Source organism: Bacillus sp. P4_E1, from assembly GCF_056401715.1.
The window spans coordinates 1-57671 of sequence record NZ_JBFUIV010000019.1 but is presented as its reverse complement, the minus strand read 5'-3'; the positions used below and the strand labels follow the sequence as shown (position 1 = coordinate 57671).

The following is a 57671-nucleotide window of genomic DNA, read 5'->3' as shown; positions in this document are numbered from 1 at the left end:
TTACAAAAAGAGCATTCAATTGATTTAGTTTCAACATTTTTAGGTGCTCATGCAGTTCCGAAAGAGTATAAAGGAAGATCGAAAGAATTTTTACAATGGATGCTAGATTTATTACCGGAAATGAAAGAGAAGCAATTAGCTGAGTTCGTTGATATTTTCTGCGAAACAGGTGTGTTCTCTGTAGAAGAATCAAAAGAATTTTTATTAAAAGCGAAAGAGCTTGGCTTTGATGTGAAAATTCATGCAGATGAAATCGACCCTCTTGGTGGTGCGGAAGCAGCGGCTGAAATTGGTGCAGCATCAGCGGACCATTTAGTTGGCGCTTCTGATAAAGGAATTGAAATGCTTGCGAATTCTAATACAGTAGCAACTTTATTACCAGGAACAACTTTCTATTTAAATAAAGAAAGCTTCGCACGCGGCCGCAAAATGATTGATGAAGGTGTTGCAGTTGCTTTAGCTACAGACTTTAACCCAGGTAGCTGTCCAACTGAAAACATTCAGCTTATTATGAGCATTGCGATGCTGAAACTGAAAATGACACCAGAAGAAGTTTGGAATGCGGTAACAGTGAACTCATCTTATGCCATTAATCGAGGCGATGTAGCTGGGAAAATTAGAGTTGGTCGTAAGGCGGATTTAGTTTTATGGGATGCTTATAATTACGCTTATGTACCGTACCATTACGGCGTAAGTCATGTAAATACAGTATGGAAGAATGGGAATATCGCATATACAAGAGGTGAACAATCGTGGAGCACGGCCACTATTTAAAGAAAAATGCAAAGTTTATCGATCGTGAAGTGACGAAGTGGAGCGAAATGATTAAAAATTGGGAGGAAGGTGTGGAAATATTCGGTGCTGCCTTAATTGGAGCGCCCCTTTCTAAACCATCTATTAGCCATTCAGGAGCATGTTTTGCACCAAAAACAATTCGTTCAATGTTGGATGCATATAGCACGTACGCAATTACAGAAGAACACGATATGAAAGAAAGTGTTCTTCATGATTGTGGTGATATTACGATGCATGTGACAGATATAAAAGAGAGTCATAACCGAATTGCGAAAACAGTTGGTCACTTGACGAAAGTAAATCCGAAAATGATACCAATCGTTCTTGGTGGTGACCACTCGATTAGTTTTCCGAGTATAACTGGTTTTGCAAATAGTAAAGGGAAGGTCGGTATTATTCAATTTGATGCCCATCATGATTTACGTAATTTAGATGATGGTGGTCCATCAAATGGTACACCGTTCCGTAGTTTGCTAGAAAATGATGTGATTACAGGAAAACAACTCGTTCAAATTGGGATTCGTAATTTTTCAAATGCACGAGCGTACCATGAATATGCAAAAGAGCATGGCGTGACAGTGTATACAATGAAAGATGTAAGAGAGCGAAAAATAAAAGATCTTATTTCAGAAAGTATTGAAGTATTAAGAAAACAAGATGTGACTTCTATTTATATTTCTCTTGATATGGACGTACTAGACCAAGCGTTTGCGCCGGGCTGTCCAGCAATTGGCCCTGGTGGGATGGATAGTACAACTTTACTTGATGCAATTGAATTCCTTGGTAAAGAGCCACTCGTTCAAGGGATGGATATAGTAGAAATTGATCCAACTCTTGATTTTAGGGATATGACGAGTAGAGTAGCTGTGCAAGTGATTATGAGTTTTCTTTTAGCGCGAGAAACGATTAGTAAACAGGTTAGTATATAAGCGAAGGATCGTGTGTGAAGTTTTGAAGCAACCGTTTTTGTCATTATATAAAAATACATCGCTACTTATATGTAGTGATGTGTTTTTTTTGTTTTACAAGGTATATAAAATTGGAGGAAATGGGTGTAGAAATGTAACAAAATCGCGGGTTTTTTAGTGTTTCTGTACAGCTTGAATTTTTATGTGTAAATAAATTGACATAGAAAATAATTTTGTGATATTATAAAAATTTTGCTAAAAAAATAAATGTGTGTTAAGATTGAGAAGGTTACCATATATGGAGGTGGATTATTTGTTTCAAATTGGCGATAACATCGTTTATCCAATGCACGGAGCAGGTATAATTAAAGCCATAGAAGAAAAGGAAATCTCAGGAGAAAAAAGACAGTATTATGTTATAAAAATGTCGGCTAGTAATATGGAAGTAATGATTCCTATGGGGAAAATATTGAGTTCAAATATACGACCAGTTACAGATATAAAGGCATTAACAAACATAATAGATATTTTTCAGCATGGGGAATCAGATAGATTACTTACGTGGAAACAAAGGTATAAATTAAACACTGATAAAATAAAAACGGGTAAAATACAAGAAGGTGCTGAAGTTGTACGTGATTTAWTACGTATGCAGAAAGAAAAAGCACTTAATGCAAGCGAAAAGAAAATGTTAGATAACGCACATGAATTTTTGATTAGTGAGCTGGGATTAATTGAAGGTATCACAGAAAATCAAATAAAAAGCTTTTGTTAAGATTCATTGTAGATAATGTATTACATCCCAAAAAAGATCTTGAATTTTTTGGGAATATAATTATAGAAAATCAATCATTTCAAAGACATTCAACTCTTTCAAACCACTTTTAGAGCATTAACCTCTTTTGTTATTACTACAATTTAATCCATTTTTATTTTTTAATTTCTTTTACGAATGTTCGAAGTTTAATTAAATAACTCGATAAAATAGTTACTTGATTTTTGCAATCCTGATTCACACTGGCACGGACGAGGAGCCGTAAGGATGAAAGAGAGGTAGGGCTTTCATTGTTTTAGGTATATAAGTTATTATTTTTAGAAGAATACTGAACCACTCCCACTTCTATTGTTAAGAGATTTTCCATATGTGAGGAGATAATAATTGTTTATTTTCTTTATTTAAAAGAGATAAACGAATTGTTAGCCTTATATGGTCAACTAAAAAAGGTTTCCTACTTAGGAAACCTTTTTAATTTTATTTATTTCATTTCAGGATATTTTTGTTAGTTATCGGGAAAAAGTAAACAAATGTTACTCCATTACGATAATAGGTTTAATCGTTTTTCCTGTTTTAGAATCTTCAAATGCTTGAGCAATTTCTTCAAAAGAATAGAATTGTACAAACTTATCGAATGGGAATAGTCCTTTTTCATAGAAATTAATTAATTTTGGAATGAATAGTTGCGGTACTGCATCACCTTCAACTACCCCTTTAATTGTAATAGCTTTTACGACAATTTCATTTGTTACGTTTAAAGTTAAATCCTTTTTACCAACAGCAACAGTTGCCATTGTACCTTTTACTCGTAAGCATTGAATGGATTGCAGTGTAACAGTATTTACGCCAGTTGTTTCAAATGAGTAATTAGCTCCACCGTTTGTAATTTCTTTAATTTTGGCAACTGGATCTTCGTTTAAGCTATTAATCGTGTGTGTAGCGCCTAATTCCTTCGCTAATTCTAAACGACTATCATGAATATCAATGGCAATGATTGTAGTACATCCAGCAATTTTAGCTGCCATTAAGCCACTAAGGCCAACAGCACCGGTTCCAAATACAACTAGGCTACTACCTGGTTTTGGCTGTAATGAATTTAGGATCGTACCGCTACCAGTCATAATTCCACAACCAAGTGGTCCTAACAAACGTATATCAACATCTTTTGGTACTTTTACAGTATTATTCTCATTAACAACGGCATGGTATGCGAATGAAGATTGGCCGAAGAATTGAGAAATGTCATTATTGTTAAGATCGTGTATAGGTGTTACATGGCGTTTGTTTTTTCCAGAGAAGTTTAATTCAATCATATTTTCGCAAGCAGCAGCATTACCATCTAAGCAATTTTCACAATGACCACAGTAAGAAAATCCAAGTACAACATGGTCACCAGGTTTAACCGATGTTACATTACTTCCCACTTTTTCTACAATACCAGAACCTTCATGTCCTAAAACAACTGGTTTTGGTGTTGGCATTGTACCGTCTAAAACTGTTGCATCTGTATGACATATACCCGAAGCGATAATTTTTACTAATACTTCATCGTCTTTAATCTCGTCTAAGTATACTTCTTGCATATTAAAATCTTTTTCGGGTGTAGAAACGATAGCTTTTGTTTTCATTGTTATCCTTCTTTCTAAAAATTAAATAAGAAAAAATACTTTCAACTATCTAGGAGTCTTTTATTAGTTCCTAAAATTTCGTTGGTATAATTAAAAAACAAATGAATTATTGAAACCTCGTTAGTGTAAGTTTGAACATAGTACATTGGAAACAGGTTCTTTTTGGTTAGTAAATAGTTAAATAATTAATTACCGATATATTCTATAGTAATAAAACTAGAAAAAAAGAAAACATCCACTTAATAAGTATTTTCCTCATCCACTTACTGGGCATTAGAATAAACAGTAGATTCCTGAATTTCAGAATCCTTAAAGTTAAAAACGGTTAGTTTTATTATACGAATATTCCTACGTAAGAGCGTATAAATTGACGTTACTATCTAAAAGTAAGTATGATGCGATTATAGTTAGATTTTTTTAGGGGGAAGAAAAATGACAAGTTCAAATAATAAAGCGGCAAGTATTTATGAAGGAACAAATATAAACGCTTGGGGGTCTTTTGAAAATATTGAAGAAACGAAGTTATTTCATCCGATTCAAATTGGATCTTGGTCTCTTCGTAATCGCATAGCGATGGCACCGATGACGAGATGTTTTGCAAATAATGAGACTGGGGTAGTTGGTACTGATGTAGTAGAGTATTATCAAAAACGTGCTGCTGATGGGATTGGATTAATTATTACAGAAGGAATTGTCATTAGCCCGAGAGCAAAAGGGAATCCGGGAGTACCAGGTATTTATACACAAGCGCAAATTGATTCTTGGAAACCTGTTACAGAGGCAGTACATAAAGAAGGCGGAACGATTATTGCTCAAATATGGCATGTTGGACGTATGAGTCATCACGAAATAATTGGTGGTCAAATGCCGCAAGCACCGTCTGCTATTGCTGCGGAGGGTAATGTTCCGCGTTTTCGTAAACCGTTTGATACACCAGAAGCAATGACAATAGAAGAAATAAAAGAAGTTGTCGATCAATATGCACAGGCTGCAAAAAACGCAATCGAAGCTGGATTTGATGGTGTAGAAATTCACGGTGCACACGGATATTTAATTGACCAATTTACTTATGAATTTGCGAATAAACGTACTGATAAATACGGCGGTGACTTAAAACAAAGGTTAACGTTTATGAAAGAAGTTGTTCAGGCTGTAATTGAAGCAGTTGGAGCTGATAAAACGCTTCTTCGCTTCTCTGCCTTTAAAGGTGATAATCCTACTTATATGTGGGAACATCCTGAACTTGCAATTGAAACGTTTGTAAATATGTTTAAAGAAGTTGGATTAACGATGATTCACCCTTCAACGATGAATTATACGCAAGTTATTGCTGACGGTAAGAATTTTCATCAATTAGTAAGAAAGTATTGGGATAGTACTATCGTAGGAGTAGGTAATTTGAATCCGAAAGAGGCAGAAGAAGCACTGCAAGAAGGAACAATTGATGTAGCGGCGTTCGGAAGACCATTAATCGCTAATCCAGATTTTGTTCAGCGAATTAAAAATGCTGAAAATTTGGTTGAATATGACGCGAAAGAGCATCTTGCTACATTAATTTGAATAAAGATAAAAGGAGAACACATCAGGTGTTCTCCTTTTATTATGGATTTTCATAGGAGGAAGCGGGATGAGTGAAACGCTACTCGTTATTATTAGTATATTGCTCTTATTGATGTTACTATTAATCATTTTTTTTATTATTACATTTTTTATTAAAAAACGGACGCATCATTCTATATTAAAGTTACATCCATACTTAGGAAGGATGCGTTATTTACTTGAAAAGATAGGACCGGAATTTAGGCAATATTGGTTTGATCATGATACGGATGGAAAGCCCTTTTCACGTTATGATTTTCAAAGTGTAATGTTTCTAGCAAAATATCGTTCAGAAATACTCGGTTTTGGATCAAAACGAGATTTTGATGCATCTGGATATTATATCGCTAATACATTATTTCCGAAATTAACAGATGAATTAAGTGTGAATGTAACGAAAGAACGTGAAGGGAAAAAGTATGTGATTCATAAAGAAGGGTTATTTTCACGAAGAGAAAAATTGACAGCGGATACAACGAATCTTTGGTTATATGAAGAAGACGATGCAATTATCGTCGGTGAAAACCGCAAATATCCGTGGAAACTGTATGGCATGTTTGGCGCATCAGCAACTTCTTACGGTGCGATTGGCGAAAATTATATTTTGGCAAGTGGATTTGGCGCGAAGATGGCTGGCGGTTCGTGGATTAATACGGGGGAAGGTGGTGTAATACCGGAACATTTACATACCGGTGCAAATATCATTGCCCAAATTGGTCCGGGATTATTTGGATACCGTGACGAGGACGGGGATTTTTCGATGAAGGAATTTATGGAGAAGGCGAAAGAAAGTAATATTAAAGCGTTTGAATTGAAATTTGGGCAAGGAGCAAAAATACGTGGTGGTCATTTAGAAGGACAGAAGGTAAATGAGAAAATCGCTTCCGTTCGGAAAGTACGAGAAGGAGAAACGATTAATTCACCAAATCGTTTTTCATTTATTAGTAGTGCCGCAGAGGCTTTATATTTTATTCAAGATTTACAAGAAAACGGTGGTAAACCAGTGGGCATGAAAATTGTAATTGGTCAACAAAAGCCTTTGGAAGATTTATTAAAAGCAATGAAAGAATTAAACATCTATCCAGATTTTATTACAATCGACGGTTCAGAAGGTGGATCAGGGGCAACATATAAATCGATGGCAGATAGTATGGGGCTTCCGCTTATACCGGCATTACTTACATTTATTGATACAGCAAATCATTACGGTGTCAGGAATAAATTAAAGGTGTTTGCCTCCGGGAAATTAATCACGCCAGATAAAGTGGCGATTGCTTTAGCTATCGGTGCAGATGCCGTAAATTCAGCACGCGGATTTATGATGGCAAGCGGTTGTATTATGGCACTTCAATGTAATTCAGGGCAATGCCCATCGGGGGTTGCAACTACGAATCCACACTACCAAAAAGCATTAGATCCGTATGAGAAAAAATGGCGAGTAATGAACTATGTTATTAGTATGAGATATAGTTTGTTCTCACTTGCGGCAGCAGCGGGAGTAAAGAGCCCGCGCCATTTAACGAGAGAGCATATTGTGTTTAAAGATGAGGTGGGGCGGATAGTTCCTCTTTCAGAATTGTTTCCTACTAGTAAATAGAAGATAAGCTATGTTTAATAAATTAAAAGTCATACATTCGTATGGCTTTTTTCTTTTAAAATTCAACTAATAAACGAATGAAAATAAGGTGTGAAAAAACGCCATTTTTTTCTGAATATTTTTACTTTAATTTATTTTAAAAACCGGGTAATCCACTGGGATAAAGGCGTTTATAAAGGTTTTCACATGTAGTGAAAAGGGCTTGTTCACTTGAAAGAACAAAAAATGTTTGTTAAGGTAGGGAACCATAAGCGAAAACAAGAAAATAGAAAAAGTCATTTTTCGAAATTTTGAATGGCTTATATAACTAAGGGAGAGATTTGGTGAAGATTGAGATTATGGTTTCGCTTGCTATTTATATGGCAGGTATGTTGTATATCGGTTATTGGTCTTATAAGAAGACATCCGATTTATCAGATTATATGTTAGGCGGAAGGGGACTCGGTCCAGCAGTTACAGCTTTATCAGCTGGTGCTTCTGACATGAGTGGTTGGATGCTAATGGGATTACCTGGTGCGATGTATGCAACAGGATTATCAAGTGTATGGATTGCGATAGGTTTATTAATAGGTGCTTATGCAAACTATTTAATTCTTGCCCCGCGTTTGCGAACGTATACAGAAATGGCAAATGATTCAATTACGATTCCAGATTTTTTAGAAAATCGGTTTAAAGATCGTACGAAAATACTTCGTTTTGTCTCCGCTATCGTCATTTTAGTGTTTTTCACATTTTATGCGTCAGCTGGTTTAGTTTCAGGTGGACGTTTGTTTGAGAATTCTTTCAATCTTGATTATAAAATTGGTTTATTTGTAACTGTCGGTGTCGTTGTTGCTTATACATTATTCGGTGGCTTTTTAGCAGTAAGTTGGACCGACTTTGTGCAAGGTTGTATTATGTTTATTGCTCTTGTGTTAGTGCCAATTGTAGCTTTTACAGATGTCGGTGGTGTAACAGAAACATTCAATACGATTAAGCAAGTTGATGCATCGCATTTAGATATGTTTAAAGGTACTACAATTCTTGGTATTATTTCATTTTTAGCATGGGGTCTTGGGTATTTTGGTCAACCGCATATTATTGTTCGCTTTATGGCAATTACCTCTGTTAAAGATTTAAAAACTTCTCGTAGAATCGGTATCGGTTGGATGACGATTTCAATTATAGGTGCAATGCTTACTGGTCTAATTGGTATTGCTTATTACGCTAAAAATAATGAGAAATTACAAGACCCAGAAATGGTCTTTGTAACATTCTCAAACATTTTATTCCATCCGTATATTACTGGATTTTTATTGTCAGCTATTTTGGCTTCGATTATGAGTAGTATTTCCTCGCAATTACTCGTTATTTCAAGTGCTGTAACGGAAGATTTCTATAAAACATTTTTCCGTCGTAACGCAAGTGATAAAGAACTTGTATTTATCGGTAGACTGTCAGTATTAGTAGTAGCTATGATCGCAGTTGTTTTAGCGTATCATCCAAGTGATACAATTTTAACACTTGTCGGTTATGCTTGGGCAGGATTTGGTTCAGCATTCGGACCCGCCATTTTATTAAGTTTATATTGGAAGAGAACGAACAAATGGGGTGTTCTTGCTGGTATGATTGTAGGTGCAGTAGTTGTTATTACTTGGGTACAAATTCCAAGTTTAAAAGCGACTATGTATGAAATGGTACCTGGATTCTTCTGTAGTTTATTAGCTGTTATAGTTGTAAGTTTATTAACGAAAGAACCAGTGAAAGCAATTCATCGTGAATTTAACGAGATGGAAGCAGTGTTGGAAGAGGAAACGAAATAATTAGCGAAGAGAGTAAATGCTAACTAGCATTTACTCTCTTTTGATTTAAAATGAAAATAAGTGCTTGTTGACAACTAAAAGTAAGTAACTTATAATAAATATTGAGTTCGAGATAATTTATTTCCGAATAAAGATTTCAGATGGAGTAAATATTTTTTTGGAATTATCTCGAATTCGAGATGAATTCAGTGATATAGAAGATAATGCGTAATTTCACAGCTTATATCTCGAATTAAAGATAAAATCATAACGATGGATTTTACTTTGCAGTATGGACAAAATGAATAATGAATTTTAATGTATAAAAGTTTTTAAAATGAAATAAAAAGGGGCGGAGAAAATGGAAAAGAAAACGATGGGAATTCATCACATTACAGCAATCGTAGGTCACCCACAAGAAAATGTAGATTTTTATGCAGGTGTATTAGGATTGCGTTTAGTAAAACAAACAGTGAATTTTGATGATCCAGGTACGTATCATCTTTATTTTGGTAATACAGGAGGGAAGCCTGGAACAATTATTACGTTTTTTCCATGGGCAGGTGCTCGTCAAGGTATTATTGGGGACGGTCAAGTAGGCATTACGTCTTATGTCGTACCAAAAGGTACAATGGAGTTTTGGGAAAATAGATTAGAAAAATTCGACGTACCGTATACAAAAATGACTCGGTTTGGAGAACAGTATATAGAATTTGATGATCCACATGGTTTGCATATAGAATTAGTTGAAAGAGAAGAGGGCGAATTAAATAATTGGACTTTTGGGGAAGTTACGCCAGAAGTAGCAATTAAAGGATTTGGCGGTGCTGTTCTTTTATCTGCACAACCTCAAAAAACTGCTGAATTGTTAGAGCATGTTATGGGTCTTGAGAAAGTAGGAGAAGAGGGAGAGTTTATGCGGTTCCGTTCTTCTGCTGATATTGGAAATATTATCGATTTGAGATTATCAACAATTGGACGTGGGCAAATGGGTGTTGGTACAGTTCATCATATTGCTTGGAGAGCGAGTGATGATGCTGATCAATTAGACTGGAAAGAGCATGTTTCTCGCTTTGGATATGGTGTAACCCCTGTACAAGACCGAAACTATTTTAACGCAATTTATTTTAGAGAACACGGCGAAATCTTATTTGAAATTGCAACAGACCCTCCTGGTTTTACCCATGACGAATCTTTAGAGACGATGGGTGAGGAGTTAAAATTACCGGATCGATATGAACAACATAGAAAACAAATTGAACAGACACTCTTACCATTTGAAGTGAGAAATCTAGATTAAAGTGATTGAAAGGGGAAAAGGAATATGATGAAACATGTTTTTCAAAAAGGAAAAGATACGTCAAAACCAGTGTTGTTATTGCTTCATGGTACAGGAGGAAATGAATTAGATTTATTACCGCTTGCAGAAAGAATTGATCGGGAAGCTTCTGTATTAAGTGTTCGTGGAAATGTATTAGAAAATGGGATGCCTCGTTTCTTCCGCCGATTAGCAGAAGGTATTTTTGATGAAGAGGATCTTGTTTTCCGTACGAAGGAATTAAATGAATTTTTAAATGAAGCAGCAAAAACATATGAATTTGATAGAGATAATATCGTAGCTGTTGGGTATTCAAATGGAGCAAATATTGCGGCGAGCTTATTATTCCATTACGAAAATGCATTAAAAGGTGCAGTCCTTCATCACCCAATGGTGCCTAGAAGAGGAATAGAGTTACCTAATTTAGCAGAGAAATTCGTATTTATCGCTGCTGGAACAAATGATCCAATTTGTTCACCTTCTGAGTCAGAGGAATTGAAGATGCTATTAGAAAATGTAGATGTTAATGTAACAATGCATTGGGAAAATAGAGGACATCAATTAACGATGAATGAAGTAGAGAAGGCAACAGAATGGTATGAAAAAATATTTTCACATGCATAAATAGTAGACTAAATCGAGTGTAAAATCATAAAGATTTTATACTCGATTTTTTTGTTGCAATTTAAGGGGTTAAAAGAGAATAGGAAAGTTATGTTAAAATATAAAGAAAATGTAGAATAATGGAGGGGAACTATTAGATGTCAAACTACGAAAATGAAGAAATGCTAACGGGAGGGAATGTCTCAAACGTATATCGTTCGGAAGATACTGTTCGACGAGAATTAAAGCAAGGCAGTACCAAAATTCATAAGCTATTAAATCATTTGGAAAACAAAGGTTTTAGTTATGCACCAAAGTTTTTAGGTATTGATGATAAAGATAGAGAGATATTATCATTTATTGAAGGAGAAGCTGGTAATTACCCTTTAAAAGAGTACATGTGGTCTAATGAGGTTTTAAAAGAAATAGCGAAGATGCTCGGTCTTTATCATGATGCTGTGAGTGATTTCCCGTTATCAGATGATTGGAAACCGATGGATAATACTCCAAATACAATAGAGGTTGTATGCCACAATGATTTTGCAATATACAACATTATTTTTAATAACGAAAAACCAGTAGGTATTATTGATTTTGATGTTGCTGGTCCTGGACCCAGACTTTGGGACATAGCCTATACTCTTTACACTTGTGTCCCATTAAGTAGAGTTTATTATAAGGAAACAGGTGCGGCGGTTTATTATAATTCATTACAGCATGCAGACCGCATAAAGCAAAGAGTTAAATTGTTTTTTGAGTCCTATAAAAGTGATGGCATCGCCGAGGATTATTTGGAGATGGTACTTCTACGATTAGAAGGATTATGTAAATACATGAAAAGAAAAGCACTAGAAGGCGATATGAACTTCCAAAAGATGATAGATGAAGGGCATCTTGAACATTATGAAAATGATATTCAGTTTATTCGTAAACATGGAAAATAGTGGATTTAATAAAATAAATCGTATACAAAAATAAAGCTCAGAGTCATATAGGGACTTTGAGCTTTTTAACGTATTAGTGTAGATGTTTTCCACAATAACTCGACTACTTATAACAGATGTCTTTTACTATATTAATGTAGCATAGTTAAGAGTTTGTTACAGGCTGAGCTGTAGCAATCGGTAATTGGATATCGACAGTTGTTCCTATGTTTAATTCACTGGAAATGAATAATTTTCCGTGATGCTCTTGAATGATTTTATAGCACATCATTAAGCCGAGGCCAGTTCCTTTTTCTTTCAAGCTATAAAAAGGTTCGCCAAGACGAGCCATGCGCTCTTCAGGAATCCCACACCCTTCATCCATAATGCGTATTGAAACAAAATCATTTTCTAACGAAGTTGTTTGAATGAATATGTTACCACCATCAGGCATCGCCTCGATTGCATTTTTTAATATGTTAATCAAAACTTGTTTTAATTGATTACTATCACATTGAATGTCAGAAATATAATCGAAATGATCCATGATGATATGAACGCTATGCATAATTGCTGTTGGTAAAATAAAAGTTACAACTTCTTCAATTAATGTTTGTACGTTGCATGTATGAATAGATAACACTTGTGGTTTAGACATCGCCATAAATTGGCTTGTTATAGATTCCATTTGTGAAATTTCACTCAACATAACGTCCACATACCATTTATTTTCCTCATTTATTTCTGGATGTAATAACGTTAAAAATCCTTTTAATGAAGTGAGCGGGTTTCTAATTTCATGGGCAATTCCAGCTGTCAGTTGTCCTACTACTGCAAGTTTTTCGGATTTCCGTAATAACTTTTCAGTTTCTTTTAGTTCGGTAACGTCTCTTCCCATCACTATAAGACCTTTGCGTGAGCCATCAGGATGGAAGAGTGGGACTTTTGAAATGCTTAAAACTAGGTCGAAATCATTTCTATGTATAATAAATTCCTCTCCGTGAAGAATTTGTCCTTTTTGCCATGTTAGTTCATCGACTTCTTCACAATGCAAAAAAGATTCGCGGTATGCTTCGTTATATTGAATGAGTTCATTATCTCTTTTTCCATGATAAGGAACGTTATGGAAATTGAAACAAGAAAGCGCATAGTCATTCGCTTCAAGCCAGCGTCCTTCATGATCCTTAAAAATAACAAATGCAGGCATTGAATTCATTAATGTGCGTAATCGTTTCTCACTCTCTTGTAATACTTTCTCAATTCTTTCTGATTTTTCAAGGGGTTTCATAATGGCGTATACACCTGTTAAACGGTTTTTAACAAAAATAGGAACTAATTTTGTTACGACATCTAGTAAATATCCGTCTTTATGATAAATAGAGACGATATACTCTTTTTGATTGTCAGCTGCAGCATTTTTTATGTATTGTAGCACTTGATCAGAAATATGTGCTTCTAAAATAGAAGTGATTGTTTTTCGCTCTAATTCGTTAGAAGTATAACCTAATATTCTTTCCGCAGAGGGGTTAATATGTAAAATAACTCCTTCTAAATTCAATGAAATAATACTATCAGGGTTATGTTCAAAAAGAGATGCATACATTTCTGCTAAAGAACGATTTTGTATATGGTTTCGCAAGCGCTCCGATACGTTTGGGTGACGCTTTTTTTGAGTAGATGAATGTTTTTTACGACTCATAATATTTCCTCCGTACAACTAGCATCTAAAAAAGATGAATCTAGTACTAACTATAATATAGGTGCAATGTGTATTTCTATAAAAAATGGAAATTATATAATAAATTTTCTTTTTTATTTTTAGTGGAAGGTAAAAAAGGGTAGTAATAAGAGAATCTTATATTGCTTTATTAATATTTTCTAAGTTACATGAATGTATTTTCGTTATAACATTAGAATAGAAGAGGGGGAAGGAATATGAAAAATTATATTCAAGGAATTGATCATGTACAAGTAGCGGCGCCAGTAGGATGTGAAGAAGAAGCGCGAGAATTTTATGGTAATAAAATTGGTATGGAGGAAATCCCAAAGCCAGAGGAATTAAAGAAGCGTGGTGGGTGTTGGTTTAAGTGTGGAAATCAAGAGATTCATATCGGAGTTGAGCAAAATTTTAATCCAGCTAAAAAAGCGCATCCAGCTTTTTATGTTTTGAAAATTAATGAATTTAAACAAGGGTTAATAAAGCAAGGTATTGAAGTAATAGATGATCATGCGCGACCAGATGTAATCAGATTTTACGTGTCAGATCCGTTTGGAAATCGAATTGAATTTATGGAAAATAAAAACTAGGTGAAGGTCCACCTAGTTTTTTACACTTTTCTAAACAATCCTAATACTTCAACAGTCTCCGTAATATTAACGAATGCATGAGGATCAATTTCCGAAATCGTTAGTTTCATACTTGCTAATTCTTCACGTGAAACGACTGTCATAAGTACACGTTTTTTTTCATTTGAATAAGCACCTTCACCATCAAGTAACGTAATTCCACGTACTACAGTTGAAAGAAGCTTTTTTTTCATTTCTTCTGCTTGATTTGTTACAATCATAAGTGTAACTTTACGATGTTTCGTATGAACGGCATCAATTACTTTACCAGTTACATAAATTGAAAGTAAGCTTGTAAGGGCAACATCCCAAGTGAAGAAAAATCCTGCAATGACAACAACAACAGTATTTAATGCAATAAGGAATCCACCAAGTTTAATATCTCGCTTACGAGATAACAACATACCGATAATATCAAATCCACCAGTTGAACCATGGCAGTTAAAGACAAGACCAATACCAGCTCCGGCGATGACACCGCCAAATACAGATGATAAAAGTGGATCTGTTGCTACGACTTTTACTGGAACATAGTATAATGCAACAGATAATACAATTACAGAAACAACCGTGTTAAAAATTACTTTTTTTCCAAGACCTATGTATCCTAAAATAAGGATAGGTAAGTTCAATACAAAGTTAATAATACCTGTGTTTACAGGGGTTACAATCCCTAAAATAATAGCAATTCCGCCAATTCCACTACTTAAAATTTTATGGGGGATAAGGAAAAGATTAAAGGCAATTGCGATAATAATAGAACCAAAAATAACACCAAGAAATCTGACCATCTCTTTCCCGTCCTTCACTAAATAATCATATTATTTCAAGATTATATATGAAATTGAAAGTTTTTGGGGAAAACAGTTTATTTTGGAAAATTAGATTAATCTAAATAGTTCGAGTGTTTGATAAATTGGGAGGGGATACAGATATGAAGATAACAACATATCAACAGAAAAGTCCTTTAAAACAAGAGTGTGAGGATTCATTTTTTTGTAATGAAGATAAAATGATTTACGGTGTATGTGATGGAGCAACTCCGCTCGTCCCGTTTTGTGATGAAGAAGGACATAATGGAGCATACATCGCTTCGCATTTATTTGCAAGTCATTTTACTTCGTTACGGGAGATTAATAGTTTACAAGGTGAAGTTGCAAAGGCGAATGAATTATTGCAAAACAAGATGCTAGAGTACAAGGTTGATACGAGAAAAAAAGACCATCTTTGGTGTACATGTATTGCAGCAGTTCAAATAGAAGGCGAAAAACTTGAATATGCACAGTTAGGTGATTGTATGATCGTTGCAATACTTCAAAATGGAGCGATGAGAGTATTAACGAAAGATACGGTTCAAGGAATTAGTAAACGTGCAAAAAAGAAGAGAGAGGAAGATAGAGAAAAGGGATTACCTATACCTGAGGAACACGTTTTTCAAGATGTTCGGGAGCAGTTAAAATACAATCGCTATCTTGCAAATATGCCAAGCGGCTACTCAGTTGCAAATGGGATGAAAGAAGCTATGGATTATTTACAATATGGTGAATTACAGGTAGCTGAAGTAAGTGGGATTTTTATTTGTTCAGACGGATTGTTTCACCCAGAGTGGTCGTTAGAACAAACTGTAGCATATATAAGAAAGAATAGTATAAAAGAATATGTAGCAATCATTGAAAGGTTAGAAGGAGAAAATAGAATAAGACCAGATGATAAAACAGTTATTATGATCGATTTGTAAGAGGAGGATGTTCATATGGAAATTAAATGTGCAAATTTAACATTTCAAAATGAGTTAGTTCCTTTAGAAAAAGTAAATAAACTGATCATCCACCATACGTCAGAAGATGGCTGGGATGTGTATAAAACTCACGAATTTCATCAAAAGGTAAGAGGATGGAGCGGGATTGGTTACAATTATTTTATTGAAGAAGATGGAACTGTAGTCGAAGGGCGAGGTTTACATATTGGAGCACATGCGAAAGATAATAATAGTGACACAATTGGAATATGTATGACGGGAAATTTTGATAAATATGATCCAAATACTGCACAAATGAATTCATTATATTCTTTATGTAAAATGTTTATGAAGCAGTTTGCCATAGAGAAAGGAAATATACTCGGCCATAGGGAGTTAGAAGGGGTTACAAAAACTTGTCCAGGAAATCGCTTTTCTATGGTAGAGTTAAGAAAAGTATTATCTTAAATATAGAGGAGTAACGAATGATGATGAACATAAAAATAACGAATGATAAAAAAGAAGAGCTTGTAGCACAAATTCAGCAATTTTTCGTTGAAGAAGATTTAGATGAAATTGGACGTTTCCAAGCAGAACGTTTAATAGAAGAAATGATAAAGTTAGTAGGACCATTTGCATACAATCAAGCAATTGGAGATGCAAGAAAGCTTGTAAGTGAGAAATTAACGAATATTGAAGAAGATTTGTATGTGTTAGAGAAGAATGAGGGTAAATAAAAAGAGCTATTTTGGTCGTCTTCCGTCAATTATAAAATAAGTATATGCCACGGCTTTTTTCCGATGTTTTGTTTGGAAAAGGCCGTGAAATTGTTTTTGGACATATAAAATAAACCTCTTTTTTTCCAAAAGGGACCCTAGAATTAAAAAAACGTTATTCTTTCTTAACAAGCTAGATGAGAAAGAATAACGTTTTTTTGATTGAGATTAAAAATATATTATCTTAATTTTATCTTTTTTTAATAATTTATTTATGGGCAATTTATAGTTGCTATTTATAATTTCTATATATAACAGCTATGGATACTACGAAAAAGAACTTTGGAGGTGTAACCAATTAGCTGTAATCAAAATTTAAAACATGAATTGCTCACATAGAATCTTCTTTTGGAAGATAAGGGGTGTAATTCTTTGTTAAATGAAGGAAGGGATTGGGAAGCTATGAATAAAACAATTTTAAAAACATGTATCATATCAGCAGTTTTAGGTGGAAGCCTATTAAGTGAAAAAAATGGAGAGGTGAAAGCAGAGGAGGTTACACCACAAACGAATCATACTGTTGTATTCAAAGATGTTCCAAAGGGGCATTGGTCATATGAGGCGATTCATCAATTAACAGGTGAGAAAATTATTTTCGGCTATGATGATGGAAGATTTGGTTTTGGAGATAACGTAACACGCGAACAAGTTGCAGCTTTAATGTATCGTTATTTTAATATGGCAGAAAACAAAAATTATCAGAACCCATATGGGGACGTAAGCGAAGATTCGACAAGCTATATAAAGGAAATCTTGTCTTTAACAGAAATGGGTGTTTTTAAGGGTGATGAGTATGGGAACTTTAGACCGAAGGCATCCTTAACACGTGCAGAAATGGCACAGGTTCTTACAAATGCTTTTCATTTAAAGGCAAAGAGTGATCATACTTTTAATGACGTTTCAACGAACTCATGGGCAAGAAATGCAATTAGTGCTGTTCAAACAAATAATATTGCAAAAGGAGTAGGAGGAGGGGAATTCGCTCCAAGTATGGATGTGACGCGTGAACAGTATGCACAATTTTTATACAATGCAATACAAGAAACTCAACAAACGAAAGGGCAGCTACTAGCTAGTATACTTGGTGAAACAAACTGGAAAGGGACAAAAGTCTATGACAAAGATCATAATGATTTAACGAAAGAAAATCAAAATTTCATCGGGCTTGCAAAATATGATGCTAAAACTGCAAGGTATGAATTTTTTAATGCAAATACAGGAGAGAGTCGTAATGATAGCGGTACCTTTTTTATAACCAACGATGGAAAGGAAAGAGTGTTAATTTCTGAAACGCAAAATTATCAAGCAGTTGTTGAATTAACGCAATTAGACAAGGAGAAATTTACATATAAAAGAATGGGGAAAGATGCAAAAGGGAACGATGTAGAAGTATTTGTTGAGCATGTTCCTTATCAAGAAAAAGAGCTTTCTTTTACCCGACCTGATAAAAATTTAGAAAGCTCGACGGGGAAAATAGTTACAGACGTTGATGGAGATGAAATCTTATCTAGTACTCTATGGAACGGAACAGTGGTATTAGATGAACAGGGTAATAATGTAACAAACTACAACTCTAACTTAATCAGTCTAGCAAAATATGATAAAAATACAAATAAATATGAGTTTTTCAATATGAATACAGGGATAAGTCGTGGGGATTATGGTTTCTTCGATGTTGTACATGACAATAAAATAAGAGCTCACGTTTCGTTAGGAAATAATAAATATGGTGCGGTCCTTGAACTTACAGAGTTAAATAAAGATAAATTTACGTATACAAGAATAGGGAAAGATGCGAATGGAAAAGATATAAAAATCTTTGTTGAGCATGAACCGTATACAGGTGACCTAAAACCAAATTTCACAAAGTAAGATGTAAAAGTAATCTTATACTCTAGCAAAGGCATTATGTTAGAAAATGTTAGTAAGGAAAAACCTGAGTGATTAGGATTAGGTAATTATACAATAGAAGTAAAATAGTTCTTTATAGACAAATAGATGCCTTGAGGCATCTATTTGTCATTTTAAAATGATCTTATGGGTAAATGTAAAATACAAACTCTCTTACTTTCTCGGTTGTATTTTCATTTTTGAGTAGCTGACAATCTTTTCAGATCTAGTAACTTACTACTTGCACGACCATACATCGTGGCTCTTTTTTATTTGTTCTCTTTATATTCATGTATTTTCTCTTTTACATTACCGACAGTATCTTTAGCAGTGCCTTTCACCTTATCCCATTTTCCCTCGGCTTGTAATTTTTTATTGTCAGTTACTTTCCCGACAACTTCCTTTACTTCACCCTTTACCTTATCAATGGCACCTTCTACTTTTTCTTTTAAACCATGATCATGTTTAGTCATACATTTCTCCTCCTTGTAGTTTGAGTAGAATTCTCTTTTCATATTGCAAGTTGAATGATGTATCTAGTAATAGCGTAACAAATTTAGTTTGAATATTCAAATGAGTAACAGGATAGAAAGGGAATTGTCATAAAATGTATACATTCGTAATGGAAAGAAAAAGAAAGTTAATTATATGTCTTTCGCAGTCCATATTGATTTTGTATAAGCAATTTTCATATGGGCACGTTCCATATTATTTTGACTGCCGCTACCAAATCGAGCTTGTCCAACTATTAAATTGCAATTGGATGCAACAGCGGTCTCGATTCGTTTTTGAATTAATGCGGTATGACAACCTTTACGTTGAAATTCTGGCAAAGTAGCAGAAGCAGCTAATGAAGCAACACCTTTATTTATATAAAGTACCCCTATACTAGCAGGAGTGTTTTGAACTTCGGCTATGAAAAAATGCCAGCCGGATTTATTGTAGAGAATTTCGTTATTTTGGTGCACACCATATTTTGTAAAGGATGGCATGTTAAATCAACGTACATATATGTCTGCAAAAATATCAAATTCATTTTCTTTTAGTTGGCGTACTGAAATGTTAGAAGGCAGCAGCGATGAGTCTTCTCTTGGTAAACTATATAAAGCGGTATGGAAGTTAGATTGATAAAAATCTTTTTGAGATAAGTATTGAAATAATTCAGTTGCACCTTGCGCTGGTGTAATTTCAAAACGGCAAGGGATTTGTAGTGATTGATAATAAGCGATGATTTCATCTATCTCATCTGTATTTGTAAAGGTAACGCCTTTTACTGTGTTAAAAGCAGGACCAGCAATTATTTTTGATGAAAAGGCAGTGGCACTCCCGAACTTTTTCGTTTGTACTTGCATTGGGTTGCCGCTTATTGTTTGTAGTACCTCTAATCTAGAAGAAAGCATATGTATTTCTGCGTTTTCAATTTCTTGTGCTGTATTGACTGTCATAATTGTACTCATACGATTCCTCCGTCAATTAATATAGTTCATAGTACATATACGATTTTTCTTCTGAGATTCCTGTTGAAATGTAAGAGAATAAGAGGTTTTTTGGAAGGGAAATGGAAGCGAACTGTCGAAGGGAGTGGAAACAGATTAAAGGTGGTGCTCTCATGAAACAGAAAGACGTGCAGACATGCTCTCATTGCGGTTCTCAAAACATAGGAGAAGGTGAGTTTATCGGTTATGCACAAATACGGAAAAAGGAAACGATGTTCACATCTTCACCAGTGGATGCTTATATTTGTACAGATTGCGGGAATATCCTTTCATTAAAGGTACGGAATTATGAAAAGTTTAAGCAGAAGCCGTTATGATTGTTAAGAAGTGGTAATATAAAACGTCGTATACGAAAGATCTTACATTAAGTTAATTTAATATAAGTGACATTTTACATATATATGAGTACGCCTTAAAAAAAGAGATAAAAACATATACTGTATGAGATGCTCATCATTCATTACATGAAGCAGAAAAATATATAGAAGAAAAAGTAGTCATCTTAGAATGGTTCATAACGAAAACTCCTTTAAATGAATAAAGGAGTTTTTTTATTTTTTATAACAATAATTCCCTTTAATTGTTATAATTGGTCATTGAGAGTAATTATTTTATTAACGCCATAATTATAGAAGAAAAACAGCTAAATCGTATTTAAAACCGCTATATAACACAATCGCAACCGTAAGTTGACAAAGTGCAACCGCAGGAAGATAGAGATAAGGGCAATGTTTACATACAATTTAGGTAAGAAAACAAAGGGGGACACACATATGGGATTTGGTGAAAAGCTTTTTAAATTAAGAAAGGAAAAGGGCCTTTCTCAAGAAGCGTTAGCTGAAAAATTAAACACAACAAGGCAAGCAGTTAGTAAATGGGAAAACGGTCAAGGATTTCCTGAAACTGAAAAGTTAATAATGATTGGAAATGTATTTGAAGTATCACTCGACTATTTATTAAAAGAAACTGCTGAGCAAAGTAATGAAAAGGAAAATGGTTATTATGTAAGTAAGGAAATGGCGGAAGGGTATATAGTGTATGGGCAAAAAATTTCTAAATATATCGCATTAGGATTTAGCTTGCTTATTTTATCTACAATACCGTATTTATTATTTAAAGAAAATGCAACAATGTCTACATTCCTTGTCATTATCATTGCTGTCCTTGGAATTGGAGCAATGATGGTACCTGTAACTATAGAAGAGAGTCGATACAATGTATTAAAAAAAGAAGAATTACTATTTGATCCAAACTTTTTAAAAGAATTGACAAAAAGATATGCGACTATTAAAAAGAAGTATGCTGCAGTAGTAATTGTTGGACTTTGTTTCATAGCGGCAGGAGCGATACCATTTTTATTTGAGAAAAAACGAATTACTTCAGGAGAGCTCGTGCAGTATTATCCTTATTGTGTTGTACTTATTGCTATCGGGTTTTATCTTTTTGTTCGTGTTTTAGGAGTGTTAGAGACGTATCGGATTTTAGTAGAAAATAAAGAATATAGTAATCGTGTCATTTTTAAATTAAAAAAGAAAGTAAGAAAAAAGGTAGATAGTTTTTAAATAGGAGAGAACCATGTTTTGTATCGTATATATTCAAAACATGGTTTTTATTTATTAGAATTATTTCCAAAGAAATAATTCAGAAAATACAGAAAAATATCGTAATTATTTGTAGAAGTCTGTTATAATATACAGAAATGAAAACGCTTTAAAGGGAGGCTATAAACAATATGATGATGAATGTACCGCTAACAATTAGTTCTATGATGGAAAGAGCAGAGAAACTGTTTTCGAAGAAAGAAATTGTTTCACGGACACATGATACAGTTACGACGTTAACGTATAAGCAGTTAGGTGAAAGGACGAGAAGACTTTCAAGTGCGCTAAAAAAATTAGGAATTAAAGAAGGCGAGCGTATAGGAACGTTAGCGTGGAATCATCATCGACATGTGGAGGCGTATTTTGCTATTCCAGGTATTGCTTCCGTTTTACACACAATTAATATTCGTTTATCTCCTCAACATATTTCATACATTATTCAGCACGCAGAAGATCGCATTTTACTCATTGATGAAGATCTCGTACCACTTGTTGAAAATATTCAATCACAATTATCAACTGTACAAGCCTACATTATTATGACTGATAAAGACGAACTTCCAAAAACTACACTGGAGCCTGTATATCATTATGAAAAGCTATTAGAAGAAGGCGATCCCAATTTCCAATTTGTAAAAGATATTGATGAAAATACACCTGCTGGTATGTGTTATACGTCAGCGACTACAGGGAATCCAAAAGGTGTTGTTTATACGCATCGTAGTACGGTTTTGCATTGTATGGCACTCGGTTTAGCGGATACAGCTGCTTTATCGGAAAGTGATGCGGCGATGGCAATTGTACCGATGTTCCATGTGAACGCTTGGGGGCTTCCTTTTGCAGCTACTTGGTTTGGAACTAAACAAGTTCTGCCAGGACCAATGTTTACTCCAAAAATTTTATTAGAGATGATTCAAGCTGAAAAAGTAACGATAGCAGCAGGTGTGCCGACAATTTGGCTCGGTGTATTACAAGAGTTAGAAAATAATAGTTACGATTTATCTAGTATAACGAGAATATTATGCGGTGGTGCTGCTGCACCGAAAAGCGTTATTAAAGCATTTGAGCAAAAATATAATGTTCCTTTCGTACATGCATATGGTATGACTGAAACAAGCCCACTCGTAACACTTGCACGTTTAAAAAGTTATGAAACAGAATTATCATATGAAGAGCAATTAGAAATCCGCTCAAAACAAGGATATCTTGTCCCTGGTGTAGAGATGAAAGTAGTCGGTACAAACGGTGAAGTGAAGTGGGATGGTACTGAGATGGGAGAGTTATGTTTACGAGCACCTTGGATCGCTGAAAGCTATTATAACGATGATCGTACTGTCGAAGGATTCCGAGACGGTTGGTTATATACTGGTGATGTTGTTACAGTTGATGAGGAAGGCTGCGTGAAAATTGTTGATCGTACGAAAGATGTTATTAAAAGCGGGGGAGAATGGATTTCTTCAGTGGATCTTGAAAATGCTTTAATGGCACATGATGCTATATTTGAAGCGGCTGTCGTTGCAATTCCTCATCCGCAGTGGCAAGAACGCCCAGTTGCCTGCGTTGTTCAAAAGAAAAATAGTACGGTTACAAAAGAAGAAATATATGAGTTTTTAAAACCGCAGTTTGCGAAGTGGTGGTTACCAGATGATATTGTATTTATGGAAGAAATACCGAAAACATCTGTTGGGAAGTTTTTAAAACAGGCACTTCGAAAAGAACTTGAGCATTTGCATAAAGAGAAATAATTGAATTTACATTTGTAAACTTATGAGGAAATAAGGTTGACAAAGAGTGAATAGAAAGATAATATAACTCCTATAATATGTTACCTAAAATCCATTTCAAGTTTACAAATAGGAGAAGCAAATATGAATACAAAAAACTTAGTTTTCGTCGCTTTATTTAGTTCTATTATGGGAGTGTTAGGGTTAATACCTCCAATTGCTCTTGCTATTACACCAGTTCCAATTACATTACAATCACTCGGTGTTATGCTTGCTGGTGGGTTGTTAGGCTCACGTCTTGGTGCGTTAAGTCAGCTTATTTTCTTACTTATAGTTGGAGTTGGAGCACCATTACTTGCTGGTGGGCGCGGGGGACCAGGTGTATTTGTTGGGCCAAGTGCAGGATATTTACTTGGTTATATCGTTGGAGCGTTTGTCATTGGATATTTAATTGAGCGTTTACGTGAAGTTTCTATTATAAAAGTACTATGCATTAATATAATTGGTGGTATTTTCGTAGTTTATGTATTTGGTATCATTGTCCAAGCTTTCGTAATGGATATTTCCGTATGGGAAACGATGAAAGTAAGTGCCGTATTTTTACCAGGTGATTGCATAAAGGCGACTATAGCAGCGATTCTTGTGACAAGATTACATCGCTCATTGAAACATATTATTACGCCTGCTTTGAAGAATAAAAAAATTACAAATGCAGGGTAAGAAAAAGGAGAAACACGTTACTTGCGTGTTTCTTTTTATTATTTTGTAAAGAAAGGAAGTCTCATATGGGGATTACAAAAGAATATAAAAAGTATGCCTCTTTACAACCAAATAAAATAGCGATTAAAGAAAATGATAGAGTATTAACATATAAAGAATGGTTTGAGTCAGTGTGTAAAGTAGCAAACTGGTTGAATGAAAAAGAATCGCAGAATAAAACGATAGCAATTTTATTAGAGAATAGTATGGAATTTTTACAACTATTTGCGGGTTCTGCTATGGCTGGATGGGTTTGTGTGCCGCTAGATATAAAATGGAAACGAGATGAACTTAAAGAAAGAATAGCGATTAGTAAACCGGATATTATTGTGGCGGAGCAGTATAGGCTTAGTGATATATCGTGCGAAGAAGGAAGGATTATTGAGATTGAAGAATGGAAAGAAATGATTGAGAACTATCTTCCTGCATATCATTCTGTAGAAAATGTACAAAACGCTCCTTTTTATATGGGATTTACATCAGGATCGACTGGAAAAGCAAAAGCGTTTTTACGTGCTCAACAGTCGTGGGTACATAGTTTTGATTGTAATGTACATGATTTTTATATGAAAAAGGAAGATTCTATTTTAATAGCTGGGACGCTTGTTCATTCTCTTTTCTTATACGGGGCAATAAGTGCATTGTTTTTAGGGCAAGCGGTACACATAATGAGAAAGTTTGTACCAGTTCAAGTGCTATCTAGTATAAGGATAGAGAATATTTCTGTAATGTATACAGTTCCTACAATGCTTGAGTCTTTGTATAAAGAAAATAAAGTAATTGAAAGTGAAATGAAAATTATTTCGTCAGGAGCGAAATGGGAAGCTGAAGCAAAAGAGAAGATGAAGAATGTGTTTCCTTATGCAAAAAGATATGAGTTTTATGGTGCGTCTGAGCTAAGCTTTGTAACGGCATTGGTTGATGAAGAGAGTGAAAGAAAACCGAATTCAGTAGGGAAACCTTGTCATAATGTACAAGTTCGAATATGTAATGAAGCAGGAGAAGAAGTACAGACAGGTGAGATAGGAACTTTGTATGTGAAAAGTGATCAATTTTTTATGGGCTATGTATCGGATGGAGCTATAATCCCGCAATTGTCCGAAGGTGGCTGGATGACAGTGCAGGATGTGGGCTACCAAGATGAAGAAGGCTTTATATATATTGTTGGTAGAGAGAAGAATATGATTTTATTTGGAGGAATCAATATTTTCCCAGAAGAAATAGAAAGGGTATTACAGACACATCCAGCTGTTGAAGAAATAGTTGTGGTTGGTGTAGAAGATAGTTACTGGGGTGAAAAGCCTGTCGCTATCGTAAAAGGAAGTGCTACAAAGCAACAATTAAAGAGTTTTTGCTTACAACGATTATCATCTTTTAAAATACCGAAAGAATGGTACTTTGTTGATGAAATACCTTATACAAATAGCGGGAAAATAGCTCGCAATGCAGCAAAAAATATGATTGAAAACCGGGAGAAGATATATGAATAGAGCGGTTATTGTAGAAGCGAAAAGAACACCTATTGGTAAGAAAAATGGGATGTTGAAAGATTATGAAGTTCAGCAATTAGTAACGCCGCTTCTTACGTTTTTAAGTAAAGGAATTGAGAGAGAAATAGACGATGTCATATTAGGGAATGTTGTTGGACCGGGAGGTAATGTTGCAAGATTATCTGCTTTAGAAGCTGGGCTTGGTTATCATATACCTGGTGTAACGATTGACCGGCAATGCGGCGCTGGATTGGAAGCAATTCGCACCGCATGTCATTTCATTCAAGGCGGCGCAGGTAATTGTTATATTGCAGGAGGAGTAGAGAGTACAAGTACATCACCTTTTCAAAATAGAGCGCGATTTTCACCAGAAACAATTGGTGATCCAGATATGGGATTAGCGGCTGAGTATGTTGCAGAGCAATATAACATAACAAAAGAGATGCAAGATGAATATGCTTGTCTTAGCTATAAAAGAACGCTGCAAGCATTAGAAAAAGGATATATACAAGAAGAGATATTACCTCATTATTTTAATGGATTATTAGATGAATCTATAAAGCGAGAAATGAATTATGAAAGAATGATTAAGAGAACGAAACCTGTATTTTTACAAAATGGAACGGTAACAGCAGGGAATTCGTGTGGTGTAAATGACGGGGCATGTGCTGTTCTTGTAATGGAAGAGGGGCAAGCTCGGAAATTAGGGTACAAGCCAGTTCTTCGTTTCGTTCATAGTGCTGTAGTTGGAGTTGACCCAAATCTTCCAGGAACTGGTCCGATATTTGCCGTACAAAAACTACTTAGAGAAATGAATTTAGTAATAGAAGATATTGATTGTATTGAGATGAATGAAGCGTTCGCCGCTAAAGTTGTTGCATGTGCACAAACGTTACAAATTCCGTATGAAAAGTTAAATGTAAATGGTGGTGCGATTGCGCTTGGTCATCCGTACGGTGCATCTGGAGCTATGCTTGTAACGCGCTTGTTTTATCAGGCTAAAAGAGAGCATATGAAATATGGAATTGCGACATTAGGAATTGGTGGGGGAATTGGGCTTGCTCTTTTATTTGAAAAAGTAGAAGACTAGCAAGTTAACTAGTTTTCTACTTTTTGAGGAATATAGGCGTTGCTACCAGGTTTTGCTTTTATTTCATTCCAAGCAGCGATAGCATCAGCTTTTGATTTTCCTTTGTTATTTGGATCTTCGAAAAAGTCGCGAGTAAAGCGATTGTATTCAAACTGTGTACCGATAGTTGTTTTATAGGATGGTTCTTTTTTACGTTCGTTTTCTTCGTACCAAAACGTTATCGCGTCTTCATATGTTTTTCCAATATTCTCTTTAAAAAACTTTTGAAGAGCTACTGTAAAGCGAAAGTTTGCTCCAGTTTTTTCTTTGAAAAAAGCACGCACATCTTCACTACAGCGGTGATTTTCAGTAATAATTGTTTGAAGAGAAAGATCTTTATAAGAGAGGGAAGCTTTACTCACTTTTTGATGAGAACTGTTTTTTAATACTTTACCCGTAGTTAAATAATGTGAGATACGCCCGCTTATTTCAATCTTAGAGCCACTAGCTGGTAAATCATGCTCACGACAAAATGTTTGCAGTTCTGTTTTTAACCAATAATAGTTTTGGAAATCTTCAAGAGATATAGACTTTGTTAAAGGTGGGCGCATGCATATAACAACTTCTTTCTTCCATAATTTTCTTTAATTATAAAACGTATGTTCTTTTTGTGGAAGGGTTAATTTATAAATTTAATGGGAAGAGGAGATTACATATGGAAAATGTAATGCAAGTTCGTGTTACTGGAATTTTAATTGAAGATGAAAAAGTATTGTTAGTAAAACAAAGAGTCGCTAATCGGAATTGGTCTTTACCTGGAGGAAGAGTAGAGAACGGTGAAACGTTAGAAGAAGCGGTGATTCGAGAAATGAGAGAAGAAACCGGATTAGAAGTTAAGATTAAGAGACTACTCTATGTTTGTGATAAACCAGATGCTATCCCATCTTTATTGCATATTACGTTTCTGCTTGAGAGGATTGAAGGTGAAATTACGCTACCTTCTAACGAGTTTGACCATAATCCGATTCATGATGTGCAAATGGTACCGATTAAAGACTTAAGTCATTATGGTTTTTCGGAAACTTTTATAACTCTTATAAGTGAAGGTTTTGCAAGTGCAGGGAGTTATCAAGGCTTGAAACAAAATATAGGCCTGTAAATAATTGAAGGATAGCCGTTAGCTACCCTTCATAAACATGTTTTACACTGCTGACTGTAAAGAAGAAACAAGTTGATTTAAAAACTCATCCCCACTCATAATTGCTTTTCCACCACCACGAGCACTCTTTTTATTGCCTCCGCCTTTGCCTTCAATTGTAGGAAGGGAATCTTTTAAAAGAGCATTCATATCGAGTGTCACTGCTTTACCACAAGCGAGAATACATTGTAATTTGTCCTCATTTTCAATAACGAAGTATGTAATTGCATGTTCTTGTTGTTCTGTAATAATAGCAGACAGTTTTACGATTTCTTGCATGGAACGATTTGTAAATACTTTAGAAATAAGTATTCCAGCGTATATTTCTGCAGGTTGTTGCAATAGTTCATTTGCTTCTACAAATAATAGTTTTTCATTCATTGCTTGTACTGCCTTTTCGTTTTCTTTTTGAGAGGTAAGAAGTTGTGCTACTTTTACTGGAATATCAGTTTCGCTACTGTTCAATTGCTTAGAAACATCTGTTAATATTTGTTGATGTTGTCCCATTAATTTAAGAGAACGCCAACCAGCAATAAATGTTAAGCGTATACCACCTTTATTGCGCTCCCATCCTAGTACTTGAATAGGACCTACTTCACCAGTATGTTTTGGATGCGTTCCACCACAACCGTTGTAGTCATAGTTTTCGATGATAACAACCCGTATATTTTCTGTCATAGTTGGTTCTTTGCGAAGGGGTAATGCTTTGGCCTCTTCTAAGTTCATCCATTCAATACGAATAGGGTGGTTTTCAAAAACAATTTGATTAGCAATTTGTGCGGCCTTCTCAATCGTTTCTGTAGACAGGTTTGCCGTTTCTAAATCAATTGTTACCGTTTCTTTTCCGAGATGGAACCCAATTGTTGGTATGTCAAAATGGTCCCAAAAAGCAGCAGATAAAATGTGCTGAGCTGTATGTTGCTGCATATGATCAAAACGGCGCTCCCAATCTATTTTACCCTCTACTTCTTCTGTATGTAATTGTTCTATTATGAAATGACGAATTTCTCCATTTACTTCTTCAACGTTACTTACCGGAATACCATTTAAAGTTCCAGTGTCGTGTGGTTGTCCGCCGCCTGTTGGATAAAATGCAGTTTCATTTAAAACAACATATAAGTTTCCTTCTGTATCATGCTCTTGTTTTATAACTTTAGTTGTAAAGGTTTGCTGATAAGCATCGTTGTAATATAATTTTTTCTCCAATTTTCTTTCTCCTTTCTCATTCACTAGTTTCATTGTAAAGCAATTGAAATAAGTTTCCTAATATTTCAGAAGAAAGAAACTATTTTTAGAATTTTCTTGCTATAATAAGAAAAAGAAAATGCGGGGGTGGAATGAAAATGCTATATGAAAACGGCGTAGATAAGCTGCTTAGTTTAAGCAGAAATATTTCCGAATTATATCGAGAATTAAATGAGATGACCCGGATTTTAACGGAATGTAATCGAGAAAGTGTGAAATTTGATCGGTTATATGTAAAGGAGTTACTTTGGAAAAAAGAAGATGTAATGGAGAAGTATGATCAATTACTCGTCCAGCTTTGTGTTAATGAATGCTTTGATTTAAAAAGTGTAATCACTGGCGAATATAAGTATACATATGAAGAAGTAGAAAGCATTGTTTTAGAATTTAATGAAAAGTATAATGTAGCTATTTTGATTAAAGATGTTTGTAAAGAATTACAGTTTACATATGGAATTGATATGGAGATAACGAGAACAGCTCGGGTATAAACATTTCAAGTATAGAAAAAGGAAGAAGAAAGCAGGTCCTTTGCTTTCTTTTTTTATGTAGGAAAAGAGAGAGTAGGTTTAAAGATGAAGGGGAAGTTACAGCATATTCATCCACTTGGAATGAGTATCATTATAGGGACATTATTTGCTAGGTTTGCAACTTCAATGAGCATTCCTTTTTTAGCGATTTATTTAACGACTGTTAAAGACGTATCGGCTGGAATGACCGGTGCTATCATTGGAACGAGTGCGCTTGTTGGAGTTTTTGCTAGTTTTATTGGGGGGAATTTATCGGATCGATTTGGCCGGAAAACGATTATGATGTGGTCCATGATTGTTTGGGTTTTTGTATTTATAGGGTTTTCAGTTGCAAATCATGTTTTTAGTTTCTTTCTATTAAACGCTTTGAATGGGTTATGTCGGTCTTTTTTTGAACCGACATCAAGAGCTTTATTATCAGATTTAACAAAACCAGAGTATCGTTTACTTGCTTATAACTTGCGGTATGGTGCAGTAAATGTCGGGGTAGCTGTTGGTCCAATTGTGGGATTGCAGCTCGGAAGTGCAAAATCAACAATTCCTTTTTTAGTAGCCGCTGGAGTGTACATTTTATATACAGTTATATTAGCGCTTCAATTTAAGAAATATCCACTTGATAAAAAGAAAGTAACTACAAAAAATCCGGTCACAATGTTAAATGCGGTTCGGATTTTGCGAAAAGACATAGTATTTTTAGTGGCTTTAGTCGGGATTATTTTGAGTAATAGTGGTTTTTCACATTTAACGACGACATTATCTCAATATTTTGCAAACGCATATATATTTCAAGATGGAGTAAAACTGTTCTCATATATGCTAACTTTAAATGCAATTACAGTAGTAGTTATTCAATACCCTGTTATTCAAATGTGTAAAAAGTATACGCCGTTAGCGTCTATTATGGTTGGAACGTTATTTGTGAGCGGGGGATTGTTTGGATTTGGACTAGTAGAATCTATGTTAGGGGCTGCTATATGTACAATTATTTTTACATTCGGAGAAGTATTAATGTTTTCAATGACAGATGTATTTATTGATGAGATAGCTGTTTCACATTTGAAAGGGACATATTTTGGAGCTATGGGCTTTTCAGGAATTGGAGTAGTAATTGGTCCTTGGTTTGGCGGGATACTTCTCGATCATTATGGATATCAAAATGGCTTTATAGTATTTTTAACATTAGCTATATTTTCAAGCATAGCGTTCCCAGTTCTTTTAGTGACAAAAGGTTTAATGAAAAAAAGATATATTAGAAATTCTAAAATAGAAATACATGCGAAATAACATGAGCCCGAGCAAACTAAAATGTTGCTCGGGCTTATATTTATATCAATCGTTAATTCGAAAAAAGACTTTCTCTTCATGCTTATTGGCAACTTCGTTTTTGGAAATATGAATGGCTAAATATCCATTCTCTAAACAGGCTAGCATCTTGTTATAAATGATATTAGTAGGTAAAGGAACAATCCGCTGTAAAGAAGTGTTTTTATAAAGTATACAAATGTTTAGGCCTGTCTCCATCTTTTTAATGAGTACATTTTGTGCAGTTGCATTTGGTACATCTGTTTCCAAAATGTATTCTTGCTCTGTTTCACAAAGGTCAATATGAATTTGATTTGGAAAACTAAAGTTACTACAAGAATCAGAACAAAATTGATCCATCCATTCTTCGAAACCATCAACATGAAAAAGACAATCCTTCTTTTTCTTGCCCATGAAAGACACCCTCCGTAAAATCTCAATTCATACTATGTTATGCATGAATGAAATAGAGGTGAAGAACAAATAGAAAAATATAAACATTTTATGTGAAAGATACAGTGTGTGTGAATACTTTTGCTTTACATATCATGATGTGCATGATTTTTTTGACGTGAATGATTACGATTTTTAACTTTGTGAGATCCACTTAAAGGTTCGGGCTGTCCAGAAGATTGCCCTTTTTTCTCGTTTTGACGATTAGATTGATTATTGTTTTTACCCATTGTATTTTACACCTCCTCTCCCTATTTAGAATGAGAGAAGTTTGCGAATTTATACTAGAATGTTTTTTGAGAAACGGGTAAAGATAAGTAGGACTAACTCATATAGGAAGGGGAAAGTGTTATGCCATATCATAAAGATAAGCAACAGGCTTTTCAGGCTGCGCAGCAAGGGGTTGTTCAAGCGGAAAATATATTCAATAATATTGTGAAAAATGACCCGAATTACGGCCATGATTTAAAAGAGTTACGCCAAGAAGTGCAAGAGGCGTACGAACAGATTCAAAATGCACTTGAAGTAGCATCAGAAACGCAGCGTCCACAACTTGAGCAATATGAAAGTAATCTCCAAAATATTATGCGAAATGTAGATCAAATAGAAAAGTGAAAAAGGTTGTTGTGAATTCAACAACCTCATTACTTTTAGTGCTACTATGCTGAAACGAAAAATTATTCTATCAATTTTTTCTTTAATTTGTGCAGTACATATATTTCAAGTGGACAAAGTGGAAGCTAAAATGTTGTTAAGAAAAGAGCTAGAGCCAACTGGCTATGTAACATGGGAAGTGCCAAATAATGAAAAAATTATTGCAATTACATTTGATGATGGACCGGACCCAACTTATACACCGCAAGTATTAGAGTTATTACGTCAATATAAAGCGGAAGCGACTTTTTTTATGATTGGCTTTCGAGTTCAGCGTAATCCGTACTTAGTAAAGCAAGTGTTGAAAGAAGGGCATGAAATCGGAAATCATACGATGAATCATTTGTATGCTAGTAATTCATCAGATGAAAAATTAGAACATGATATTTTAAATGGAAAGAAATATTTTGAAAAATGGGTGAAAGAACCTTTATTGTTCCGTCCACCAGGTGGATATATTAATGATGCTGTATTTACTACGGCAAAAAAAGCTGGGTATCAAATTGTTCTATGGTCATGGCATCAAGACCCTCGTGATTGGGCGAATCCAGGTACAGAATCCATAGTAAATCATGTTGTGAAAAATGCTAAAAGTGGAGATATTGTACTGTTGCACGATGGAGGAAGTGATCGTAGTCAAACAGTGGCGGCATTAGCAAAAATTTTACCTGAACTGAAAAAGCAGGGTTATCGATTTGTAACAGTTTCGGAGTTGTTACGTTATAAACATTAGAGAAAATCCCAAAAGGTATACCTTTTGGGATTTTTCGTTACTGATTCTTTTTGCGTTTCTTATTATTTTGTCGCTCTGCCGGAGTTAAAGGTTCATTTGCGAACTCTTCATTATAGCCAGTTCCTTGCCCTTGGGCGGATGCAGCATTCATTCCTGAAATAATATGATTGGCTTTTCGTTTACCCATTTTTCTCACCTCTATAATGTTTTTTATAGACGAACCATGAGTCGTTCATAGCATATATGAACGTAAAGTAAAACGCTGAAAGAGTGCTTTACTTTATAGTAATAGTATTAATAAAGAGCATGGACACTATTCAAATTTAGAAAGATAAAGAAAACTTATGATAATCCATAAGTTTCTTATTATTTACTTATTTAGAAAGTTGTAATAAGATATTATCGTAAGGTATTGAAAAGTTTGTCTACATTTTATATTCAGACAAATTAGTCACGTTTAACAGGGGGGAAACATAATGGTCAAACATAATCCATTTCAATCACGTGCAACTTTTGAACTAGATGGAAAGACGTATCATTATTATCAATTGAAAGCGCTTGAAAACGCAGGGGTTGGCAACGTATCTCAATTACCATATTCCGTGAAAGTTTTACTTGAATCTGTACTTCGTCAAGTAGACGGACGCGTAATTACAGAAGAACATGTTACAAATTTAGCGAAATGGGGAACGAAAGATGTTCAAGATATCGATGTTCCGTTTAAACCATCTCGCGTAATCTTACAAGACTTCACAGGTGTTCCAGCTGTTGTAGATTTGGCTTCGCTTCGTAAAGCAATGGCAGATATGGGCGGAGATCCTGATAAAATTAATCCAGAAATTACTGTAGACCTTGTAATTGACCACTCTGTACAGGTTGATAGAGCGGGTACAGCGGACTCGCTTGCATTCAACATGGACTTAGAGTTTAAACGTAATGAAGAACGTTATAAATTTTTAAGCTGGGCACAGAAATCATTTGATAACTACCGTGCAGTTCCACCAGCAACAGGTATTGTACACCAAGTAAATCTTGAATATTTAGCACCGGTTGTTCATGCGGTGAAAAATGCTGAAGGTGACTTAGTTGCATACCCAGATTCATTAGTTGGAACTGACTCACATACAACAATGATTAATGGTATTGGTGTTCTTGGATGGGGCGTTGGTGGTATTGAAGCAGAAGCAGGAATGCTTGGACAGCCTTCATATTTCCCAGTACCTGAAGTAATCGGTGTGAAATTAACTGGTACACTTCCAAGTGGTACAACAGCAACTGATGTTGCATTAAAAGTAACACAAGTGTTACGTCAAAAAGGTGTAGTTGGTAAATTTGTTGAGTTCTTCGGTAGTGGACTAAAGAGCATGCCTTTAGCTGACCGTGCAACAATTTCAAATATGGCACCAGAATACGGTGCAACTTGTGGATTCTTCCCAATCGACGATATTTCATTAGAATACTTACGTTTAACAGGTAGAGATGAAGAGCAAATTCGCGTTGTTGAAGAATATTGTAAAGCAAACGGTTTATTCTATACAGCAGATAGTAAAGATCCAATCTATACTGATCTTGTTGAAATTGATTTAAATACAATCGAATCTAACCTTTCTGGACCGAAACGTCCGCAAGATTTAATCCCGCTTTCAAATATGAAAGAGGAGTTCCATAAAGCTGTTGTAGCACCAGTTGGAACACAAGGACTTGGATTCAATGAGCAAGAGTTTGATAAAGAAGTGAAAGTTACATTGAAAGATCAAGAAGTAACGATGAAAACAGGTGGAATTGCAATCGCTGCAATTACAAGCTGTACAAATACGTCAAATCCGTACGTGTTAATTGGAGCAGGGTTAGTTGCGAAGAAAGCAATTGAAAAAGGACTTAAAGTACCTGGTTACGTAAAAACATCGTTAGCACCAGGATCTAAAGTTGTTACAGAGTACTTAGATAAGTCTGGTTTAACAACGTATTTAGATCAATTAGGTTTCCAAACAGTTGGTTACGGCTGTACGACTTGTATCGGTAACTCTGGTCCATTAGCAGAGGAATTAGAAGAAGCAATCGCAGCAAATGATTTATTAGTAACATCTGTTTTATCTGGTAACCGTAACTTTGAAGGTCGTATTCATCCACTTGTAAAAGCAAACTACTTAGCATCACCACCACTTGTTGTGGCATATGCACTTGCAGGTACTGTTGATATTGACCTGAAAAATGATGAAATCGGTAAAGATGTAAATGGTAATGCTGTTTACTTTAATGATATTTGGCCAGCAGCTAAAGAAATTGAAGATGTAGTTCAAAGTGTTGTTACATCTGAATTGTTCAAAAAAGAATATGCGCAAGTATTTAACAGCAATGAGCGCTGGAATGAAATCCAAACTTCAAATGAAGCTTTATATACTTGGGATAATGATTCAACATACATTCAAAACCCACCGTTCTTCGAAGGATTATCTAAAGAGCCAGGTGAAGTTGAAACGTTATCAGGTTTACGCATAGTTGGTAAATTTGGTGATTCTGTAACGACAGACCACATTTCACCAGCAGGTTCAATTGGTAAGCACACGCCAGCTGGACGTTATTTACTAGAAAACGGCGTACAACCAGTCGACTTTAACTCTTACGGTTCTCGTCGTGGTAACCATGAAGTTATGATGCGTGGTACATTTGCAAACATCCGTATTAAAAACCAAATCGCACCAGGAACAGAAGGCGGATATACAACATATTGGCCAACTGGTGAAGTAACATCTATCTATGATGCTGCTATGAAGTATAAAGAAGATGGCACAGGCCTTCTAGTTGTTGCTGGTAAAGACTACGGTATGGGAAGTTCTCGTGACTGGGCTGCGAAAGGTACAAACTTATTAGGTATTAAAGCAGTAATCGCAGAAAGCTTCGAGCGTATTCACCGCAGTAACTTAGTGTTAATGGGCGTATTACCATTACAATTTAAAGATGGCGACAGTGCTGAAACATTAGGTCTTGTTGGTGACGAGTCATTTGAAATTCAAATTGACAAAACAGTTAGACCACGCGATCTTGTAAAAGTAGTTGCAATCGATGCAGAAGGAAAAGAGAAGCAATTTGAAGTAGTAGCTCGTTTCGATAGTGAAGTTGAAATTGACTACTACCGTCACGGTGGTATCTTGCAAATGGTTCTTCGTTCGAAAATCGAAGAGTCTAAAGTGTCAAACTAAATAATTGAAATGAATGATAAGGAAGCTAACATTTGTTAGCTTCCTTGCTTTATGTACAGAGGGAAAGGGATGAAACCATTTGGTTTCATCCCTTTCCTTTTATTATGCAAAATTGGGGGAATGACAATGAATGAGTATAGAAGAATAATGTTGCCGCTGTTGCAAGAAAAGCTATTGCTAATTAGTGCGATTTGTAGCGGAATAGTAGCTGCCATTTTAAATTTATCCCGTCCGCTATTTATGGGGCTAATTGTAGATAACCTTATTCAGCGGGAGTTAAAAGGTACGTATGTATATATTGCTTTGTTTGCGGGGAGCCGCTTTTTGATGTGGGTGAACAATCTGTTATTTGATTATGTAAGCTCAAAAGTAAGCCAGCGAATATTACGAGAGAAGCGTATAGATGTATTACGTCATTTTTTCTTATTACCATTTGAAGAAAGTGAGAAGGTAAAACAAGGGGAGTTAGAAACATTAGTCGTTTCTGATATTCCGAATTGGGTAAGGTTATATGGATCTATATTAATAGAATACATCCACGCCATTGCACAATTTATTGGTGCGTTCATAGCTCTACAACATATCGATGTACAGTTCATATGGTGGATAACCCCGTTTTTATTTTTAAGTGCAATTGTTCCAATGCCTATGGGGGGAAAAGTAAGAAATATTGCAAGTATCGCTCAAAAAAATCAATCAAGTGTTGTAGAGATGATGTCACAGTTTGTAAAAGGTATACAAGATTTACGTAGTTTACAAAAAGAAAAATGGGCAATTCATTTGTTTAAAGGAGTGACGGCACAATCTTATAAAACAGAAGTAAGGAAGACGATGATACAACATTGTATTGGGATAGTTGGAACGGTAATAGAAACAGGAGCATATATAGTTGTTCTTATTATAGGAGCAAAAAAAATAATAAAAGGGGATATGGAAGTCGGTTCGCTTGTGGCGGTATTAGCTACAATTGAGATGTTATTTTTCCCCGTTCGTTATGCGAGTGATTTATTGATGATGACACAAGTTGCTATTGCTTCGGCAAATCGAGTTTTTGGCTTTTTAGATATACCGGCTGAATACAGAAATGTAGAAAGAGCGATGGGAATGAAATTAACAAACGTTTCATTTCAAGAGAACGGTGAAGAGAGATGTAGAATTAAAAATATACATTTGCAAATTAATCCTGGCGAACTCGTTATTATTGTGGGGGAAAGTGGTGCAGGAAAAACGACGCTTTTAAAATTAATCACGGGTTTATATAAACCATCTAATGGTAGTATTGCTTATTACGGTAATAAAGCTCGTATGACTACCATATGGCAGGAACCTCGTTTTTTTCGGACGACAGTAAAAGAGAATATGTATTTTGGGGAAGGGGTCTTAGAAAAACAGTTAGAAAAAAATATTGAACTTGTAAATGCGAAGTCAATTATTAGGAGTTTATCTAAAGGGATTCAGACTGTACTACATAAAAGCGGTGAAGAGTTTTCGGGAGGAGAGAGAAAGCGTCTTGCGTTATTGCGAGCGATTGTATCAAATCCGAATCTCATTATTCTAGATGAACCGACTGCGGGATTAGATCTGAGCAATCAAGAAGTGGTTTGGAATATGCTTAAAGGGCTAGGGGGGAATGTAACGAGAATTGTGACGACACATGATGTTGAGAGGGCGATGATAGCGGATCGAGTTGTGGTCATGAAGAATGGAATTGTTGTGGAATGCGGGGATCCTAGAGAATTATTAACGTGTAAGTCATTGTTTAAAGAGATGCTAATAAAAAGATAAGAGCTATATAGCGCTCTTATCTTTATTCACTCTTATTAAGTTGATACGTATAAGACTCAGTATCGTTAGTGCTAAACTCTTTGACTAGAGTAAGTTGATTTGTATCCGGATTATATTTGAAAATTTTGACCGTACGTTCGCTACTTAGTGATGAATTATATTCTTGAATAGCAAATGTATTTTCAGCAATCTGTGTCATATTACTGGTTGAAACGTTTTCTACGGCATCATGATTTGTAGAAATTTCAACAACTCTTTCACCGTTGAAAAATAAAAGAACGATTACTAAAACAACTAAACATATTCGTATATAGCGAAGTTCTTTACTTATAGGATGTTCTCCCAAAATAATCATCCTTTCTATAACTATTGTATAGTAGTGGTAGTCATCGTGAAGAAACTAAGAATACCGAGACCGGCTAAAAGGATAAATGAGATTAAAGCGATAAAGAGACAACTACGCCCAACTTGCTTTTTTTCAGGATCTTTACTGAAGAGCGAGATGATCCAAGTGATAATCCCGATTGGGGAAAATATAAAACTAAGAATATATAATAGTATTTTTTCAAATAGATTCATAAAAATCCCCCTTTTTGAAAGTTCTACATGTGCAGTTTTCTTCGTATTAGCGCTAGCGTTATGTAGGAAAGTACAGAATAAACAGCACTATAAACAATCCAAGCGTCTAAGTTTTGTAAAACTAGGTGTATATCAAATCCCGAGACGATAATGAAAAATATAAGTGGAACAGTAAAAGAAATAATAATAGCAGCCCATTTGGATTTATATAGCAAGCCGCTAAAACAAATACATAGTAATGGCAAAGTGAAGAAAACAAAAGTAAAAGGGTTGATAAGTAATTGTAAAATACATATCACCTCGAAAGTTTTGTGTTTATTTCTAATTATATGGTCAACTACCCCCACTAAGATAAAGCGTTTCAGTGGGGGCTTGAGTTAGAACGCTAGGTCTTTTCGTCTATCGCTAGACAGTTGACGCTCTAGAATTCATGCCACCTTATGGTAACACCCCAAGTAAGTTTTTGGTTGGTACTAGAAACGAACAATCGTTTCCCCACTTGCACCACCCTTTCGAAAAAGAGCAGTTCTTCCTTATGGAAGAAGCCACCACTCAGATGAATCCGGCGTGTGCTACAAGCCCCGACAAGTCGAGTACACATGGATGGTTGACGCACCCACTAAGCTATGCGCGAAGCAACAGCCTTACGTGTTTGCACTTCTAATAGAATCGGCGTTTTCACTTTAAGGTTTTCATCCAATTCTACAACTTTTGATTTTTGCAATGTATTCAATGCACCATTAATATCAGCATGGATACATGTTCCTGCTTTACTTTGGTACAGACCACGAGTGATTCGTTTGCCACTAAAGTGATAATGCGTCCTATCCTCCTTAGACCAAACTGGAACCTTATCTTTATCAAGAAAACTAGCTTTTGAAGTATAGCTTTCTTCTTGTTTTAAAAATCGGATGCCTTCTTTTATACATTTATTCTCAATCGCTGCAATCAGTTTATGAAACGGGATTTGAACAAATTTTTGATTATTCTTTTTTCCCATATCAGATTTTTGTTTCCAACCCGCGTTATACCCTACGACAACCGTATCTATGTTGCATGCTTGCACTTTTTTGAACAACAGGCCTACAGTTTGTGAAATGTAACCATTTATTTGTCGTTCTCGTTTATGCCAAAGTGCAGCCATTTGGTTCGTTACAACACGTTTTGAAAGTCCATTTTCCATATTTTTCAGTTGTAGATTACGTATCATTTTGTTGAAGTATTGGTTAATGGATTTAAGTTTTTTTCCATCAATTAAAAATGTATCACCTGTATTTGTCGCACAACTTACTAATCTGTCTACACCTAAATCGCAACTCAAAGCATTACTAGTAGTCGTGGATGGTTTCTTCATTTGAGAAACGTGCATCTCATATGTGTAATGCACCTCAAAGAACCGACCTTTTTGCTTCGGTACAATCTCAATGTAGGAGATTTTTTTATTTCTTACATTTTTAGGCATACGTATTTTAATGGAACCGAATTTTTTCCTGAATGCAACATTCATTGGAATCATCCAATACCCGTTATCATCCACCTTTGGAACTTGATAGATTTCAATAATTCGTTTGTCAGTTGAACGAGAATAATTCGGAAACTTAGGACGACCTGTGAAGGTTTCAGGTTTTTTCTTCCACTGTTCCAATGCTTTAAAAAAGCTTTTTACTTCTGTAAATAAGGCTCTACGAATCGCTTGAACAGAGTTTGATTGGACGCCCGAGTAGTTCATATCGGCTTGCATGGCAGTGTCCACTTCTTTTACAGTAGCCATCTTGTTATTATTCAGATAACTTTGTTTAATCGTGTACAATCCAACATTTCGCAACGCTTTTGAACTATGTGACATGCGTTGCAGTAAGCGGAATTCTTTAGCTGTAAGACAAGCTCGTCCGATATTCTGTTTCTGCGTGAATCGTTGCATGGTTTCTCTTTTCTTTTGTTTCCGTAATACTTTCACTGCTTTCTTTTTAACCATTGTTTTCACCACCTTTCGTAGAGAGTTCATTACTTTTGACAAATCAATATTTGAAACGGAACGGAACAAAATTTGAACATGGCCTTCATCGTAATTCCTTTTGCCTCAAGTAACCAAATGATTATTATTATCCAATTTCGTTGTCTTACGATATATTCCCTCCTTATCTAGGGGCAGATTATATCGTAAGACAAAAGAAACAAATATTCGCCCCGGGAAAATTGTTATGAACGAAACAAAAGCGTTCAACCTACCTTCTGACGGCAATTCATCTCCACCTGAATTGTTGGGTTTCACCCGTAACACAAATCAGATGGAGTCTTCTTGCCAAAAAGGATAAAAAGGGAAATACTTCATCTTAGTTAAAAATATTCCGACTATTTTGAATGTGAATATTTCCAAGCTTGTCCGTATAAGCTAAAATAAGGTATATAGTATTTTGGTGATTATGTAATAAGAAGATAAACACGTAAGGGTGATATAATATGTGGCGGAAGCTTACCATTATTGTAGTGTTACTTTGTTTAGCGGGATATGCAGCTTATGAACAGTTTGGTAAAGAGGATCAAGTAATGCAAGAAAAGCCTGCCAAAAGTGAAGCTGCTATGAAAGAGATTTTCGCAAGGAACGGTATTGAAATTGGAAAGAGCGCACCAGATTTTGAATTAGCAAAGATAGATGGAACGAATGTAAAGTTATCCAATTTAAAAGGAAAGAAAGTTATTTTAAACTTTTGGGCAACGTGGTGTGGGCCTTGTCAGCAAGAAATGCCTGATATGGAGGCCTTTTATAAAGAACATAAAGAAAACGTAGAAATTTTAGCTATAAACTATACTCCTTCAGAAAAAGGAGGGGGAGAAGAAAAGGTAAGGAACTTCGCTAAAGAAAAAGGAATTACTTTTCCTATTTTATTGGACAAGAACATTGATGTGACAACAGCGTATAAAGTAATTACCATTCCAACTTCTTATTTTATTGATACAGAAGGTGTCATTCAAGATAAGTTCATTGGACCGATGACGCAAAAAGAGATGGAGAAACGGATTGCTAAATTAAAATAACGGTGAAAAGGTAGAGGTGGAAAGTTACCATTTCTGCCTTTTCTTTTTCACGTAGTGATAGCAGCATGTTATGATAAAAGAAATATAAACGTTTAGAGGTAAAGGAGTGTTTGGAGTGGGGAATATATCCTTACCGTTAGATTATGTTGTAATTGATTTTGAAACAACAGGATTTAACCCTTATAATGATAAAATTATTCAAGTCGCAGCAGTGAAATATCATAATCATGAACTAGTAGATCAATTTGTTTCTTATGTGAATCCAGAGCGTTCAATTCCGGACCGAATAACAAGTTTAACAGGTATTACAAATTATCGTGTTTCAGATGCACCGACGATTGAAGAAGTATTACCTTTATTTTTAGCATTTTTACATACAAATGTTATTGTCGCTCATAATGCATCTTTTGATATGCGTTTTTTAAAAAGTAATGTAAATATGCTTGGACTACCTGAGCCTAAAAATAACGTTATTGATACTGTGTTTTTAGCGAAAAAATATATGAAGCATGCGCCTAATCATAAACTTGAAACGTTAAAACGAATGCTTGGAATTCGATTAAGTTCTCATAATGCATTTGACGACTGCATTACGTGTGCGGCTGTTTATCAAAAATGTGCAGCGGTTGAAGAAGAAGGAAAAAGAAAAGCGAATAAGGAAGTACTTGATGAAACAGCGGTATTTGAAGCAGTAAAAGAAATGCTTGTACGAAATAAACGTGATATTGAGTGGATTCGTTGTATGAATGTTGGGAGTTATTTAGATATAAAAGCCTTTTACCCAATTATAAGGTTAAAGGTCAAAGGGCGAAAGAAATATGTGTTAACAGAAAAAATGGAAGACGATGTAAGAGAAATTTGTACGAGCTTAACATACGAGGCAGCATTGAAAAGTGAGATTGGCAACACGAGAATTATGATTGACAGTGTAGAGGACATTTTGAAGCTAGAGAGCTACATTGTAGCAGAATACGATTCTGTATTACGAGCGCTGGATGAATATAGAGCAAATAAAGTAAATGCGGATGAAGAAATTAAAAAATATTTAAATACGATGGTGTAAAAAATCCCATGTGCAATATATGCGCATGGGATTTTTTATCAAAACATAAAATTTTCTTGCAAATCTGATTAAAGAGTTTTTCATTTGCTCATACTATGTAATAAGAAAGCGTAGAAGAAAGGGTGAGCAACATGAGAAGAAGTCGCCGTAGATCGTTTGAAGAACTTGTAAATGAAAATAAACAACAATTATTAAGCGATCGTGATGCAATGGATCGAATTGAAAAACGAATTGAAAAACGTTATGAAATGAAACTTTTTAAGCAGGCTGAATAATTCTTAACACTAGTACGATACTAGTGTTAAGGAGGCGATAGTAATGGGTAATCCGAAAAAGAATTCAAAAGACTTTGCACCAAATCAAATTGGAACACAATCGAAAAAAGCTGGTGGCAATAAAGGGAAGCAAATGCAAGACCAAACTGGCAAACAACCAATTGTTGATAACGGTTAAAAAAAGGAGAATGTCATCATTCTCCTTTTTGTGTGTTTGGATAATATTATAAAAATATTTAAAAAGCTGACTTTCGTCAGCCTTTTTTCGTAATTGTAAAGTTTTCAACGAGTAAACGCCAATTTTGTGGGAATGGTAGACCAATCTTCCAGTAACTAATACCGCCAATGCCTTGTTCTTTCATTAAATTGAATTTACTTTGAATAGACCTCGAATCTTCAAACCAAACCTCGTGTTGTACGCCGTTTTCATCAAAGTAATTAAAATGTGGAGCTTGGGCTGTGAAATCATAGCGGATAGGAACATTGTATTTACGAGCAAGTGCAACAGCTGCGACAGAGCTAACTGCTTTTGCGGGTGGATTCCCTTGTTTGAAAGGAAGTTTCCAATCAAATCCATATAAATTTTGCCCCATCATAATTTTTTGTGGGGGCATTTGAGATTTTGCATATTGAAGTACTTCTTTTACAGGACCAATAGGGGAAATCGCCATCGGTGGTCCACCTTGCCAACCCCAGTCGTATGTCATAATGACGACGAAATCAACAATTTGTCCTTGTGCTTTATAATCGTGAGCCTCAAAAAATTTCCCTTTTTGATTTGAGCTCGTTTTCGGTACAAGTGTTGTACTTAATGTGTACCCGCTAGGTAAGCGTGTTTTCACATTTCGTAAAAAACGATTATACGCTTCGCGATCTTCAGGTGCCACACTCTCGAAATCGAAATGAATGTCTCGCATGCCATATTTTTCAGCTGTTTGCAAAATGTTAGTAATAAACTTGTTTTGAATTGTTGCATCGCGTAAAATAACCGAGGTCAGATCGGCACTGAAATTTCCATTTTCAATATTTGTAATAACGAGCATAGGGATGGTGTTACCTTGCGTTGCAATATTAGCGATTTTCGCTGTTTCCGTCGGTTCTTTTAAAGTGCCGTCTCTTTTTGCTTCAAAGCTGAAGTAGGCTAAATATGTTAAAAATGGATTAATAGCACGTGTAGCATTTACTAAACTTTCTTTTATCGGTATTGTTGAAGGCTGTAAATAAGCAATGGATTCTACTGCTCGTTTTGTTCCTTTCGGTATATATAATTGCTGTCCGACATGGAGAATAGATTTTAATGAAAGGTTATTAACTTTAGCTAAACTGGCGAGAGGGACGTTATACGTTTGAGAAATTCGATAAAGGCTGTCACCTGGCTGTACATAATAATTATTGCCTTTTGTATTAACGATAAGTGCCTGACCAACAACGAGTGTTTCAGCTGGATTTAGTCCATTGTCTTTTACAATTTCTTCAGGTGTAGATCCGTACTTTGATGCTAAACCATAAACACTATCACCGCTACGAACAGTTACAATTTGGATCATGTGCTTGCCCCTTTCGGTAAAAGATTCACTGTTTTTATTTTATTTTTGATTCCACTGTATTATGATTAAATGTATGCAAGGTAGCAGAAGTGAAAGAAGGCGAATAGAAATGTTTGTAGCAGAACATGAAGTTGAAATCCGCTATGCGGAAACAGACCAGATGGGTGTTGTTTACCATTCAAACTATTTAGTGTGGCTGGAACTTGGGCGCACTAAACTTATACAAGAATTAGGATTTTCATATGTTGAAATGGAGAAAGAGGGAATTATTTCTCCTGTATTAGACTTGCAAATTTCATATCGTAAAGCGATGCGTTACGGCGAAAAAGCTATTGTGAAAACGTGGGTTGATACTGTGAGCCCGCTCCGCGTTGTATATGGATATGAAATTTATAATAGTGATGGCGAACTTTGTATTACTGCAAGCACGACGAATATTTGTGCGAAAAAAGAAGGTTTCCGCCCTGTATCATTTAAAAAATTATATCCTGAGTGGTATGCGAAATATGAGGAAATTAAAAAGAAATAAAGTGAAACTTTAATCAGTGGGGGTCTTACTACCCGCAAATAGCGGGATAAAAAAAGCGTGGCAGAAGCCACGCTTTTTTATTTTTCATAATTAAATTGAGGGAAATCATCACCGTCGTTAAGTGTAACTAATAAATTATGTCCATCGAAGAACCACTCATCATCGCCTTCAATAAAGAAGTTAATACCTTCTTCTTGAGTTTGAACAGCAGGGTGCGCAGGGTCATCTTTACGAATACCTAAAGAAAGTCCTTTTTGCACAGTACTGCAACCGCCGTATTGTACGAAAAGACGTATTGTTTCACCCGATTGTAAGTTTAATTCGTTTTTATACCATTGTGCTGCTTCTTTTGTTACGGAAAGATTCATGTATAGTTCCTCCAAATTATGTTGCTTTTTCTTTTAGTATAAAAAATAACGCAAAAAGACGCTATTAATATGCTTCACGTTTTCTTTTTGCGTTATGTGGGTTACGATCTTATTTTTGCTTTTTTGAAAAGTTTGCTTTTGGTTCAGTTTTATTTATAATTCGTCCGATATTTGCACGGTGTTTATAAATAACCATACCTGCTAATAAACACATCGCAATAATGAAGATTTTATCCCCGCTAACAATGGATGCAATAACAGCAACGACAGCTGTTATCATAGAAGAAAGTGATACGTATCTTGTTGTAAATAAAAGGCTGAAAAAGACAACAGCTAATATTGCAAAAACAACTGGTGAATAGCATAATAGCACCCCAGCAGAAGTTGCAACTGCTTTCCCCCCGCGGAATTTTGCGAAGATCGGATAGACATGTCCAAGAACAGCGGCTAATCCAAACCATAGTGGGTGAATATCTGACCCGAAAATAATCGGTAGACCTGTTGCTAATGTACCTTTTAAAATGTCAGCAATTGTTACGATAAAACCTGCTTTTTTCCCTAATGTACGGAATGTATTTGTTCCGCCTAGATTACCGCTTCCATGCTCACGAATGTCGATTCCATAACCAATTTTTCCAACGACTAATGCAAATGGAATCGAACCGAGTAGATAGGCAACGATAAATAAAAGATATGTAATAACCATGAGTTCAGTCTCCTTTATACAAATGTGTTGATAAAGGGTAAAAAGAGTTTTTCCCATTTATTGTACCATACATTTGTAAAGAGCACATTTCTTTTTTATAAATGAAAAAGTCATTAATTTTTAAAAAAACTTTCACAGGAATGTTACATTTTTCACAGGAACAGAAGAACTATATGTTGTATGATTTTAATCAAAAGACAACAACATGTTGGTGGAGGGTTATGGATGTTGAAACAAAATGTACGTGGAGAAGAATTAATGAAAGTATTTGAGACAATTATCCACGGTAATGAACAAGATTTAATGCAGGAAAATGCAAATGTAGATGGTCGATCTCCAATGGGAGTAATGGGAACGTTCGCATCTGAGAGCGCAAAGTATTATGCAGTAGAAAAATTATTATCAGATCAAGTGAAAAAAGCGATAGATCAAAATATATTATATCCACATGATTTAGATTTTTATGCAACAGGAACGACGACTTGTTCGCAAATTCCGTTAGCGCAAATGCTAGCTAACGGTTTTCATACTGGACATGGACATATGAGACAACCGCAAGACATTAAAAGTGCGTTGGCGCTTTCTTCAATTATTTTTCAGGCGAATCAAAATATGCAGCACGGTGGTCAATCGTTTGCACTCTTTGATATTGATTTAGCTCCATATGTGAGAAAAACAGTAAAGAGACATAAAAAACGACTACAGTCATATCCGCTTACGAAAGAACAAATAGAGGAATTTGCATGGAAAGAGACAGAAAATGATACGTATCAGGCGTGTGAGGCTTTCGTTCATAATTCAAATAGTATGCATAGTAGGGGCGGGGGACAAGTACCATTTATTTCTATTAATTACGGAACAGACACATCGAAAGAGGGAAGACTTTTAATTAAGCAACTTTTAAAAGCGACGCAAGCTGGACTTGGTAAAGGGGAAACACCGATTTTTCCTATTCAAATTTTCAAAATGAAAAAAGGCGTGAACTTTGAAGAGTGTGATCCGAACTATGATTTATTTGAATTAGCGTTAGAAACGACCGCTGAGCGATTATTCCCTAACTTTTCGTTTTTAGATGCTCCGTTTAATGCTGTGCATTATGATGGTCGACCTGAAAGTGAAGTATGTTATATGGGGTGCCGTACTCGTGTTATGTCTAATATACATGGGGAAGAAACAGCAATTGGAAGAGGGAATTTATCGTTTACTTCTATTAATTTAGTAAAATTAGCGCTAATTAGTGGATCGAAAGAAGCGTTTTTTGAAGCGCTAAGTTATTATTTAGATTTAGGCGTTAAGCAATTATTAGAGAGATTTGCTTATCAATGTACAAAGAGAGCAAGAGATTTTCAGTTCTTATATTCACAAGGTGTATGGCGTGGTGGAGAGACGTTACAACCTGAAGATGCTGTGGCACCGATTTTAAAACAAGGGACGTTAAGTCTTGGTTTTATCGGTCTTGCAGAATGTTTAGTAGCGTTAACTGGAAAGCATCATGGAGAAAATGAAGAATCGTGGAAGCTTGGATATGAAATTATTTCCTTTATGAGAGAGAGCATGGATAAGGCGATGGAAGAACATCAACTCAATTTCTCTGTAATTGCAACGCCTGCAGAAGGTTTATCAGGTAAGTTTGTGAAAAAAGATAGAGAAGAATTTGGTGAGATTAGCGGTATAACGAACCATAATTACTATACGAATTCATTCCATATTCCAGTTTATTATAACATTCAAGCGATAAATAAAATTCGTTTAGAAGGACCTTTCCATGCCCTATGTAACGGGGGACATATTACGTATATTGAACTAGACGGAGCAGCTATGCATAACAAAAAGGCATTAAAGCAAATTGTGCAAGCGATGGCAGAGAATGGCGTTGGGTACGGTTCAATAAATCATCCTGTTGATCGTTGTAAGTGCTGTAGTTATCACGGAGTTATTGGGAATGAATGTCCAAGCTGTGGAAATGAAGATGAGGCTAATATAGAAAGAATTCGCCGTATAACGGGCTATCTTGTAGGAGATATGTCGAAGTGGAATAGTGCGAAACGTAGTGAAGAGATGGATCGGGTGAAGCATAAATGAAAGTTATGAATATCATTCATGATAGTGTAGTAGATGGAGAAGGGTTGCGGACAGTCGTGTTTTTTGCGGGCTGTCCGCATCGTTGTTTCGGGTGCCATAACCCGAAATCTTGGAATGTTTGCAATGGAACTGAAATGACGGTAGAAGAAATTGTGAAAGAGATTGAAAGTAATTCATTAACAGATGTAACATTTTCAGGTGGAGATCCATTCTTCCAAGCTGCTGAAGTGAAAAAAGTAGCAAAAGCTGTGAAAGATTTGAAAAAAAATCTATGGATGTATACAGGTTATACGTTAGAAGAGATACAGAGTTCTCGAAATAATGATATGATAGAGTTGTTACAGTATGGGGATGTTTTAGTCGATGGAAGATTTGAAATCGAGAAAAAAGATTTAACACTTCCATTTCGCGGAAGCTCCAATCAACGTATTATTCGATTGAAAGAGTAAAAAGGCGGGATAGATTATATGAATAAAACAGTATTACTTGTTGAAGATGAAAGAAGATTACGTGAAATTGTTAGTGATTATTTTCGTAATGAAGGCTTTGAAGTAATCGAAGCAGAAGACGGGAAAAAAGCGTTAGAATTATTTGCAGAGCATGAAATTGATTTAATTATGTTAGATATTATGTTACCAGAAATAGATGGATGGTCTGTTTGTAGACGAATTAGAAAAGAATCAGCAGTACCAATTATTATGCTAACAGCACGTTCGGATGAGGATGATACATTACTAGGTTTTGAATTAGGTGCAGATGAGTATGTAACGAAACCATTTAGCCCGAAAGTGTTAGTAGCTCGCGCGAAGACGTTATTGAAACGTGCGGATGGAGCGGTAGGAGTATCAGAAGAAAATACTATGTCTTTAGCTGGAATAGAAGTGAATCGACTATCTAGAACAGTTTTAGTAGATGGTGAAGAAATTATATTGACACATAAGGAGTTTGAACTTCTTGTTTATTTAATGGAGAACAAAGGAATTGTGTTGTCACGTCAACATTTATTAGATCAGTTATGGGGATATGATTACTACGGTGATGACCGAACGGTTGATACACATATTAAAAAACTGCGAAATAAGCTAGGAGATAAGGCGAAGCATATCGGCACTGTTATTCGAGTAGGTTACAAATTCGAAGAATAACCTTTAAGTTACTATGCATCTCGGCTTTGGGATATAGCAAATTTACACTCTCCTTTGTAGGTGGAATGTACAAAAAATACTTTTCTTGTCTACAATGGTAGATAGGAGTATTTTTTTAATTGGATTTCACGATGAGTTCACAAGAAGGACACAAAATGTGACTATACTGAAAGTACGAATTCACCAGGGAGGGGAAATAAAACATGGGATATTACGACGGACCGAATTTGAATGAAGAGCATAGTGAAACGAGAGAAGTGAAAAAATCAGGTAGTAAAAAAGGATATTTTTTCACAGGTTTAGTTGGAGCTGTAGTCGGGGCGGTTTCGATTAGTTTTGCAGCACCGTACATGCCATGGGTGCAAAATAATAATGCAGCTGTTTCGTCATTCAATTCTAATAAACAAGTAGAAGGAACTGTAGTTCCAGTTGTAAATAAAGCGAAAAATGAAACTGATTTACCGGGAATGATCGAAGGCGCGAAGGATGTTGTTGTAGGTGTTATTAATATGCAACAAAGTGTTGATCCATTTGCAATGCAACCGACAGGCCAAGAGCAACAAGCTGGCTCAGGATCAGGTGTTATTTATAAAAAAGCAGGAAATAAAGCGTATATTGTAACGAACAACCATGTAGTAGATGGAGCAAATAAACTTGCTGTAAAACTAAGTGATGGTAAAAAGGTAGATGCAAAGCTTGTAGGGAAAGACCCTTGGTTAGATTTAGCGGTTGTAGAAATTGATGGATCTAATGTAAATAAAGTTGCCACTTTAGGTGATTCAAGTAAACTTCGTGCGGGTGAAAAAGCGATTGCAATCGGTAACCCACTAGGATTTGATGGAAGTGTAACAGAAGGTATTATTAGTAGCAAAGAACGTGAAATTCCAGTAGATATTGATGGCGATAAGCGTGCAGATTGGAATGCTCAAGTTATTCAAACAGATGCAGCGATTAACCCAGGTAATAGTGGTGGTGCGTTATTTAATCAAAACGGTGAAATAATTGGGATTAATTCAAGTAAAATTGCACAACAAGAAGTTGAAGGAATTGGATTTGCTATTCCAATTAATATTGCAAAGCCAGTTATTGAATCCCTTGAAAAAGAAGGAGTGGTGAAACGTCCAGCACTAGGAGTCGGTGTCGTTTCATTAGAAGATGTGCAAGCTTATGCAGTAAATCAATTGAAAGTACCGAAAGAAGTAACAAACGGCGTTGTATTAGGTAAAATTTATCCAATATCACCTGCAGAAAAAGCTGGTTTAGAGCAATATGATATAGTAGTAGCGTTAGATGATCAAAAAGTAGAGAATTCACTTCAATTCCGTAAATATTTATATGAAAAGAAAAAAGTAGGCGAGAAAGTAGAAGTTACATTCTATCGCAATGGCCAAAAAATGACGAAAACAGCTACATTAGCAGATAATTCAGCTACAAAGAATCAATAATCGGAATAAAAGAAAGTCTCTTTCATGTTGAAAGAGACTTTCTTTATCGGATATACTAAAGAAATAGGAGGGATAAATTATGATAATTGAAAACCCAACTCGTACGGAAATTGGTGAAGTATTAAAGAAAAGTAAAACGATTGCAGTTGTTGGATTATCAGATAAGCCAGAACGCACATCGTATATGGTTTCAAAAGCAATGCAAGATGCTGGGTACCGCATTATTCCAGTAAATCCAACAGTAGATGAAGTACTCGGAGAAAAGGCGGTTTCTTCACTGACGGATATTAAAGAACATGTTGATATTGTAAATGTGTTTCGTCGCTCAGAATTTTTAAAGGATGTTGCGAAAGAGTTTGTAGAGATTGATGCAGATGTTTTCTGGGCACAATTAGGAGTACAAGATGAAGATACATATAAACTTTTACAAGAAAAAGGCTACACAGTAATAATGGATCGTTGCATTAAAGTAGAGCATGTAATGACAAAATAGTATAGATTTTAAAGATAGAAAGATTGATTCAGCCCTCGCTTTTTACATAAGTAGGGCGGATGAACGAGGTGTTCATCATGAGATTTTTTAAAGGCTGTTTTTGGGGATTGTTACTTGTTATCCCATTTTGGATATTGATCATTTGGATCATGATAAAGGTTTGGAATGTATAATGTTGGAATACATATCCATTTCTCGTTGACAAACGATTATTTTTCTGAAATAGTAGCCTAGAGGAATCCTTGTGAAAAAAAACAAGGATTTTTCTATTGAAAATAGTATATAAAAGAGATAAGATAACTTGCCAAAACTATAGTCGAGGCGTTATCCTATAATAGAAACATATGTTCTGATTTGATTAGGAAAGGGGCAAGGAGTTTGGCGAAGCATCAGTTCCAATATAATGAAGATGCAATTCAAGTGTTAGAAGGACTTGAAGCCGTTCGAAAACGCCCGGGTATGTATATCGGGAGTACGGATAGCCGTGGATTGCATCATTTAGTATATGAAATAGTAGATAACTCCGTTGATGAAGCATTAGCGGGATTTGGCGACGAAATTTCTGTCGTAATACATAAAGATAATAGTATTAGCGTAATTGATAAAGGGCGAGGAATGCCTACGGGAATGCATAAGCTTGGAAAGCCGACACCTGAAGTTATTTTAACTGTACTTCATGCTGGTGGTAAGTTTGGCCAAGGAGGCTATAAAACGAGTGGTGGTTTACACGGTGTTGGGGCATCAGTTGTAAACGCCTTATCAGAATGGCTAGTAGTAACGATTAAGCGAGATGGTAGCATTTATGAACAACGCTTTGAAAATGGTGGTACTCCTGCAACGACGTTAGAGAAAATCGGGAAAACGAAAGAGTCTGGTACAACGATGCACTTCAAACCAGATACAACTATTTTCAGCACAACAAATTATAATTATGAAACATTATGTGAGAGATTACGTGAATCTGCATTCTTATTAAAAGGAATGAAAATCTCGATAAAAGATGAACGTAATGATTTAGAAGATGTGTTTCATTATGAAACAGGAATTGAGGCTTTCGTTTCATACTTAAACGAAGAGAAAGATTCGATTCATCCAGTTGTATATTTCTCGGGTGAGCAAAATGGAATTGAAGCAGAGTTAGCCTTTCAGTTTAATGATGGTTACTCAGAAAACATTCTTTCGTTTGTAAATAATGTACGTACAAAAGACGGTGGTACACACGAAGCTGGATTTAAAACAGCAATGACACGTGTGTTCAATGAGTATGCTCGTAAAGTTTCTTTATTAAAAGAAAAAGACAAAAATTTAGAGGGTACAGATATTCGAGAAGGATTAGCTTCGATTGTTTCTGTACGTGTACCAGAAGACGTACTCCAGTTTGAAGGGCAAACGAAAGGGAAACTAGGTACAAGTGAAGCTCGTTCTTCAATTGATGCAATTGTATCTGAGCATTTAGCTTACTTTTTAGAAGAAAACCCGGATGTAGCTACACTTCTTGTGAGAAAGGCAATTAAAGCAGCACAAGCACGTGAGGCTGCTCGTAAAGCGAGAGAAGAAGCGCGTACTGGTAAGAAGAAGAAAAAATCAGAAGGTACTTTAAGCGGGAAGTTAACACCTGCACAATCACGTAATCCTCAGAAAAACGAATTGTATTTAGTAGAGGGTGACTCGGCTGGTGGTTCAGCAAAGCAAGGGCGAGATCGTCGTTTCCAAGCGGTGCTACCATTACGTGGTAAAGTAATTAACACGGAAAAAGCAAAGCTTGCTGATATTTTTAAGAATGAAGAGATCAATACGATTATTTACGCAATTGGCGGCGGCGTAGGGAATGAGTTCGCTGTTGAAGATATTAACTACGATAAAGTTGTTATTATGACCGATGCAGATACGGATGGAGCACATATTCAAGTGTTACTACTGACGTTCTTCTACCGTTATATGAAACCACTTATTGAAGCTGGTAAAGTATTTATCGCACTTCCACCTTTATATAAAGTAAGTAAAGGAAAAGGGAAAAGTGAAGTAATTGAATATGCATGGTCTGATGAAGAATTAGGTGGTGTAACGAAAAAGGTCGGTAAAGGCTACATGTTGCAGCGCTATAAAGGACTTGGCGAAATGAATGCCGATCAATTATGGGAAACAACGATGAACCCTGAAACACGTACGTTAATCCGTGTGAAAATTGACGATGCATCAAGAGCTGAGCGCCGAGTTACGACATTGATGGGGGATAAAGTAGAACCTCGCCGTAAATGGATTGAGCGTAATGTACAATTTGGTATGCAAGAAGAAGGAAATATTTTAGAAAATGAAATGATTATGGAGACGGAGGTGGAATAACATGCAGGCAGAGAAGTTTCATGACCTCCCGCTTGAAGACGTGTTAGGTGACCGCTTTGCACGTTATAGTAAATATATTATTCAAGACCGCGCGCTTCCAGATGCGCGTGACGGTTTAAAACCGGTACAAAGACGTATTTTATATTCTATGTATGTAGAAGGAAACGTACATGATAAAGCGTTTCGTAAATCAGCTAAAACAGTAGGTAATGTTATCGGTAATTATCATCCACATGGTGATTCCTCTGTATATGAGGCGATGGTCCGTTTAAGTCAAACTTGGAAAGTACGTAATGTTTTAGTTGAAATGCACGGAAATAACGGTAGTGTTGATGGGGATCCAGCAGCGGCAATGCGTTATACGGAAGCACGTTTATCACCAATCGCATCTGAGTTATTACGTGATCTTGATAAAGAAACAGTAGAATTCGTGTCAAACTTTGATGATACGAGTGAAGAACCTATTGTATTACCGGCAATGTTCCCGAACTTATTAGTGAACGGATCTACAGGGATTTCCGCTGGTTATGCAACAGAAATTCCACCGCATCATCTTGGAGAAGTAATTGATGCTACAATTATGCGTATCGATCAACCGAATAGTTCTGTGGAGGACTTGTTAACAGTTATTAAAGGACCAGATTTCCCTACAGGTGGTATTATACAAGGGATAGATGGCATTAAAAAAGCGTATGAAACAGGTAAAGGTAAAATTATTATTCGCGGAAAAGCAGAGGTTGAAACGATTCGTGGCGGGAAGCAACAAATCGTTATTACAGAAATTCCGTACGAAGTAAATAAAGCGAATCTTGTTAAGAAAATGGATGAATTACGTATAGATAAAAAGCTAGATGGAATTGCTGAAGTACGTGATGAGACAGATCGTACAGGTCTTCGTATCGTTGTAGAATTAAAAAAAGAAGCGAATGCTGAAGGTATTTTAAATTATTTATATAAAAATACAGATTTACAAATTCCATACAACTTTAATATGGTAGCGATAAATAATCGTCGTCCGACACTTATGACATTACCTAAGATTTTGGATGCATATATTGGACATCAGAAAGAAGTTGTTACAAGACGCTCACAATATGAATTAAGAAAAGCAGAAAATCGTCAGCATATTGTAGAAGGTTTAAAGAAAGCATTATCAATTTTAGATGAAGTGATTGAAACGATCCGTGGGTCTAAAGATAAGCGTAATGCGAAAGATAATTTAAGTGCGAAATTTGGATTTACAGAGGCGCAGTCAGAAGCAATTGTTTCACTGCAATTATATCGTTTAACAAATACAGATATTACAGCGCTAGAGCAAGAAGCAGCGGAACTTAGTAAGAAAATTATAGAGTTACAGTCAATTTTACAAAGTGAAAAAAGACTTTTTCAAGTTATTAAAACAGATTTGAAGAGAGTAAAGAAAACATATAGTGATAATCGCCGTGCGATAATTGAAGAGGAAATTGAAGAAATTAAAATCGATGTGGAAGTTATGATTCCGCAAGAAGATGTCATCGTTACTGTAACGAAAGAAGGCTATGTGAAACGAACAGGTTGGCGTTCGCATAATGCATCGAACGGGAAATACTTCGGTATGAAAGAGGGTGACATCTTACTTGAGCGTTTCGATACAAACACGACAGAAACCGTTCTTTTATTTACGAACAAAGGAAATTATATTTATCTTCCTGTGTATGAAATGCCAGAAATTCGTTGGAAAGATTTAGGTCAACACGTTGCGAATCTTGTTTCACTCGAGCGAGATGAATCGTTAATTTGGGCAACAGTCGTACCGAATTTTGAAGAAGAAAAACGATTTATCGTATTTGTTACACGAAACGGTATGATTAAGAAAACAGAATTAAACCAATATAAAGTGCAGCGTTATTCACGGGCATTCGTTGCTGTAAACTTGAAAAAAGATGATGAAGTTGTTGATATATTTGCGACAGATGGGACAAGTGATATTGTTCTTGCAACACATGGTGCATATGCACTTGTATTCAATGAAGAAGAAGTAAGTCCAGTTGGTGTCAGAGCAGCTGGTGTGAAAGCAATTAATTTAAAAGAAGATGACTATGTTGCTTCTGGTAAACCGTTAAATGGTGAAAAAGATCAACTTATTCTCGTTACGCAGCGAGGTGCTGTGAAACGTATAAAGGCATCGGAAATTGAGAAATCAACGAGGGCGAAGCGAGGCCTTGTAATTTTTAAAGAGTTAAAACGTAATCCGTACCGCATTGTCGGTATTGAAATTGTTCGAGATGATGAATTAGTTTACATGAAGACAGAGAAACACATTGTAGAAGAAATTGATCCGAAAGCGTTTCGAAATAAAGACCGGTATAGTAATGGTAGTTTAGTACTAGATGTTAATGATACTGGTGAAGTAATTGAAACGTGGACAAAGAAAAGAACGGAATAAAGTGAAACTTTAATCAGTGGGTTTTTTTCCATCCCCCACTGATTATTAGCCTTCACCAATCGGACTTTTACGGGCAGTTGGTCTCACGCCTAACTTCCCTCGCATTCGCCTTATTTTGAGGTGGGAGTCTTACTGCGCGTTAATGCGGGATAAAGGGAGCATCTTGCTATGAATGATAGTAAGATGCTTTTTTCTAAGCAAATCATTATGTATATAAAAATAATCTTGTTATAATGATGAAATGAAATCGTTCTCATAAAGTGAAACTTTAATCAGTGGGGATTTTCTTTATCCCCACTGATTATTAGTTGAACCAATCGGGTTTTTACGAGCAGTTGATTCCTCACCTAATTTCTTTGCTTTCGCTGAATTTTGAGTTAGGAATCTTACTGCCCGTTAAAACGGGATAAATGGAGGGGCAACATGAAAAAAATAGGTGTAGGGATTGTAGGATTTGGATTTTCTAGTACAACATTTCACATCCCGTTATTACAAACGATAGAAGAATACGATATTCGTGCTATTTTATCATCAAAAGAAGAAGTAGTGAAACAAGCATTACCAAATGCTGAAGTTGTTGGTACAATTGATGAATTAGTAAATCGAGCTGATATTGACTTAGTGGTCATTACTTCGCCGAATACAACCCATTTTCCATATGTAAAAGAAGCAATTGTACACGGTAAGCATGTTGTTGTGGAAAAACCATTCGTTGTTTCAATTGAAGAAGGAGAAGAACTTATTTCATTAGCGAACCGACATAATGTCGTTTTAAGTGTGTATCATAATCGCCGTTTGGATAATGATTTCTTAACGATAAAGAAATTATTACAAGAAAAAAGAATAGGGAATGTATACGCATATGAAGCGCATTTCGATCGTTTCCGCCCACATGTACGCGATCGCTGGAGAGAAAAGAACTTACCAGGATCAGGTATATTATATGATTTAGGATCGCATTTAATTGACCAAGCATTATCATTATTTGGGAAACCAGATGCGATAAGCGCAGATGTAATAAAACAACGACCAGGTGCAGAAGTGGATGATTACTTCCATGTTGTACTTCACTATGGAGTGAAGCGCGTTATTTTACATAGTAGCAGTTACGTAAAGCAAGCTGGACCACATTTTACACTGCATGGAGATAAAGGTTCTATCGTGAAGTATGGTATGGATTCACAGGAAGAACAATTAAAGACTGGAATGAAGCCAGGGGATAATGGTTATGGAGCAGACTCTGAAGAGAATTTTGCTACTTTAGAAACAGAAGAAAGCTTAGAGCGTATTCCAACAGAAGTCGGCTGCTATGACATGTATTATAAAGGCGTGCGAGATAGCATATTAAATGGTGAAAAACTACCTGTAACTGCTCAAGAAGGTTTAGACGTTATTAAATTGATTCAATTGGCGACTGAAAGTAGTGAAACGGGTAGAGTCATTGCGGTAAAATAAAAAAAGACACGAATTGATATTATCCCCTTAAGGTAGACAGTGTAAAAAGACCATGAACAAACATGGATGTTACACTTCTACTTGGAGGGGATTTTATTATGGCTAAAAAAGGGTCTACATTTCAAACTTATTCAAATGAATTAAAGATACAAGCTGTAGAAAGTTTTTTAAACGGTGAGGGTAGTCAATCAGCTATAGCGAAGAAATATGGACTTAAAAGTAGAACGCAATTAATAGAGTGGGTTAGGAAATATCAAGAAACAA

56 protein-coding genes and 1 pseudogene (1 of these 57 running past the window's edge) are annotated in these 57671 nt (G+C 35.6%); 41 read left to right on the top strand and 16 right to left on the bottom strand.

Annotation, left to right across the window (positions count from 1 at the left end; all coding sequences use genetic code 11):
• The 3 genes from hutI to AC1DS7_RS22480 form a co-directional block, all read left to right on the top strand.
• Positions 1-774: the 3' portion of an imidazolonepropionase gene (gene hutI, locus AC1DS7_RS22490; RefSeq protein WP_012261421.1), read on the top strand. It extends 498 nt beyond the left edge of the window; the window shows 774 of its 1272 coding nt (coding positions 499-1272); its start codon lies off the left edge, out of view; it ends in the stop codon at positions 772-774.
• Positions 753-1724, top strand: coding sequence for a formimidoylglutamase (hutG, locus tag AC1DS7_RS22485; RefSeq protein ID WP_012261420.1), 972 nt, complete (start codon positions 753-755; stop codon positions 1722-1724). Before hutI ends, hutG begins: the two co-directional genes overlap by 22 nt.
• Before the next feature lie 292 nt (positions 1725-2016).
• On the top strand, positions 2017-2478 hold the full coding sequence (locus tag AC1DS7_RS22480; protein ID WP_476999227.1) for a CarD family transcriptional regulator: 462 nt from the start codon (positions 2017-2019) through the stop codon (positions 2476-2478).
• 533 nt (positions 2479-3011) lie between these two features.
• Here the strand turns inward: AC1DS7_RS22480 and AC1DS7_RS22475 are convergent.
• Positions 3012-4106: an NAD(P)-dependent alcohol dehydrogenase gene (locus tag AC1DS7_RS22475; RefSeq protein WP_002142740.1), complete on the bottom strand. Its 1095-nt coding sequence runs from the start codon at positions 4104-4106 to the stop codon at positions 3012-3014.
• 432 nt (positions 4107-4538) lie between these two features.
• On the opposite strand from AC1DS7_RS22475, the gene AC1DS7_RS22470 reads away from it, so the two are divergent.
• From AC1DS7_RS22470 to AC1DS7_RS22445, 6 genes are all read left to right on the top strand, one after another.
• On the top strand, positions 4539-5666 hold the full coding sequence (locus AC1DS7_RS22470) for an alkene reductase (RefSeq protein ID WP_002142739.1): 1128 nt from the start codon (positions 4539-4541) through the stop codon (positions 5664-5666).
• 67 nt (positions 5667-5733) lie between these two features.
• Positions 5734-7302, top strand: a complete 1569-nt coding sequence (locus AC1DS7_RS22465) for an FMN-binding glutamate synthase family protein (RefSeq protein ID WP_002142738.1) — start codon at positions 5734-5736, stop codon at positions 7300-7302.
• 323 nt (positions 7303-7625) lie between these two features.
• Positions 7626-9104 (top strand): sodium/proline symporter PutP, encoded by a 1479-nt coding sequence (gene putP, locus AC1DS7_RS22460; RefSeq protein WP_002142737.1) that lies wholly within the window; start codon positions 7626-7628, stop codon positions 9102-9104.
• A gap of 340 nt (positions 9105-9444) precedes the next feature.
• On the top strand, positions 9445-10383 hold the full coding sequence (locus tag AC1DS7_RS22455; RefSeq protein WP_002142735.1) for a ring-cleaving dioxygenase: 939 nt from the start codon (positions 9445-9447) through the stop codon (positions 10381-10383).
• A gap of 27 nt (positions 10384-10410) precedes the next feature.
• Positions 10411-11025, top strand: coding sequence for an alpha/beta hydrolase (locus tag AC1DS7_RS22450; RefSeq protein WP_002142733.1), 615 nt, complete (start codon positions 10411-10413; stop codon positions 11023-11025).
• A gap of 137 nt (positions 11026-11162) precedes the next feature.
• Positions 11163-11948 (top strand): phosphotransferase enzyme family protein, encoded by a 786-nt coding sequence (locus tag AC1DS7_RS22445; protein WP_476999226.1) that lies wholly within the window; start codon positions 11163-11165, stop codon positions 11946-11948.
• Between the two features lie 145 nt (positions 11949-12093).
• On the opposite strand, the gene AC1DS7_RS22440 is transcribed toward AC1DS7_RS22445, so the two are convergent.
• On the bottom strand, positions 12094-13626 hold the full coding sequence (locus AC1DS7_RS22440) for a BA3702 family sensor histidine kinase (protein WP_002087826.1): 1533 nt from the start codon (positions 13624-13626) through the stop codon (positions 12094-12096).
• 236 nt (positions 13627-13862) lie between these two features.
• On the opposite strand from AC1DS7_RS22440, the gene AC1DS7_RS22435 reads away from it, so the two are divergent.
• Complete coding sequence (locus tag AC1DS7_RS22435) at positions 13863-14234, top strand: VOC family protein (protein WP_002087825.1); 372 nt, start codon at positions 13863-13865, stop codon at positions 14232-14234.
• 20 nt (positions 14235-14254) lie between these two features.
• Here the strand turns inward: AC1DS7_RS22435 and AC1DS7_RS22430 are convergent, their stop codons facing one another.
• A complete protein-coding gene (locus AC1DS7_RS22430) occupies positions 14255-15064 on the bottom strand; it encodes a YitT family protein (protein ID WP_000251329.1) in 810 nt (269 codons plus the stop codon).
• 143 nt (positions 15065-15207) lie between these two features.
• Between AC1DS7_RS22430 and AC1DS7_RS22425 the strand changes: the two genes are divergently transcribed.
• The 4 genes from AC1DS7_RS22425 to AC1DS7_RS22410 all read left to right on the top strand — a co-directional run bounded on the left by AC1DS7_RS22425 (position 15208) and on the right by AC1DS7_RS22410 (position 18659).
• A complete protein-coding gene (locus AC1DS7_RS22425; protein ID WP_002142727.1) occupies positions 15208-16011 on the top strand; it encodes a protein phosphatase 2C domain-containing protein in 804 nt (267 codons plus the stop codon).
• Positions 16012-16026: 15 nt separating this feature from the next.
• The gene (locus AC1DS7_RS22420; protein ID WP_002033528.1) at positions 16027-16479 is read left to right on the top strand and encodes a peptidoglycan recognition protein family protein; all 453 of its coding nucleotides are present in this window, start codon (positions 16027-16029) and stop codon (positions 16477-16479) included.
• A gap of 17 nt (positions 16480-16496) precedes the next feature.
• Positions 16497-16748: a DUF2164 domain-containing protein gene (locus AC1DS7_RS22415; protein WP_002033529.1), complete on the top strand. Its 252-nt coding sequence runs from the start codon at positions 16497-16499 to the stop codon at positions 16746-16748.
• A 441-nt stretch (positions 16749-17189) separates the two neighbouring features.
• The gene (locus tag AC1DS7_RS22410) at positions 17190-18659 is read left to right on the top strand and encodes a DUF4822 domain-containing protein (RefSeq protein WP_002142725.1); all 1470 of its coding nucleotides are present in this window, start codon (positions 17190-17192) and stop codon (positions 18657-18659) included.
• Between the two features lie 287 nt (positions 18660-18946).
• On the opposite strand, the gene AC1DS7_RS22405 is transcribed toward AC1DS7_RS22410, so the two are convergent.
• Both AC1DS7_RS22405 and AC1DS7_RS22400 read right to left on the bottom strand, forming a co-directional pair.
• Entirely contained in the window at positions 18947-19150 is a 204-nt protein-coding gene (locus tag AC1DS7_RS22405; RefSeq protein WP_002033531.1) for a CsbD family protein, read from the bottom strand.
• A gap of 171 nt (positions 19151-19321) precedes the next feature.
• Positions 19322-20134: pseudogene (locus AC1DS7_RS22400) on the bottom strand (GNAT family N-acetyltransferase).
• A 152-nt stretch (positions 20135-20286) separates the two neighbouring features.
• Between AC1DS7_RS22400 and AC1DS7_RS22395 the strand changes: the two are divergent.
• From AC1DS7_RS22395 to AC1DS7_RS22370, 6 genes are all read left to right on the top strand, one after another.
• Entirely contained in the window at positions 20287-20490 is a 204-nt protein-coding gene (locus AC1DS7_RS22395) for a hypothetical protein (protein ID WP_012261408.1), read from the top strand.
• A 456-nt stretch (positions 20491-20946) separates the two neighbouring features.
• Complete coding sequence (locus AC1DS7_RS22390) at positions 20947-21735, top strand: helix-turn-helix domain-containing protein (protein WP_002142721.1); 789 nt, start codon at positions 20947-20949, stop codon at positions 21733-21735.
• Between the two features lie 170 nt (positions 21736-21905).
• Complete coding sequence (locus AC1DS7_RS22385) at positions 21906-23519, top strand: long-chain fatty acid--CoA ligase (RefSeq protein WP_002137724.1); 1614 nt, start codon at positions 21906-21908, stop codon at positions 23517-23519.
• Positions 23520-23642: 123 nt separating this feature from the next.
• Positions 23643-24218, top strand: a complete 576-nt coding sequence (locus AC1DS7_RS22380; protein ID WP_002142720.1) for a biotin transporter BioY — start codon at positions 23643-23645, stop codon at positions 24216-24218.
• A gap of 65 nt (positions 24219-24283) precedes the next feature.
• The gene (locus AC1DS7_RS22375) at positions 24284-25747 is read left to right on the top strand and encodes an acyl-CoA synthetase (protein ID WP_476999225.1); all 1464 of its coding nucleotides are present in this window, start codon (positions 24284-24286) and stop codon (positions 25745-25747) included.
• The gene (locus tag AC1DS7_RS22370; RefSeq protein ID WP_016100839.1) at positions 25740-26837 is read left to right on the top strand and encodes an acetyl-CoA C-acyltransferase; all 1098 of its coding nucleotides are present in this window, start codon (positions 25740-25742) and stop codon (positions 26835-26837) included. The genes AC1DS7_RS22375 and AC1DS7_RS22370 overlap by 8 nt, the downstream gene beginning before the upstream one ends.
• A gap of 8 nt (positions 26838-26845) precedes the next feature.
• On the opposite strand, the gene AC1DS7_RS22365 is transcribed toward AC1DS7_RS22370, so the two are convergent.
• Positions 26846-27427 carry a DUF6434 domain-containing protein gene (locus AC1DS7_RS22365; protein WP_016100840.1) on the bottom strand — a complete coding sequence of 194 codons (582 nt, stop codon included), beginning with the start codon at positions 27425-27427 and terminating at the stop codon, positions 26846-26848.
• 104 nt (positions 27428-27531) lie between these two features.
• On the opposite strand from AC1DS7_RS22365, the gene AC1DS7_RS22360 reads away from it, so the two are divergent.
• On the top strand, positions 27532-27975 hold the full coding sequence (locus AC1DS7_RS22360) for an NUDIX hydrolase (protein WP_016100841.1): 444 nt from the start codon (positions 27532-27534) through the stop codon (positions 27973-27975).
• A gap of 42 nt (positions 27976-28017) precedes the next feature.
• Here the strand turns inward: AC1DS7_RS22360 and AC1DS7_RS22355 are convergent, their stop codons facing one another.
• The gene (locus tag AC1DS7_RS22355; RefSeq protein WP_476999224.1) at positions 28018-29220 is read right to left on the bottom strand and encodes an alanyl-tRNA editing protein; all 1203 of its coding nucleotides are present in this window, start codon (positions 29218-29220) and stop codon (positions 28018-28020) included.
• A 131-nt stretch (positions 29221-29351) separates the two neighbouring features.
• On the opposite strand from AC1DS7_RS22355, the gene AC1DS7_RS22350 reads away from it, so the two are divergent.
• On the top strand, positions 29352-29750 hold the full coding sequence (locus AC1DS7_RS22350) for a hypothetical protein (protein WP_088099413.1): 399 nt from the start codon (positions 29352-29354) through the stop codon (positions 29748-29750).
• Between the two features lie 84 nt (positions 29751-29834).
• The gene (locus tag AC1DS7_RS22345) at positions 29835-31073 is read left to right on the top strand and encodes an MDR family MFS transporter (RefSeq protein ID WP_476999223.1); all 1239 of its coding nucleotides are present in this window, start codon (positions 29835-29837) and stop codon (positions 31071-31073) included.
• 45 nt (positions 31074-31118) lie between these two features.
• Here the strand turns inward: AC1DS7_RS22345 and AC1DS7_RS22340 are convergent, their stop codons facing one another.
• Both AC1DS7_RS22340 and AC1DS7_RS22335 read right to left on the bottom strand, forming a co-directional pair.
• Positions 31119-31505 carry an Hsp20/alpha crystallin family protein gene (locus tag AC1DS7_RS22340; protein WP_002033545.1) on the bottom strand — a complete coding sequence of 129 codons (387 nt, stop codon included), beginning with the start codon at positions 31503-31505 and terminating at the stop codon, positions 31119-31121.
• Between the two features lie 125 nt (positions 31506-31630).
• Positions 31631-31774 (bottom strand): small acid-soluble spore protein P, encoded by a 144-nt coding sequence (locus tag AC1DS7_RS22335; RefSeq protein WP_002014281.1) that lies wholly within the window; start codon positions 31772-31774, stop codon positions 31631-31633.
• A gap of 121 nt (positions 31775-31895) precedes the next feature.
• On the opposite strand from AC1DS7_RS22335, the gene AC1DS7_RS22330 reads away from it, so the two are divergent.
• Complete coding sequence (locus AC1DS7_RS22330) at positions 31896-32159, top strand: hypothetical protein (RefSeq protein ID WP_002014282.1); 264 nt, start codon at positions 31896-31898, stop codon at positions 32157-32159.
• Between the two features lie 46 nt (positions 32160-32205).
• Positions 32206-32931, top strand: coding sequence for a polysaccharide deacetylase family sporulation protein PdaB (gene pdaB, locus AC1DS7_RS22325; protein WP_002066634.1), 726 nt, complete (start codon positions 32206-32208; stop codon positions 32929-32931).
• Between the two features lie 37 nt (positions 32932-32968).
• Here pdaB and sspO read toward each other — a convergent pair whose 3' ends face one another.
• Complete coding sequence (gene sspO, locus AC1DS7_RS22320; protein ID WP_002033549.1) at positions 32969-33118, bottom strand: small acid-soluble spore protein O; 150 nt, start codon at positions 33116-33118, stop codon at positions 32969-32971.
• 289 nt (positions 33119-33407) lie between these two features.
• Here sspO and acnA point away from each other — a divergent pair, with 289 nt between their 5' ends.
• Both acnA and AC1DS7_RS22310 read left to right on the top strand, forming a co-directional pair.
• Positions 33408-36131, top strand: a complete 2724-nt coding sequence (gene acnA, locus AC1DS7_RS22315; protein WP_016100845.1) for an aconitate hydratase AcnA — start codon at positions 33408-33410, stop codon at positions 36129-36131.
• A 69-nt stretch (positions 36132-36200) separates the two neighbouring features.
• Positions 36201-37916, top strand: a complete 1716-nt coding sequence (locus tag AC1DS7_RS22310; protein ID WP_215588416.1) for an ABC transporter ATP-binding protein — start codon at positions 36201-36203, stop codon at positions 37914-37916.
• Positions 37917-37938: 22 nt separating this feature from the next.
• Here the strand turns inward: AC1DS7_RS22310 and AC1DS7_RS22305 are convergent, their stop codons facing one another.
• From AC1DS7_RS22305 to AC1DS7_RS22295, 3 genes are all read right to left on the bottom strand, one after another.
• Positions 37939-38271, bottom strand: a complete 333-nt coding sequence (locus AC1DS7_RS22305) for a YmzC family protein (RefSeq protein ID WP_080118260.1) — start codon at positions 38269-38271, stop codon at positions 37939-37941.
• Positions 38272-38282: 11 nt separating this feature from the next.
• Positions 38283-38495 (bottom strand): hypothetical protein, encoded by a 213-nt coding sequence (locus AC1DS7_RS22300; protein ID WP_476999222.1) that lies wholly within the window; start codon positions 38493-38495, stop codon positions 38283-38285.
• A gap of 619 nt (positions 38496-39114) precedes the next feature.
• Positions 39115-40470, bottom strand: a complete 1356-nt coding sequence (locus AC1DS7_RS22295) for an RNA-guided endonuclease TnpB family protein (RefSeq protein WP_476999221.1) — start codon at positions 40468-40470, stop codon at positions 39115-39117.
• Positions 40471-40955: 485 nt separating this feature from the next.
• Here AC1DS7_RS22295 and AC1DS7_RS22290 point away from each other — a divergent pair, with 485 nt between their 5' ends.
• From AC1DS7_RS22290 to sspN, 4 genes are all read left to right on the top strand, one after another.
• A complete protein-coding gene (locus tag AC1DS7_RS22290) occupies positions 40956-41531 on the top strand; it encodes a TlpA family protein disulfide reductase (protein WP_002128499.1) in 576 nt (191 codons plus the stop codon).
• 115 nt (positions 41532-41646) lie between these two features.
• Positions 41647-42594, top strand: a complete 948-nt coding sequence (locus AC1DS7_RS22285) for a 3'-5' exonuclease (RefSeq protein WP_016100849.1) — start codon at positions 41647-41649, stop codon at positions 42592-42594.
• A 131-nt stretch (positions 42595-42725) separates the two neighbouring features.
• Positions 42726-42869 carry an FbpB family small basic protein gene (locus AC1DS7_RS22280; protein ID WP_002014298.1) on the top strand — a complete coding sequence of 48 codons (144 nt, stop codon included), beginning with the start codon at positions 42726-42728 and terminating at the stop codon, positions 42867-42869.
• A 43-nt stretch (positions 42870-42912) separates the two neighbouring features.
• Positions 42913-43047: an acid-soluble spore protein SspN gene (gene sspN / locus AC1DS7_RS22275; RefSeq protein ID WP_000527988.1), complete on the top strand. Its 135-nt coding sequence runs from the start codon at positions 42913-42915 to the stop codon at positions 43045-43047.
• 76 nt (positions 43048-43123) lie between these two features.
• Here sspN and AC1DS7_RS22270 read toward each other — a convergent pair whose 3' ends face one another.
• Positions 43124-44416 carry a glycoside hydrolase family 18 protein gene (locus tag AC1DS7_RS22270; protein ID WP_002066644.1) on the bottom strand — a complete coding sequence of 431 codons (1293 nt, stop codon included), beginning with the start codon at positions 44414-44416 and terminating at the stop codon, positions 43124-43126.
• A gap of 109 nt (positions 44417-44525) precedes the next feature.
• Between AC1DS7_RS22270 and AC1DS7_RS22265 the strand changes: the two genes are divergently transcribed.
• Positions 44526-44945: an acyl-CoA thioesterase gene (locus tag AC1DS7_RS22265; RefSeq protein ID WP_002142699.1), complete on the top strand. Its 420-nt coding sequence runs from the start codon at positions 44526-44528 to the stop codon at positions 44943-44945.
• Between the two features lie 77 nt (positions 44946-45022).
• Here AC1DS7_RS22265 and AC1DS7_RS22260 read toward each other — a convergent pair whose 3' ends face one another.
• Both AC1DS7_RS22260 and plsY read right to left on the bottom strand, forming a co-directional pair.
• Entirely contained in the window at positions 45023-45313 is a 291-nt protein-coding gene (locus AC1DS7_RS22260) for a HesB/YadR/YfhF family protein (RefSeq protein WP_002033558.1), read from the bottom strand.
• A gap of 109 nt (positions 45314-45422) precedes the next feature.
• On the bottom strand, positions 45423-46019 hold the full coding sequence (gene plsY, locus AC1DS7_RS22255; RefSeq protein ID WP_002014306.1) for a glycerol-3-phosphate 1-O-acyltransferase PlsY: 597 nt from the start codon (positions 46017-46019) through the stop codon (positions 45423-45425).
• Between the two features lie 225 nt (positions 46020-46244).
• Here plsY and AC1DS7_RS22250 point away from each other — a divergent pair, with 225 nt between their 5' ends.
• From AC1DS7_RS22250 to AC1DS7_RS22210, 9 genes are all read left to right on the top strand, one after another.
• The gene (locus tag AC1DS7_RS22250) at positions 46245-48101 is read left to right on the top strand and encodes an anaerobic ribonucleoside triphosphate reductase (RefSeq protein WP_002033560.1); all 1857 of its coding nucleotides are present in this window, start codon (positions 46245-46247) and stop codon (positions 48099-48101) included.
• Positions 48098-48550 carry an anaerobic ribonucleoside-triphosphate reductase activating protein gene (gene nrdG, locus AC1DS7_RS22245; protein ID WP_002137702.1) on the top strand — a complete coding sequence of 151 codons (453 nt, stop codon included), beginning with the start codon at positions 48098-48100 and terminating at the stop codon, positions 48548-48550. The genes AC1DS7_RS22250 and nrdG overlap by 4 nt, the downstream gene beginning before the upstream one ends.
• 18 nt (positions 48551-48568) lie before the next feature.
• Complete coding sequence (locus AC1DS7_RS22240) at positions 48569-49246, top strand: response regulator transcription factor (RefSeq protein WP_002014310.1); 678 nt, start codon at positions 48569-48571, stop codon at positions 49244-49246.
• A gap of 203 nt (positions 49247-49449) precedes the next feature.
• A complete protein-coding gene (locus tag AC1DS7_RS22235; RefSeq protein WP_002014311.1) occupies positions 49450-50691 on the top strand; it encodes a S1C family serine protease in 1242 nt (413 codons plus the stop codon).
• A gap of 79 nt (positions 50692-50770) precedes the next feature.
• Positions 50771-51184 (top strand): CoA-binding protein, encoded by a 414-nt coding sequence (locus AC1DS7_RS22230; protein ID WP_002014313.1) that lies wholly within the window; start codon positions 50771-50773, stop codon positions 51182-51184.
• Between the two features lie 378 nt (positions 51185-51562).
• Positions 51563-53527 carry a DNA topoisomerase IV subunit B gene (gene parE / locus AC1DS7_RS22225; protein WP_002087772.1) on the top strand — a complete coding sequence of 655 codons (1965 nt, stop codon included), beginning with the start codon at positions 51563-51565 and terminating at the stop codon, positions 53525-53527.
• Between the two features lies 1 nt (position 53528).
• Positions 53529-55952, top strand: a complete 2424-nt coding sequence (gene parC / locus AC1DS7_RS22220; protein WP_002014315.1) for a DNA topoisomerase IV subunit A — start codon at positions 53529-53531, stop codon at positions 55950-55952.
• A gap of 423 nt (positions 55953-56375) precedes the next feature.
• Positions 56376-57407, top strand: coding sequence for an oxidoreductase (locus tag AC1DS7_RS22215; protein WP_002128492.1), 1032 nt, complete (start codon positions 56376-56378; stop codon positions 57405-57407).
• Between the two features lie 62 nt (positions 57408-57469).
• The coding region (locus tag AC1DS7_RS22210) for a transposase (protein WP_476999220.1) at positions 57470-57671 on the top strand (202 nt) is incomplete at its 3' end.

Bases quoted from the DNA above. Each gene is read 5' to 3' on its own strand.
- AC1DS7_RS22475 (WP_002142740.1), bottom strand. From the start codon at position 4,106: ATGAAAACAAAAGCTATCGTTTCTACACCCGAAAAAGATTTTAATATG.
- AC1DS7_RS22470 (WP_002142739.1), top strand. From the start codon at position 4,539: ATGACAAGTTCAAATAATAAAGCGGCAAGTATTTATGAAGGAACAAAT.
- AC1DS7_RS22465 (WP_002142738.1), top strand. From the start codon at position 5,734: ATGAGTGAAACGCTACTCGTTATTATTAGTATATTGCTCTTATTGATG.
- AC1DS7_RS22455 (WP_002142735.1), top strand. From the start codon at position 9,445: ATGGAAAAGAAAACGATGGGAATTCATCACATTACAGCAATCGTAGGT.
- AC1DS7_RS22450 (WP_002142733.1), top strand. From the start codon at position 10,411: ATGAAACATGTTTTTCAAAAAGGAAAAGATACGTCAAAACCAGTGTTG.
- AC1DS7_RS22445 (WP_476999226.1), top strand. From the start codon at position 11,163: ATGTCAAACTACGAAAATGAAGAAATGCTAACGGGAGGGAATGTCTCA.
- AC1DS7_RS22440 (WP_002087826.1), bottom strand. From the start codon at position 13,626: ATGAGTCGTAAAAAACATTCATCTACTCAAAAAAAGCGTCACCCAAAC.
- AC1DS7_RS22435 (WP_002087825.1), top strand. From the start codon at position 13,863: ATGAAAAATTATATTCAAGGAATTGATCATGTACAAGTAGCGGCGCCA.
- AC1DS7_RS22430 (WP_000251329.1), bottom strand. From the start codon at position 15,064: ATGGTCAGATTTCTTGGTGTTATTTTTGGTTCTATTATTATCGCAATT.
- AC1DS7_RS22425 (WP_002142727.1), top strand. From the start codon at position 15,208: ATGAAGATAACAACATATCAACAGAAAAGTCCTTTAAAACAAGAGTGT.
- AC1DS7_RS22420 (WP_002033528.1), top strand. From the start codon at position 16,027: ATGGAAATTAAATGTGCAAATTTAACATTTCAAAATGAGTTAGTTCCT.
- AC1DS7_RS22415 (WP_002033529.1), top strand. From the start codon at position 16,497: ATGATGATGAACATAAAAATAACGAATGATAAAAAAGAAGAGCTTGTA.
- AC1DS7_RS22410 (WP_002142725.1), top strand. From the start codon at position 17,190: ATGAATAAAACAATTTTAAAAACATGTATCATATCAGCAGTTTTAGGT.
- AC1DS7_RS22405 (WP_002033531.1), bottom strand. From the start codon at position 19,150: ATGACTAAACATGATCATGGTTTAAAAGAAAAAGTAGAAGGTGCCATT.
- AC1DS7_RS22395 (WP_012261408.1), top strand. From the start codon at position 20,287: ATGAAACAGAAAGACGTGCAGACATGCTCTCATTGCGGTTCTCAAAAC.
- AC1DS7_RS22390 (WP_002142721.1), top strand. From the start codon at position 20,947: ATGGGATTTGGTGAAAAGCTTTTTAAATTAAGAAAGGAAAAGGGCCTT.
- AC1DS7_RS22385 (WP_002137724.1), top strand. From the start codon at position 21,906: ATGATGATGAATGTACCGCTAACAATTAGTTCTATGATGGAAAGAGCA.
- AC1DS7_RS22380 (WP_002142720.1), top strand. From the start codon at position 23,643: ATGAATACAAAAAACTTAGTTTTCGTCGCTTTATTTAGTTCTATTATG.
- AC1DS7_RS22375 (WP_476999225.1), top strand. From the start codon at position 24,284: ATGGGGATTACAAAAGAATATAAAAAGTATGCCTCTTTACAACCAAAT.
- AC1DS7_RS22370 (WP_016100839.1), top strand. From the start codon at position 25,740: ATGAATAGAGCGGTTATTGTAGAAGCGAAAAGAACACCTATTGGTAAG.
- AC1DS7_RS22365 (WP_016100840.1), bottom strand. From the start codon at position 27,427: ATGCGCCCACCTTTAACAAAGTCTATATCTCTTGAAGATTTCCAAAAC.
- AC1DS7_RS22360 (WP_016100841.1), top strand. From the start codon at position 27,532: ATGGAAAATGTAATGCAAGTTCGTGTTACTGGAATTTTAATTGAAGAT.
- AC1DS7_RS22350 (WP_088099413.1), top strand. From the start codon at position 29,352: ATGAAAATGCTATATGAAAACGGCGTAGATAAGCTGCTTAGTTTAAGC.
- AC1DS7_RS22345 (WP_476999223.1), top strand. From the start codon at position 29,835: ATGAAGGGGAAGTTACAGCATATTCATCCACTTGGAATGAGTATCATT.
- AC1DS7_RS22340 (WP_002033545.1), bottom strand. From the start codon at position 31,505: ATGGGCAAGAAAAAGAAGGATTGTCTTTTTCATGTTGATGGTTTCGAA.
- AC1DS7_RS22335 (WP_002014281.1), bottom strand. From the start codon at position 31,774: ATGGGTAAAAACAATAATCAATCTAATCGTCAAAACGAGAAAAAAGGG.
- AC1DS7_RS22330 (WP_002014282.1), top strand. From the start codon at position 31,896: ATGCCATATCATAAAGATAAGCAACAGGCTTTTCAGGCTGCGCAGCAA.
- pdaB (WP_002066634.1), top strand. From the start codon at position 32,206: ATGCTGAAACGAAAAATTATTCTATCAATTTTTTCTTTAATTTGTGCA.
- sspO (WP_002033549.1), bottom strand. From the start codon at position 33,118: ATGGGTAAACGAAAAGCCAATCATATTATTTCAGGAATGAATGCTGCA.
- acnA (WP_016100845.1), top strand. From the start codon at position 33,408: ATGGTCAAACATAATCCATTTCAATCACGTGCAACTTTTGAACTAGAT.
- AC1DS7_RS22310 (WP_215588416.1), top strand. From the start codon at position 36,201: ATGAAACCATTTGGTTTCATCCCTTTCCTTTTATTATGCAAAATTGGG.
- AC1DS7_RS22305 (WP_080118260.1), bottom strand. From the start codon at position 38,271: ATGATTATTTTGGGAGAACATCCTATAAGTAAAGAACTTCGCTATATA.
- AC1DS7_RS22300 (WP_476999222.1), bottom strand. From the start codon at position 38,495: ATGAATCTATTTGAAAAAATACTATTATATATTCTTAGTTTTATATTT.
- AC1DS7_RS22295 (WP_476999221.1), bottom strand. From the start codon at position 40,470: ATGGTTAAAAAGAAAGCAGTGAAAGTATTACGGAAACAAAAGAAAAGA.
- AC1DS7_RS22290 (WP_002128499.1), top strand. From the start codon at position 40,956: ATGTGGCGGAAGCTTACCATTATTGTAGTGTTACTTTGTTTAGCGGGA.
- AC1DS7_RS22280 (WP_002014298.1), top strand. From the start codon at position 42,726: ATGAGAAGAAGTCGCCGTAGATCGTTTGAAGAACTTGTAAATGAAAAT.
- sspN (WP_000527988.1), top strand. From the start codon at position 42,913: ATGGGTAATCCGAAAAAGAATTCAAAAGACTTTGCACCAAATCAAATT.
- AC1DS7_RS22270 (WP_002066644.1), bottom strand. From the start codon at position 44,416: ATGATCCAAATTGTAACTGTTCGTAGCGGTGATAGTGTTTATGGTTTA.
- AC1DS7_RS22265 (WP_002142699.1), top strand. From the start codon at position 44,526: ATGTTTGTAGCAGAACATGAAGTTGAAATCCGCTATGCGGAAACAGAC.
- AC1DS7_RS22260 (WP_002033558.1), bottom strand. From the start codon at position 45,313: ATGAATCTTTCCGTAACAAAAGAAGCAGCACAATGGTATAAAAACGAA.
- plsY (WP_002014306.1), bottom strand. From the start codon at position 46,019: ATGGTTATTACATATCTTTTATTTATCGTTGCCTATCTACTCGGTTCG.
- AC1DS7_RS22250 (WP_002033560.1), top strand. From the start codon at position 46,245: ATGTTGAAACAAAATGTACGTGGAGAAGAATTAATGAAAGTATTTGAG.
- nrdG (WP_002137702.1), top strand. From the start codon at position 48,098: ATGAAAGTTATGAATATCATTCATGATAGTGTAGTAGATGGAGAAGGG.
- AC1DS7_RS22240 (WP_002014310.1), top strand. From the start codon at position 48,569: ATGAATAAAACAGTATTACTTGTTGAAGATGAAAGAAGATTACGTGAA.
- AC1DS7_RS22235 (WP_002014311.1), top strand. From the start codon at position 49,450: ATGGGATATTACGACGGACCGAATTTGAATGAAGAGCATAGTGAAACG.
- AC1DS7_RS22230 (WP_002014313.1), top strand. From the start codon at position 50,771: ATGATAATTGAAAACCCAACTCGTACGGAAATTGGTGAAGTATTAAAG.
- parC (WP_002014315.1), top strand. From the start codon at position 53,529: ATGCAGGCAGAGAAGTTTCATGACCTCCCGCTTGAAGACGTGTTAGGT.
- AC1DS7_RS22215 (WP_002128492.1), top strand. From the start codon at position 56,376: ATGAAAAAAATAGGTGTAGGGATTGTAGGATTTGGATTTTCTAGTACA.